The sequence below is a fragment of the Arthrobacter sp. UYP6 genome, assembly GCF_040547315.1.
Lineage (GTDB): Bacteria > Actinomycetota > Actinomycetes > Actinomycetales > Micrococcaceae > Arthrobacter_B.
The window spans coordinates 56,690-110,379 of sequence record NZ_JBEPPM010000011.1; the positions used below are offsets into that span (position 1 = coordinate 56,690).

Here is a 53,690-nt window from a genome sequence, read left to right on the forward strand (position 1 = left end):
GGTTCCTGGAAGGGAGGCCGCAGCGGCGCCGTGGGCCACGGCCTGGCGCAGGCAGTCACGCGGCGGAGCGCCGGCGACATCCGCCAGCAGATAACCCGCCAATGAGGAGTCGCCCGCGCCCACGGTTGACCGGGGCGCAACCGGCGCGCGGGTTGCCTGCCATGCGCCCCCGGCGGTGACCAGCAGGGCACCCTTGGGGCCCAGGGTTGCCAGGACCGCCCCCACACCTCTGGCGATCAGAGTCCGTGCCGCGCCGACTGCGAGGAGGGGATCCGCTTCAAGCTCGTCTTCCGTTCCGATGCCGGTGACCTCGGCCAGCTCCTCTGCGTTGGGCTTGAGCAGATCCGGGGCGGCATTATGTCGAAGGGCTCCCAGCAGCGGGGGGCCGGAGGAGTCGATGGCAATCCGCGGAGCACCGTCGCCGAAACGCCGTCGGACAGCGTGGGCCACCAGCGCGTAGAGATCCGGTGAGGCGCCGGGCGGAAGCGAGCCGGCAAGTACCAGCCAGGATGCGGCGGAACCCTTCTCTCCGGCCGCACACGTGGTGACCAGCAAGCTGATGAGGGCTTCCTGGTCCGCGGCGTCAAGCGGGGGGCCCGGCATGTTGATCTTGGTTGTGGTTCCGTCCGGTTCGGTGAGCGTAATGTTGCTCCGCACCGGGGCGGCAATCGGAAGATTCGCGTAACTGACCCCGGCGCCGCGCAGTAATCCCATCACCGGATCGTCGTCGCGGCCGGGCAGCACGGCGATCGACTGGAGGCCGGACACGGTCAGCGCACGGCTGACGTTCACGCCTTTGCCACCCGGGTCCTCGCTGATTGCTGCAGCGCGCTGCACCGCTCCCCTCAGAAGTGCCCCGGGGAGCTCGATGGTCCGGTCCAGACTGGGATTGACGGTGAGGGTGACAATCATTGAACCACCATGTTCGGACTCCTGAAGGTGCCGCAGTTACCGTCCGTGTTCAGCTGTTGGGCGCTGGGCGGTTGCCGCTTCCGGGGCAGCTGAATTAACGGTATTTAGGTTGATGAGTGAATGCAATGGCCCGCGTTTCCCGCACGCCTGGGAAGCCCAAACGGGCGCTGGATCCGCTCCGGAACTAGGGTGAGTGGATGTACAACGTCCTGTGGTCCGCTCCGGCAAAGAACCGTCCCGGTACCCATCTGCTCGTCATGCTCCACGGTTACGGAACAGATGAGCACAGCTTGGCCGGGCTCTTTCCTGCGTTGCCCGCAGGGATCACCGGTGCTTCCCTGCGGGGAACATTCCCTGTGGGCGACTCCCATGGCTGGTTCCTGCTGGACCCGTATCTGCAGTCCGGCACCGCCGAAGTGCTGGAGGCAGCGGCAGGGGTCTTCAGCTGGCTGGACCGGGTCCGCGCCGAGGGATCATTCACCGGAGTGTCCCTGCTGGGTTTTTCTCAGGGGATGGCAATGGCCGGAACTTTGCTGCGGCTGCGTCCGGCAGCATTTACGTCCGTTGTTGGCCTCTCCGGATTCATAACCGAGAATGAGCTGCTGGCAATGGCGGAACCGCTGCCGGAACCGGTTCCCTTCTTCTGGGGAAGGGACCGAAACGACTGGGTCATTAACGAAGATGCGATTCTCCACACACAGAAGTGGCTGACCGAAAACACCGCATTGACTGCCCGCACTTATCCCGGGATGGGGCACGCAATAGACCGCGAAGAGGTCCGAGATGTGAGCATCTTCCTCCGCAGTTATGTACTGCCCAAGGCGCAGGATGATGTGAAAAACAAAAGTGGCTAACATCTATAACACGGGATGAAAAATCCTTGTCGACTACTACATAAGCATGCTTATGAAGTACAGTGGAGGAAAGCGCGGCCCACAGGCCGTTCGGAATAATCACTCGTTCATGCAGCAAGGAGTATTCATCATGGGTTTCATTGCTTTCCTTATTCTGGGTCTTATCGCAGGTGCAATCGCCAAGGCAATCCTGCCGGGTCGCCAGGGCGGCGGCTGGATCGCTACGTTGGTTCTCGGCGTCATCGGCGCCCTGCTTGGTAGCTGGATCGGCGGCGCCATCTTCAACAAGGGCACCGACATCTTCTCGCTGACGTCGCTGGCCACGTGGATCTTTGCCATCCTGGGATCCCTCATCGTTCTGGTGATCTACGGCTTCGTTACTCGTAAGAGCAGCCACGCGTAGTTCATGAATTCCGCGCTATGGTGCGGAGATCTGCAGTAAGCGCAGACAGGCGGGGCCGGCGGAATATGCGCCGGCCCCGCTTTTTCTGTATGCGCCTCACGTAGGGTTAACCGGGCCGGTGCGGTGCACCGGCCCAACAGTTTCGAAAGGAGCGTTGCCGTGGGATTTGTCTCCAACCGTGCCTTCAAGATTGCCGGAGGGACCGTGTTTGAAAAGAACGGTACCCCCAAGGGGTCCCTGCTGCGCGCGATGGAACGTGCAGTGGAGGTCCAGCGTCCGCTTGTCCTCGCGAACATCCGCAGGCTGCAGCGCAAACATCCCCAAGCGACCCCGGAAGAGCTGGTGTCAATTGTCGAGAAGCATTACCTGGCCACGGTGACCGGAGGCGGAGCCGCAGTGGGCGCCACCGCCGTCGTGCCCGCCATTGGCACCGCGGCGGCCCTGGGCCTCTCGGCAGCGGCAACGGTGGGTTTCCTGGAAGCAACGGCGCTGTACGCCCAGTCCGTTGCAGAGCTGCACGGTGTGCACCTGACGGACCCCGACCGGTCCCGGACCATGGTCATGGCCATCATGCTCGGCGAAGAGGGGACGGCCATGATGCAGTCCGTTGCCGGGCGCGGAGCCAAACCCTGGGCTAGTTCCCTGGGCGCCATGCCGTCCGGCGTGATGGGATCCGTTGGATCTTCCATCCGGCGGCAGTTTACAAAACGCGTTGTTGCCCGGCAGGGGACCGCACTTCTCGGCCGTGCCCTGCCGCTGGGCATCGGGGCAGTGGTGGGCGGGGCTGGAAACCATGCCATGGGTAAGGGCGTCGTAAAGACCGCCCGGCGTGCCTTTGGCCCGGCACCGGACACGATCAGCGGCGAGCTGGCCGAGGAACTGCGGCAGATGCCGGACAACAGGTCCTAGCCCGCAGGTGCACCCCGGCTCCCCGGCCTAGCCGAAGACGGCGTGGGCCACGGTGAAGATGGCCAGCCCGGCCAGGGAGCCCACCACGGTGCCGTTGATCCGGATGAACTGCAGGTCCTTGCCCACCTGGAGCTCAATCTTTTCGGACGTTTCCTGGGCGTCCCAGTGCTCCACCGTCTCGGTGATCACTGCGGCAATGTCGCTGCTGTAGGTCTTCACGAGATAGCCGGCGGCGTCGGCGATCCAGGTGTTAACCTTTTCCGCCAGCTCAGGGTCTGTGGCCAGCCGGTGTCCAAAGTCCTGCACTGCGGCCTTGAAATTGCGGGTCAGTTCGCTGTCCGGGTCATCCACGGCGGTGGTGAGGGCATCCTTGATGGTGGCCCAGGTCTGGGTGATGAGCTGCTGGACCCGCGGGTCGTCCAGCACCTGTTCCTTGATGGCGTCGGCCTTGGCCATTACGGCGGGATCTTCCTGCAGGTCCCGGGCCAGACCCTTGAGGTAGTTATCCAGGGCGCGGCGCAGCTCATGGTTCTGGTCTTCCTGAACGGCCCGCAGGAAGCGTCCCACTTCCACCTGCACGCGGTCGCCCACCAGGTCATCCACGAAGGACGGCACCCAGGACGGGGATCGCTGGGCCACCAGCTCGGAGATGACATCCGGGTTCGCGGCCACCCAGTCGTTGACGCTGTCCACCACGAGGTTCACCAGCTGATGGTGGTGCCCCTCCTCGAAAACGCGTTCGGCCACCCGGCCCATCGGCGGACCCCAGGGCGGGTCCACCACGTGCCTGCGGAACATGGACTCGAGCACCGTCTTGACGGCCTCGTCGTCCAGGACCCGCAGGATGCCGCGGATCGCAGCGGATCCCTCGGTGGCGACGCGGGTCGCGCTTTCCGGCCGTTCAAGCCAGGCACCGGCCTTCTGCGCCAGTTCCATGGAGCCCAGCTTCTGCGTAATGACCTCCTCGGAGAGGAAATTACTCTCCACGAACTGGCCCAGGGACGCGCCGATCTGGTCTTTCTTGCGCGGAATGATGGCCGTGTGCGGAATCTTCACGCCCATCGGGTGCTTGAACAGCGCCGTGACCGCGAACCAGTCAGCCAGCGCGCCCACCATGCCGCCCTCGGCCGCCGCCCGGACGTACTGCAGCCACGGATAGCGCTCCTGCAGGGCGAAGGAAAAGACGAAGACAATCGCCAGCGCCACCAGGAGCCCGGTGGCGAATATCTTCATCCGGCGAAGGCCCTCGGCCCGCTGGGCATCATCCAGCACCGGGACGCTCATTCCGAAGCCCCGGATCCCTTAGCCCACGGAGTCCGGGCAGACGGGGCTGAAAGTACCGAAAATAGAATCGGGGTCGATGATGAAATCCATGCCGACGATGAAATCAATGCCGCTCCTCGTGCTTGTGCCGGCTCGTGTGCCGCGGACCGGCAGGGTGCCGCGGCAGGAACCGTCCAGCCAATCTAATCAGTCTGCTTCGCAGGGTGCCATGTCGGCAAACGCGGGGCAGCCTTCCGGATGCTGGGACGGACGGCGGCCGTGTGGTTGAGTGGGGTGATGGCTTCCCCCATTGAGGACTATGCGCTGGTGTCGGACCTGCACACGGGCGCCCTGATATCCCGCCGGGGAAGCATCGACTGGCTGTGCCTGCCCCGCTTCGATTCGCCGTCGGTGTTCGGTGCACTGCTGGGGACCGAAGACCACGGGCGGTGGCTGTTGGCACCCGAGGGGGATGCCGCCGTCGTCAGCCGAAATTATCTGGGTCCCACCTTCATCCTGCAGACCCACTGGGCCACCGACACCGGCAGTGCACTGGTCACCGAGTTCATGCCGGTCGGTGACGGCCGGGCGTCGATCGTGAGGCGGGTAGAGGGGATCAGCGGCACGGTGGATATGCGCCAGGAGCTGGAAGTGCGGTTCAACTACGGAACCGTCCTGCCCTGGATGCGCCGTGATCCGGATCCGCACGGGGAGCGGCTGCTGGCCGTGGCCGGGCCCAATGCGCTGGTGCTTCGCGGGGACAACCTTCCCACTGCCGAGGATCACCGCCACGTGGGCCGGTTTACAGTAAGCGCCGGTGAGCACGTGGACATGGAGCTGACCTGGTATCCCTCCCACTTTGAAGTGCCCCGGCTGACGGCCATCGACGCGGCCCTCGCGGCCACCACCGTTTACTGGGAGACGTGGGCCGACCACTGCGATCGCGCCAAGCAGTATGAAGCCCCCGTCCTGCGCTCGCTGCTGGTGCTACGCGCTCTGACGCATGAGTCCACCGGCGGCATTGTGGCGGCTCCCACCACCTCGCTTCCGGAAATTGCGGGCGGGGAACGCAACTGGGACTACCGCTACTGCTGGCTCCGGGACGCGGCACTGACGCTTGAGGCCATGCTGGGTCACGGATACGAGGAGGAAGCACTGCACTGGCGCAACTGGCTCCTGCGGGCGGTGGCCGGTGACCCGGAGGACCTGCAGATCATGTACGCGGTGGACGGTGCCCGTGAACTGCCCGAACGCATCCTGCCCCAGTTTTCCGGGTACGAGGGGGCCGTTCCGGTGCGGGTCGGAAACGGGGCGGTGGGCCAGTACCAGGCTGACGTTGTTGGTGAAGTAATGGTGGCCCTGGCCAAACTGCGGGACCAGGGCGTGGAGGAGGATCATTTTTCCTGGCCGCTGCAGCGTTCGCTGATGACGTTCCTGGAACGCCATCTGGAGGAAAAGGACCACGGCATCTGGGAGATGCGCGGGGACCCCCAGCACTTCACGCATTCCCGGGTCATGATGTGGGCCGCGTTCGACCGGGCGGCAGATGCCGTCAGAACCTACGGACTGGACGGCCCGGTGGAGCTGTGGGATGCCCTGCGTGACGGTCTGCGCGAAGAGGTCCTGAACCGGGGTTTCAACAGGGAACGCAATTCCTTCACCCAGTACTACGGCAGCACCGAGGTGGACGCGTCGCTGCTGCAGCTTCCGCAGGTGGGTTTCCTGGCGTACGACGACGAACGCATGCTGGGCACGGTGGCCCGGCTGGAGAAGGACCTCCGCACGGACTCCGGCCTGCTGCTGCGCTACGCCACGCACAGCGGTGTTGACGGCCTGGAGGCGGGGGAGAACCCGTTCCTGGCCTGCAGCTTCTGGCTGGTGGAGCAGTACGCTGCCACCGGCCGCGCCGCGGACGCCCGCGCGCTGATGGACCAATTGGTGGCATACTCCAACGAACTGGGCCTACTCAGTGAGGAGTACGACCCCGTTCACAACACGATGGCCGGCAACTTTCCGCAGGCCTTCTCCCACCTTGCCCTGGTCCGGGCCGCGGATGCGCTCAACACCATGGCGCCGCTGCCGGATCAGGGTTTTACCGCGTCCACCGGATCTTCCGAGGCGCATCTCCCCACGGAAAGAAGCAGATGAACCGTCATAGTCTCTCAGCGGCCGCCATGGCAGCGCTGCTGTCCGCCAGCGCCGTCAACCACTTCCGCAATCCGCGGTTTTACAACGCAGTGGTTCCCCGGAGCATCAGTACGGACACCCACGGTCAGTTTGGCGTCATGACGCGCCGGCAGTGGACCCACCTGAGCGGAGTGCTGGAATTTGCGGCCGCTGCGGGATTGCTTGTGCCGGCCACCCGCCGGGCAGCGGCCACCGGAACCACCCTGATGTACATCGCGTTCATTGCCGGGCATCTCAGCGCCCTGCAGCGCGCTTTCGGCCCCCGCGGATCCGACCGGGAGAAGGCCATCCACCTGGTCCGACTGCCGCTGCAGCTGCCCCTGATCCGCTGGGCCTGGAGCCTGCGGGGCTAGGCAGTTCCCATGGCAACGCAACTACTGGTACTTTCCGATACCCACCTGCCCAAGCGGGCGAGAGAACTGCCAGCGCAGCTGTGGCGGGACGTTGAGGCTGCCGACGCCGTGGTCCACGCCGGTGATTGGGTCAGCGAGCACGCGCTCGATGAAATGCTGCAGCGCTCCCGCCGGCTCATCGCCTGTTACGGCAACAACGACGGCGGCGCACTGCCGGCCCGCCTGCCTCTGATCGCCGCGGCCACGGTGGAGCAGGTGCGGCTTGCCGTCATCCACGAAACGGGCCCGGCTGCGGGCCGGGAAAAACGTATGGAGGAGCAGTTTCCGGCGACGGACCTGCTGATTTTCGGCCACAGTCACATCCCCTGGGACACCGTGACACCCTCCGGTCTGCGGCTGCTGAACCCGGGCTCACCCACGGATCGGCGCCGCCAGCCTTTCTGCACGTATCTGCGCGTAAAAATCGAGGGGAAAGCCGTCACTCCGGAGCTGGTGCGGCTTCCCCCTCGGGACGCTTAGGCGGCGAGCTTCGTCCCTCGCCGCGCGCCTAGTTGGCGCCTGGCGTGAACACCACCTTGATGCAGCCGTCGTCCTTCTTCTGGAACTTCTCGTACAGGTCAGGTGCCTCCTCCAGGCCGGCCCGGTGGGTGGTCAGGTCCATGACGCCCAGCGGGTCGGACGGATCTTCGACCAGCGGAATGAGGTCATCCACCCAGCGCTTGACGTTGGCCTGGCCCATGCTCAGGTGCAGCTGCTTGTCGAACATCTCCATCATCGGCATCGGGCTGGCCATGCCGCCGTACACGCCGCTCAGCGACACGGTGCCGCCGCGGCGGACGGCATCAATCGAGCCGTGCAGGGCCGAAAGCCGGTCGGTGCCGGCCGTTTCCATGGCCTTCTGGGCCAGTTTGTCCGGCAGGAAGCCCACGGCGGTCTGGGCCAGGCTGCCCACCGTGGATCCGTGGGCCTCCATGCCCACGGCGTCCACCACTGAGTCCGGGCCGCGGCCGTCCGTCATCTCGCGCAGCTCCTCGGCCACGTCCTTGGTCAGGTCCAGCACCTCCGCGCCGTGCTTCGCCGCCAGGGCCCGCCGCTCGGCCACCGGCTCCACACCGATCACGCGGTACCCAAGATGCGTGCCGATCCGGGCTGCGAACTGCCCCACCGGGCCCAGCCCGTAGACAGCCAGCGTTCCGCCGTCGGGCACGTTGGCGTACTGGACGCCCTGCCAGGCGGTGGGGAGGATATCGGAAAGGAACAGGTAACGCTCATCCGGAAGTTCGGAACCAACCTTGATGGGCCCGTAGTCCGCGTGCGGCACGCGCAGGTATTCGGCCTGGGCGCCGGGAACCGAACCGTACAGCTCTGAGTAGCCGAACAGCGGCGCTCCGGATCCCTTCTCGCGCACCTGGGTGACTTCACACTGGGTCTGCAGTCCGCGGCGGCACATGAAACAGGAGCCGCAGGCAATCTGGAAGGGAATCACCACGCGGTCACCCCGCTTGAGGTTGGAGACGCCGGGCCCCACTTCCTCGACGATCCCCATGGGTTCGTGCCCGATGATGTCGCCCCGGTTCATGTACGGGCCCAGGACCTCGTAAAGGTGCAGATCGGATCCGCACAGTGCTGTGGACGTGATGCGGATGATGGCGTCGGTGGGCTCCTGGATCACCGGATCCGGGACCTCGATGACGCTGACGGACCGCTTTCCCTGCCAAGTTACTGCCTTCATGTGCGCTCCTCCTGCTGATTGCGTTTGGGTGCTCGGAAAGTACGTGAAGTCCATTGTGGCAAATACTAAGGGTACTGACAAAACAGCAGGGGTGTGCAGGGGTGCAGCGGGATTCAGGGAACAGTGCAGGCGCAGGGATCCGGCAGGTCCGTGCACGTGTTCCCAGTCTCTGGGGTTGGTGGGGCTGTGGGGATCACTCCAGGACCACCAGGCTACAAAGAGTGGGAACCTGTGTCCGGGCTCGGCCGGTCGGCTAGTACCCGGGGGTCCCTCAGCAGGAACGCCCGTTCCGCAGCTTCCGCATTGGTCAATGCGTGGCCGGGGAAAGCGGGCCGGCCGAGGGGAACCGCGGGGAGTTCATGACCCAGCCGGCATACGGGGAGGGTGTCCGGCACCAAGATTTCAACCGGCACCGATTCGGCCGGGCCGGAGGAGTAGGTTGTCCCGTGGGCAGACCGGGCGCCCTCATCCACGGCGGCATCAGCATAGCCGCGCAGGTGCTGCAAGGCGTCACCTTCGATGTGCTCCGCCCGGAGGAGGTTTACCCGCACTCCGGCTCCGAGGGCTCCCGTATGGGTCAGGATGTTTGCCAGGGTGGCGTAGGTAGTGGAGGTGAGGCAGCCGCGAACTTCGAGGCAGGCCAGGCGAAGCTGCGTATCAATCCGGACAAGGACCCGTAGCGCGTGGTCAGTTGAAGGGTATTCCCGTGAATCGCTGAGCATGGGATTCTCCGCACGTCCGTAACAGGCGGCCTCTGCTTGACCGGGTAATCGACGTTAGCCCAAGGATGACGGCCTGTCTGCCCCTCGTGGCCGGTTACGGGTGCGGCACTCGCTACGGGGCGGCCGGGCTGGGCGTGGAGGTGCTGCTCCGGGCCACGACCTCCGCGGTGGCTTCAGCAATTGCCTCCTCTTCATCGGTTGGCACCACCAGCACGGGGATCTTCGAATCAGCGGTGCTGATCAGCCTCGCCTCGGAGCCGCGACTAAGGTTCGCGTCGGCATCCAGCGAGATTCCCAGGGCGCCGAGCCTGTTGACCGTCAGTTCGCGGAATTCCCAGGCATTTTCTCCAATCCCGGCCGTAAACACCACTGCCTGCGCACCGCCAACGGCAACGTGGTAGGCGCCGATGTACTTGGCCAGTCGATACGCCGCTACGTCCAGGGCCATGGCAGCTGCTTCGTTTCCGCCGGCTGCAGCCTCCGTCAGGGTTCTCATGTCCGATGCCCCGCCTAGCGCCAGTAGACCGGATTCCCGGTTCAGCAGATCATCCAGGGTGTTGGCGTCATAGCCTTCACGGAGCAGGAACACCAGAATGGATGGATCCACGTCGCCGCTGCGCGTCCCCATCACCAGGCCCTCCAGGGGAGTGAACCCCATGGAGGTGTCAATGCTGCGGCCGTTCTTGATGGCAGCGACGGACGCCCCATTGCCCAGGTGTGCAATGACGGCGTCGAACTCCTGCGGCTTGATGCCCAAAAAGTCTGCCGCCGCCGGAGCCACAAAACCGTAGCTGGTGCCGTGGAAGCCGTAGCGGCGGATCCCGTACTTCCGGTACAGGCTGTTGGGCAGGGCGTAGCGCCAGGCCTCCTGAGGCAGGGTGCGGTGGAACGCGGTGTCAAAGACGGCTACCTGCGGAGTTTTGGGCCACTTGTCATGTACGGCCCGGATACCACGTGCACTGGCGGGGTTATGCAGGGGTGCCAGCGGACTGAGGCGCTCGATGGACCGGACAATTTCATTATCGATCAGGACCGGTTCGCTGAAGCGCTCGCCGCCGTGAACCACCCGGTGTCCGACGGCGTCAATATCCCGCCCGCCGAGAGCCTCCGGCAGCAGACGGCTGAGCTCCTCCAGAGCGGCGCCGTGGTCAGGCACCGCCTCCTCACCGATCCGGTCAATGATTCCCTTGGTCAGGAGTTCGCCGCTTTCCGTGTCCCGCACCTGGTATTTCAGCGACGAGGATCCGGAATTGATGACCAGTACCAGCATCAGCCCTCCTGAGCTTGGACCGCGGTGATGGCCACGGTGTTGACGATGTCCTCGACGGTGCAGCCCCGGGATAGGTCGTTGACCGGTTTGCGCAGCCCCTGCAGGACGGGTCCCACGGCAACTGCACCCGCCGACTGCTGCACAGCCTTGTACGTATTGTTGCCGGTGTTGAGGTCCGGAAAGATGAACACGGTCGCTTGCCCGGCCACGCTGGAACCCGGCAGTTTTGAAGCTGCAGTGGAGGCGTCCACGGCCGCGTCGTACTGAATCGGCCCTTCCACCGGCAGATCGGGGCGGCGGCTGCGGACCAGCTCTGTTGCTTCACGCACCGTCTCCACAGATTCGCCGTGGCCGGAGGCGCCGGTGGAGTAGGACAGCATGGCAACCCTCGGCCTCACTCCAAACTGGGCTGCGGTATCTGCGGAAGCCAGGGCAATGTCGGCCAACTGCTTGGCGTCCGGATCCGGATTCACTGCACAGTCTCCGTAGACCAGGACCCGGTCCTGCAGGAGCATGAGGAACACGGAGGAGACAATGTCCACGCCGTCCTTGGTCCGGATGAACTCCAGAGCGGGACGGATGGTGTTGGCCGTGGTGTGCGCTGCTCCGGAAACCATTCCATCCACGCGGCCCAAGTGCACCATCATGGTGCCGAAGTATGCCCCATGGAGCATACGCTCGCGGGCGTCCTCAAGCGTGACGCCCTTCTTGGCCCGCAGGACTGCGTATTCGCGGGCAAAATCGTCCCGCAGGCCGCTCGTGGCCGGATTGATGATGGTGGTGCCGCTGAGGTCGATGCCTTCACTGGCGGCGAGTTCACGGACCTGGCCCTCAGGGCCCAGCAGGGTCAGCGCGCAGACATCGCGGCGCTGCAGGATTTCCGCAGCTCGGAGGACCCGCGGATCCAGGCCCTCCGGAAGGACAATGTGCTTGCGCTGTGCCCGGGCACGGACAATCAGCTGGTTCAGGAACCGGAGCGGAGTGGTCTTTTCCGGGCGTGGCAGCTCCAGCCGCTCCAGGAGTTCGTCTTCATCAACATGCCGGGTCCACACGCCAAGGGCGGCAGCAACCTTACGCCGCTGCCCGGAGGAGATCTCACCGCGCACCCGGCTGACCTGCCGTGCGGTGGTGTAGGTGTCGTCGTCCACGGCGAAGATCGGAAACGGTGCCTGGGACAGCAGTGCCAGGATGCCCGGATCGATGGGCAGGCCGCCGGTCAGGACCATGCCGCTGGGGACCGGAAACTCCGGGGCCACTGCGGATGCCAGGGCAGCGACCATGACGTCCGCCCGGTCGCTGGGAGCAATAACCAGGTTGCCGTGCTGCAGCTGGGAGATGAAGTTTCCTACGGTCATGGCGGCAACTTTGACGCCGACGACGTCACGCTCCAGTGATGCGCTGCCGGCTACCTGCCGGGCGCCCAGGGCTTTGGCGACCTCGGACATGGACGGCTGGGAAATCTCGTTCAGTTCCGGCATCACGTAGACGGGCCGGCCGGACGCGCCGGGCCGCACGGCGGTGCGGACTTCCTCCACCGCGTCCGGATCGGCGCGGTTGACCATCATGGCCAGGAGGTCGCACCGGGCGGTGCTGAGCTCGTGCCGGGCCAGATCCACGGCGTCGGCTGTTTCGGCAATACTCATTTCCCGGGCATTCACAACGGCCACCACCACCGCGCCCAGGTCATTCGCAAGCCGCGCGTTCAAATCGAACTCCAGAGCGACGTCGTGCCCGGAGAGGTCCGTACCCTCGATGATCACCACGTCACAGTGGGATGCCACTTCGTTGTAGATGGCCATGCACCGGGAATCCACCTCGCCACGTTCGCCGGCCACCAGCAGGGCTCGCAGTTCCTTGCGCGTCAGGCCGCCGCGGCTGGTCTGCGCCGTGAGGTTGAACTTGCGCTGCATGAGCCGCACCATGGGGTCCTGCGCCGGTTCCGTGCCTTCCACGATCGGCCGGAAAAAGCCGACCCGGTCCGCATGGCGCAGCAGCATGTCGGCTAGTCCCAAGGTGATCAGGGATTTGCCGGACCCCGGGGTCATGGCACTGATATAGATTCCGCGGGCCATGGTGATGTCCGATCTGTGGGGCTTCGGGGCTGAAAAAAAGGAGAACTGCGGGACACTGTGGCCGCGCACCGGCATCGCCGGATACGGTGGCCGAGGACACATCTTCATCCTCCCAAATGCGCCGGGCAGTGGCTAGCGGAGATGCCGCACCGCCGCGCGCAAACCCGGTCCGCCGGGCAGGCATGGACTGCCGTGTCTCAACATGTGGGATTAAACTGGTGAGCGCCGGTCAGCGGCCTACGATTGATCGGTTAGTTTGACGGACACCCGAGCACAAGGACCACAGTGAGTCTCTTCCGAACGAAACCCATCGAGGATTCCCTAGCGGACGCCGACGAACCCGGTCGCCGGCTTAAACGCTCCCTGACCACCTGGGATCTGATGATCATGGGTGTTGCAGTAGCAGTGGGTGCCGGAATTTTTTCCGTGGGAGCCAAGGCAGCCGCAAACTTCTCCGGCCCTGCCGTGACCCTCTCCTTTGTCCTCGCCGCACTCACCTGTGCCCTGGCGATCATGTGTTACGCCGAGTTTGCCACCGCTATTCCGGTGGCCGGGTCCGCCTATGTCTTCACATACGCCACCATGGGCGAGCTCGTGGCCTGGATCATCGGCTGGAACCTGATCCTGGAACTATTCACCGCGGCCGCCGTGATCGCCAAGTACTGGGGCATATACCTCAGTGAGGTGTTCAAACTGCTGGGACTGGACATTCCGGCCACGATTGACCTCGGCCCGGTGGACCTGACCTGGGGGCCCCTGCTGATCGTTGCGGTATTCACCGTCCTGCTGGTGATGGGCACCAAGCTCTCCGCTCAGGTGGGCAACGTGTTCACGCTGATCAAGATCGGCGTAGTGCTGTTCGTCATTGTGGCGGGCTTCTTCTACGTCAAGGCGGAGAACTACACACCGTTCATCCCGGATGCTGTTTCCACCGAAGGCCTGGGCACCCAGGGCGTGATGCAACAGTCGCTCTTCTCCTTCATGACCGGGGCGGCGCCGGCCCAGTACGGCACGCTGGGCGTCTTTGCCGGCGCGGCGATTGTCTTCTTCGCCTTCATTGGGTTCGACGTCGTTGCCACGTCCGCCGAAGAGGTGAAGAATCCGGGCAGGACCCTGCCGCGCGGTATCTTCGCCGGCCTGGCAGTGGTCACGCTGCTCTACATCGGCGTTTCCCTGGCACTGACGGGCATGGTTCCCTACACCGACCTCGCTGCGGCTGAATCGCCGAACCTCGCCACCGCGTTCACTCTGGTGGGCAACCCCTGGGCGGCGCAGGTAATCGCCGTCGGATCCCTGATTGGCCTTACCACCGTGATCATGGTGCTGCTCATGGGTCTGGCCCGCGTGGTGCTGGCCATGAGCCGCGACGGCCTGCTGCCGCGCTCGCTCTCGCGCACGAGTGACAAACACTCGACGCCGGCGCGCCTGCAGATCCTGTGCGGCACGCTGGTGGCGCTGGTGGCCGGCTTCACGCAGGTGGACGTGCTGGAGGAAATGATCAACATTGGCACGCTGTCCGCGTTTGTTGTGGTCAGCCTAGGGGTCCTGGTCCTGCGCCGTAAGCGCCCGGACCTGAAGCCCGACTTCCGGGTGCCGTTTGGGCCCGTGATTCCGGTCCTCTCAGCCCTCCTGTGCCTGTACCTGATGACCAATCTGGCCGTGGAGACCTGGGTCTACTTTGCCGGCTGGCTGCTGATCGGATTCCTGGTCTACTTTGCCTACGGGCAGCGGCACTCGCGAATGAACGAGAAATTTGCCGACATCCGGCAGGCCGAACGGGATACGCGCGCCGAGCGGCTGGAACGCGAACAGAGTTCACCGGCACCGGAGGCCTGATCTGCGCCCGGGCTTGCGTTCGGCGGCGCCGGTGGCAGACTGGGGCGCATGTTGGTTGCCTTTTCAGTAGCTCCGTCCGGCGTTGGCCCGGACACCCCCGCAGGCCCGGCGGCGGCGGACGCGTCGGTGCATGACGCTGTTGCCGCCGCTGTCCGCGTTGTCCGCGAGTCCGGTCTGCCAAACCGGACCGACGCCATGTTCACCACGGTGGAGGGCGAGTGGGATGAGGTGATGGACGTGGTCCGCCGCGCCACCGAAGCCGTGGGCCGCTACGGCAGCCGGGTGTCCCTGGTTCTCAAGGCTGACATCCGGCCAGGCCATGCCGGCGAGCTTGAGGGCAAGGTTGAACGCCTGGAAGCTGCCCTGGAACGCTCCGCCGGTGCGGGCACCGGAAACGGCCTCTCGCCCTCCTGAAGCGGGTCCTTGCTGTGAGGGCGCTTAAACTGGAAGCATGACCCCTACCCCCAGTTCCTCCACGGCGCCCCCGTGCCTACGGATCATCAGTACCTTCCGGACGGCTGCCTGATGGGCCGCCAGCGGCCGGGGAAAGCTCCCGCGGATACTCCTGAAGCCGGCGGTACTCCCTCATCCGGGCCCGTGGCGGGCACGTATCCCGTGGATACCGGAACCTGTGAACTGATCCCGGACCAGTTCAACCCCAACGGGTGGATTCTCAAGGTCAACGGCGTCCACAGCTCACACATTGACGTTAACGATCCCCGCCAGCTCGACTTCGAGTACATGCGCTGGATTGCTGCCCTCGTTGACACCCACTGGGATGCCGACGCCAAGCTGCGTGCCCTGCATCTGGGCGGCGCCGCCTGTTCCATGGCCCGTTATTTTGCTGCGGGCTTCCCCAACGCCCGGCAGGTGGTGGTGGAACTGGATGGACGTCTCGCGGAACTGGTGCGGGCCTGGTTCGACCTGCCCCGGGCGCCTCTGATGCGCCTGCGGGTCGGTGAGGCTCGGGAGGTTACGGAAACCCTCCACGATGACAGCAGGGACCTGGTGATCCGAGATGTCTTCGCCGGAGCCAAGACACCGCAGGCACTGACAACACTGGAATTCACGGCACAGGCTGCACGGGTCCTGGCCCCGGGCGGCCTGTACATCATCAACTGCGGAGACACCCCGGATCTGCGTGGGGCACGGCGGGAAGCCGCGGCCGTAGGTGAGGTGTTTGCGCACACCGCCATTGTGGCGGACCCCGCCATGCTCAAGGGCCGCCGGTACGGCAACATGATCATTGCCGGTAGCGACTCGCCCTTTGCCGGCCACCCGTCCCTGCCGCGGACGCTGCTGGGCGGGGGAGTTCCGGCGCATCTGTGGGACGACGCGCAGGTGCGCGCCTTTGCCGCCGGAACACGGCCGCTGACTGACGCCCAGGCAGCCTGACCGACAGCAGCACTTCCAGCACTCAGCACGGCGCCGCAGAACCCTCGCTGCCGAGCATGAGAAAAGGCCGTCCCCGGTGCTACCTGCACCGGGGACGGCCTTTGTTATGTCTGCTCAGACGGTTCAGTGAGCGGTTCTCACCTGGACCCTGGAACCTTAGACGCCAAGGGCGGAGGAAATGGCGCCCACGGAGAAGAAGAGCACAAACGCTGCCGCCACAACCCACATCAGGGGGTGGACTTCCCGGGCGCGGCCCTGGAAGAGCCGGATCAGGGCGAAGGTGATGAAGCCGGCACCCAGACCGTTGGCAATGGAGTAGGTGAATGGCATCAGGGCGATGGTCAGGAACGCGGGGATGGCAATGCCAATGTCGCTCCAGTCGATCTTTCCGACCTGGGAAACCATGAGGTAACCCACCACCACCAGCGCCGGGGCCACGGCCTCAAACGGCACCAGGTAGATCAGCGGGGTGAGGAACATGGCAACGATGAACAGCAGGCCGGTGACCACGGAGGCCAGGCCGGTGCGGGCGCCTTCCGCGATGCCGGAGCCGGATTCCACGAAGATCTGGTTGGACGAAACACCGGCCGCACCGCCGACGACGGCGCCCGCGGCATCCACCAGGAGCACCTTCTCCACGTTGGGGATGTTGCCGTCCTTGTCAATGGAACCGGCCTCCGTGGCCAGGCCAACCATGGTGCCCATGGCATCAAAGAAGATGCTCAGCAGAATCACAAAGGCCAGCAGCGAAGCAGCGACAACGCCCAGGGTTTCAAAGGAGCCAAAAATGTTGACGTCTCCCAGCAGGGAAAGGTCAGGGGCGGCCCACTCAGGCATGCTGGGGGTGACCAGTGACCAGCCTGAGGCGACGCCGGCACCCTGCGAGCCGGGGGACGCCACAAATTCGATAATCACGGAGAGGATGGTGGACGCAACGATGCCGATGAGGATGGCGCCCTTGACGTTGCGTGACATCAGTCCGATGGTCAGGATCAGGCCGAACACAAAGACCAGGCTTGGCCAGCCGATGAGCTGGCCGCCGGTGCCCAGCTCCACGGGAACCGTGGTGCCGGCAGCGTCGGGGATCCGGCGGACAAAGCCGGCGTTCACGAATCCGAGCAGGGCAATGAACAGGCCGATGCCCACAACGATCGCCGTCTTGAGGCCGGCCGGAACGGCTTTGAAAACAGCCGTGCGGAAGCCGGTCAGGACGAGGATGAACATGGTGATTCCGGAGAGCACCACCAGGCCCATGACATCGGGCCAGGTCAGGCCGTCATTGGTGGCGACGGTGGCGGCCACAAAGGCGTTGACGCCCAGGCCGGTGGCCAGTGCGAAGGGATGCTTTGCCCAGGCGCCCATGATGATGGTCAGGACGCCTGCCACCAGGGCGGTGGCTGCTGCAACGGCCGGACCGGCCAGGGTATTGCCTGCGGAATCAGGACCGCCGAGGATGAGCGGGTTCAGAACCACGATGTAGCTCATGGCGAAAAATGTGGCCAGCCCACCCCGGACTTCGCGCGACACCGACGAACCCCGTTTGGAGATTTCAAAATATCGGTCCAGCTTTGAACCTTGTTTGAGCATGACGCATCCTCTGAATGGGTGTTGGCTTTTGGGGTGGGAAATACCGCCATTCGATCTTATCGCGCCGTCTTGGCCGTCTGGGAGGCGCGATAAGCGCTCACAGTGGCCTGAAATCGTGAGATTCGTCCCATTTTTAGGGATCCAGGGAAGCTAAGCGGTGCCGGTCCGCATCCCGGGATATCCGGCAAGAGCAGTGTTTCGCACGGCCACTTCCTGTCCCGCCCGCTTGGCCTGACGAACGAGTTCACGGGTGGGGGAGGCCAGGGCTTCGCCTGCGCCGACCACATAGAGGCCCACACTGCGCAGGGCGTTCCGCAATTCTGTCCCGGCGGCGAACCCCAGGGAACGGACGAGTTTCAGTACGGCCAGGTGTCCGCAGCCCGTGAGCACCACGGCGTCGGCTAGCAGGAGGCCGTGATGGGTGCGCACCGCCCACTTGACTGGCCCCGGCACCGGGGTTGGCACGCCGGATCCCCGCAGCAGGCCCAGGTCCTCGGCGGGCGTGCCGCGGCGGATGTCCAGGGAATGGCCGGCGGCGTAACCGTGCAGCAGACGGAGCAGTTCCGCCCGTTCGGGCAGGCTTCCGGGGTCCGGCACCGGCGCGTGAACAGGCTCGGTGTCCTGAGCGAGGCCGTTCAGGACAATGGAGTCCACGCCCTGCCTGCTCAGTTCACTTGCCACCGCCAGGCCGCTCAGCCCGCAGCCGATGACGACGGCGCCCGTCACCTCAGTCCGCGCGTCCGCTGCGGGGAGTCCGCCGTTGTCCGGGCCGGTTTGTGCATGTGCCGCTGTTCTACCCGCTGCTTTATCCACCGAGGCAACCCCCTGACATAGATCAAGGCTGCGGGAACGGCGCCTCTTCCATGCCCGCAGATGTCCGCCCCTCAGCTCAGCGGGCATGTATATCGGTTGTGATGCCCGAAGCCTATCCGCCTTTCACGCGACTTTGTAGTGCCTCTTTTGGCGTGTTCCGGAGAGTGGGGTTTCTCTGGGAGGGGCACGGTAGGCTACCCACACGAGCACATTTCCGGGCGGTCCGAAGGAGCGCTCCGGCAGCCGTGGATGTTTCGAGAGGGGTGCGGCACTGTGAGTGGTTCAATGTGGAGCGAGGACAGCGGACTGGAGGCGTCACCCGGCGTCGTTGTTGGTGTGGATGGATCCGACCAGAGCATGTGCGCCCTGGTATGGGCGGCGAAAGAAGCCGAACGGCGCAGAAGTCCGCTGCACGTGGTCACTGCCTACACCGTGCCCATTTTTGCGGCCTCTTCCATGGATGCGGGATACACCACCATGGATGACTCGATCATCCGTGAGGGAGCCCAGGCGGTGCTGGACAAGGCGCTGGAACGCATCAGTCAGTACAACATTGAGGTTTTTCCGCGGGTTGAAACCGGCGATGCGTCAGCGGTCCTGCTGGAACTTTCCGAAGAAGCGGACCTGATGGTGGTGGGTTCCCGGGGCCGCGGCGGCTTTGTGGGGCGGCTGCTGGGTTCGGTTTCCAGTGCGCTGCCCGCCCACGCCAAGTGCCCCACAGTGGTGGTACCGCTGCGGACGGCGGGCCGGCTGCCCGAGGCCGGGGTCCGGCCGCCGGCCGGAGCCCCCACTGTCCGGACCGTCGAAGATGTGGTGGTGGTGGGAGTGGACGGCTCGGAGCAGGGGCGTGCAGCATCCCTGGTGGCTGCCGAGCAGGCCAGCAGCCGCGGACTGCCGCTGCAGATCCTCTGCGCACTTCCGCCCTTCAGCGGTTCCCTTGCCTGGGTTCCGGCCCCGCTGGATCTTGAGGCACTGCACGAGGAAATTGCCGAGCAGCTGCGTGCAGGCCAGGCCTGGCTGCAAAGCCACTTCCCGGACCTGCCGATGTCCATCCAGCTCCTTGACGGGCCTCCGGCCGAGATCATGATCGACCGGACCGCTGACGTGGAGCTGCTGGTGATGGGTACCCGCGGTCGCGGAGGTTTCAAGGGCATGCTGATGGGCTCCACCAGCCAGAGCGTGCTGCATCATGCAAAGGGACCGTTGATGGTGGTTCCGGACCACGAGGATCCGCGGCTCGCGGACCGGGCCGCCTTCGGATCGCTCCCGGAAGAGTAAGGGGCGGCAGGCTGGGGCAGCCGCGACCGTTAGGCGTGCTGCTGCCCTTCGTGGACCGCGTGGCTTGCCGGTTCCAGCTGGAAGGTGCAGTGCTCGGTATCGAAGTGCTCACTGAGGCACGTTGTCAGCCGGTCCAGCAGCTGGTCCATCCGATCCGAGGTGAGGTGGTCGTCGTCGACCACTACGTGGGCGGAGAACACGGGAACACCCGAGGTAATGGTCCAGATGTGGATGTCGTGGGCGTCTGAGATGCCCTCCACCCGCACAATGTGGTCGCGGATCATTTCGGTGTCCACACCCTGCGGGGTTGCCTCGAGCAGGACGTCTATGACTTCCTTGAGCAGCGACCAGGCCCGCGGCAGGATCATGAAGGCAATCAGGATGGAGGCCCAGGTGTCCGCCTGCTGGTAGCCGGTGAGCATGATGACGACGGCGGACACCACCACGGCGGCGGACCCCAGCAGATCGCCCAGAACCTCCAAATAGGCGCCGCGCACGTTCAGGCTTTCCTTGCGGCCGCTGTGCAGCACCAGCAGCGAGGCTAGATTGGCCAGTCCGCCCACAAGGGCCGCACCCAGCATGAGGCCGGTATGCACCTCCGGTTCCGTTCCAAAGCGGCGGATGGCCTCGGTGAAAATGACGGCGGCAATGACGATCAGCAGCACCGCGTTGGCCAGGGCGGCCAGGACTTCGGCGCGCTGGTAGCCGTACGTGCGGCGTTTCGTGGCCGGACGGGTGGCGATCCAGGCCGCCAGCAGGGCGATCGAGACGCCGGCGGCGTCGGAAAGCATGTGACCGGCGTCGGCCAGCAGCGCCAGCGATCCGGACAGCAGGGCGCCGGCCACCTGGAGGAAAACAACGCTGATGGTGATGAGGAAAACGATCAGCAGTTTGCGCCGGTGCCGGCCGGTTGCGGTGCCCGCGGGCAGCCCGTGACTGTGGCCTTGATGATCTCCCATGCCTTAAGGCTAGCTACCCCCAGCCAAGTTCATGCAGTCGTTCGTCATCGATACCGAAATGGTGGGCCACTTCGTGGATCACCGTGACGCGGATTTCATGAACCAGCTCGTCCCTTGAGGAACACATCCGCAGAAGCGGTCCGCGGAAAATGACAATCCGGTCAGGGAGCGAGCCGGCGTCCCACCAGGAGTCCCGTTCCGTGAGGGGAGTGCCCTCGTACAGTCCAAGTAGTTCGGTTTCCGGATCCTCGCCGGGGCGGGGCTCGTACTCCTCCTCAATGAAGATGGCCACGTTGTCCATGGCGTCGGCCAGGTCCGCGGGGATGGAATCAATCGCGTCATCCACGGCGGTTTCAAAGTCGTCCGGAAGCATCTCTATGGGCACCTAAGCCACTCTAGTGCGGCCCAGGCGCCCAGGGTCCACCGCACCCGTTTTGCTGTTTGCCCCAACAGGCCCTATAGTTTTATGAGTCCACCGGGGCGCAAACGAACGGAAACTTCCGCTCTGAGGCGTTCCTGGTGTGTTCTAAAGGCCCCCATCGTCTAGCGGCCTAGGACACCGCCCTTTCACGGCGGCGGCACGGGTTCGAATCCCGTTGGGGGTACTCAGGAGTGGTAATCGGGCCGGTGAAATGCTGGTAGAGTTTACACTCGTGAAAAGCAAGGCCCTGTAGCGCAGTTGGTTAGCGCGCCGCCCTGTCACGGCGGAGGTCGCGGGTTCGAGTCCCGTCAGGGTCGCTCAGATTTTCTGAAGCGATTTGGAAGATCTCGGTGATCATCGGTAGCGATGATGCCCGGCTCTGTAGCTCAGTTGGTAGAGCGTTCGACTGAAAATCGAAAGGTCACCGGATCGACGCCGGTCGGAGCCACCAGCTAAAACCCCGGACTTACGAGTCCGGGGTTTTTCTTTGTTTGGACACAGGCAGCCGCTGCTTCTCTTCCCAAAATCCGCCCGCTTACGTTTGACTGGTCCCGAAATCTACTTCGGAGGCAATGATGGCGACGGATGCACAGGATTCTGCGTGGGACGCTGCGGCCACTCATCAGAGTACGGACCTGACGGAAGCTGAATGCTGGACGCTTTTAGCCAGCCGCGGAACCGGCAGAGTGGCGTATCAGGAAGAGGGACGCGTGCTGGTTTTTCCGGTCAACTACGTGGTCCGTGACCAGTCGGTCTATTTCCGCACCGCGCGCGACGGCGTGCTTGGCGGGGGAGCGGAAGACCGGAACGCTTCCTTCCAGATTGATGATCATGACACCCGGCGCATGGACGGCTGGTCGGTCCTGCTCAGCGGGCGCGCTGCTGCCGTTCGGGATCCTGAACTGCTGACGCAGCTGTGGGGCCGCCGGATGGATGAGCCTTGGGGCGGCGGACAACGAGATGTTTTTATTGGCATTGAACCCAGCACCGTGACCGGGCGCCGGGTTGGCATGCGTTGAACTGCCCCGGGGCACTACCTGCCCAAAGGACAGGCCCGCAGGATACGCTGAGCAGCATGACTGACGCCCCACATCAGAATGTTCCCCCCGTCCCTGCAGGCCCGGCCCGGGACGGATCCGCGGATGCTGCAGCCCACCGGGCGCCCGCTCACGCCCCTGTTTCCGCGCACGACCCTGTTCCGGTGCACGCCCCCGTCGCGGAAGGCACCGGAGCTGCCCCCGCCGTTATCGGCGGCAAGACCGCCATCAGCGAGCAGGCAGTGGCAAAAGTTGCGGCCATAGCGGCCCGGTCGGTGGCGGGCGTTTATGCCCTGGGCAGCGGTTCCGGGCGGGCGCTCGGAGCCGTCCGGGACGCCGTCGGCGCCTCCAGCGCCACCCAGGGCGTGCATGTGGAAGTGGGTGAAACCGAAGTTGCGGTGGACGTGACCCTGGTGGCGGTTTACGGAACCCCGCTGACCCGCATTGCCGACAATGTCCGTGCAGCAGTCTATTCCGCGGTTGAATCCCTGGTGGGGCTGCGTGTGGTTGAAGTGAACGTGGACGTGAACGACGTCCAGATCCCGGGCGCCGCAGAAGGGCGGCCGGACAAGCCGAAGCCCGGTTCCGCACCGGCCTAGCAGACTATCGAGCAGCGGTATCCGGTATAGGGTCGAAGAAGAGTCAGGGATCACCGTAATGAGGCAGGAACAATGAAACCAACAGTAACCGGCATGGCGGTTGGGGCCGTTTTGGCGTTCACCGCCCTGATTTTCGATTTTTGGGGATTCCTGCTGATGGCACTGTTCATTGCCGTGGGAGCCCTCTGCGGCAGGGCAGCCGAGGGCAAGGTTGACTTCCGCACCGTCCGTGATGCGCTGACCGGCCGACGCTCGTCGTCGTGAGCTCCGCAGTTCCGGCCTTTGTTCCGGCATCACCGCAGGCCCCCGGATACGCCGGACATAACCGCATCAGCACCCAGGCGCTGACCTCCACGGCGAAAGCGGCCGCAGCCGAGTTCTTTCGGGTCCCGGCCGCGCAGATCCGTGTCTCCTGGTCCGACGATCAGGGCATGCTCGCCCTTTCCCTTGCGCTGCCCGTCTCCCTTCCGCCGCTGAACCGCATTGCGGCGGATCCGGACCTCCTGAACCGCACCGGCGGATCGGTGTGGGACCGCGCCCACGCGGCGAAACCCCTGCTTAAGGACAAAGTGACCGAACTGACCGGATCGCTGGTGTCACGGGTGGATGTTCGCCTCACCGGCGTCCAGCTCGAAGAAGGAAGCAGGGTCCGGTGAGCGGCAACGACGTCCGCACACGGCAGATCGTCCGCCGCGAAACGCACGCCAGCCGGGCCGCTGCCTCCGTGGTTGCAGTGGTCCTGGGCATCCTCTTTTGCCTCTACGTCCTGTTGGAAGCAACCCTGCAGGCCCTGGGCCAGGAAGCCTGGCTCACCGACCCCGCGGCCCTGGGCAGCTGGCTGTCCCGCCTGCCCGAGGGCGCCGACTCCTCCGTCCTGGGACTAAGCGGACTGCTGATCCTGCTGGTGGGCCTGGTGTTCTTCCTGCAGGCGGTACTGCCCGGCCGCAGGCCGCGCTATGCACTGCCGAACCCGCGTGCCGCCGTCGTCGTGGATGCAGAAGTCCTGGCTTCCTCGCTGGCGCGCCGCGCCCGCCTCACCGCCGGTGTCAGTGCGGAGCAGGTGCTGGTCACCGTGGGACGGACCCGGGTGGATGTCCGGATCCGTCCCACGTCCGGTATCCCCGTGAACGAGGAAACGGTTCGGGAAGCCGTCACCGATGAACTGCAGCTGACCGGGCTGGAACCCCGGCCTGAGGTCCGCGTGCAGGTTTCCAACCTGGGGGTGATCGGGCAGTGAACCGGACTCCGCGGGCGTTGAACCGCATCCTGCTGGGCCTGCTGGGACTCATCCTCATCGGCCTCGGCGGCGGACTGCTCTGGATTAGCTTTGACAGCAACGCCGCCCGCCGCTGGCAGGCCTTTGCCCCCGAAGCGCTGGATCGGATCCAGGCTTTCGGGGCGCAGACTGCGCTGCCCGGCCAGTCGCAAAGCTGGATCTGGGTGCTGCTGGTCCTGGCCATGGTCATCGCGATTGTGCTGTTGGTCCTCTGGGCTGCGGCGCAGGGCCGGGGACGGACCGGAACTCTGGTGTCGGAGTATGACGAGGGCGGTGCCCCCGGCAATGTGTCGATCAGCGGCGCGGTGGCGGAGCAGGCACTGCGCGCGGCACTTCAGGAGGATCCGGATGTAGCTGCCGCCGGCGTCAGCACCTATGAAGTTCGCGGCAGTTCGGCGCTGCGGATCCGCATCACTCCCCGGCAGGGCGCTGCCCCGCACCTGATCGCCGCTGACGCCACGCACCTGGTGGAGGCGCTGGACGCCGCCCTGGGGCGGCGGACGGTGGTACTGATCAGCATTGATGCCGGCCGGAAGCTACGGTTCAGCCGCGAGGACCGGGTCCGCTAGCGCCGCCGGGGCGCCGGGCGTCAGCTGGCACGCGCCAGCTGCCGGATCGGAATCCAGCGGTTGGCCAGCCGCCGGTAGGAAGCGGCTGCCCCGGTCATGTCGCCCTCCGCCAGCGATTCGATGCCCAGGCGGACATCCGACGGTGAATCGTCGGGGAATACCAGCTCCGCCACCGGACCGTAGTCCAGCTCCAGCACCGCATCTTCGGAGAAAATCTCCAGCCAGTTGGCCAGTTCATCGAGTTCATCCAGCAGATCCAGCTCGGGTGCGGCAAGCGCCAGCGCCGCGGTGGCGCGGCGGGCACGGTCCAGACACTGGCTGACGGGCGCGGAGAGCCGGACGGTCTGAACCTTGCCGTCATCCTCCACCACCTCGCTGTGATCCTCCTCGTGCAGCAGCACAAACCAGCCGAACGGAACGCCCCAGGTTGCGGAGCGGGTGTGCAGCCGGGCCAGGGAATCAGCGAATGAATCAGGGTCGATCCGGGCTGCGTGCGCTTCGCGTGCCACTTCGGGCACTAGGACGTCCACCAATGGACCGTGGATGCTTTCGCCCAGCGACTCTGCGGCCAGCGAGGTCCGGACGGCGAGCTGATTGGGGCAGTAGAGCCGCCGGGTGGAGCCTTCGTGGCCCGGATAGTGCAGCACCCGCACCAGATCCGAGGTGCTGTGCGGGAACGGATCCGAGACGGCCCGCACCAAACGCCGGACGGCATCGCTGCGCTCCAGGACTTCGGTGGCATGGCGTCCCCGCGCCCGCTGCTCCAGAATGGCCAGCTGCTGGTCGTCGTCGAACACGTCCAACGGCTCATAGACGCGCAGATGCGACACGTAGGGGAACGTGCGGTACAGGGAGCGCTGGGGGCGCGCGCTCATGGTCAGTCCAGCTCCACCATCACGGGAGCATGGTCCGACGCGCCCTTGCCCTTGCGCTCCTCACGGTCAATGGAGGCACCGGTGACGCGGGCGGCAAGTGCGGGGGAACCGAGGACGAAGTCGATGCGCATGCCTTCCTTCTTGGGGAAACGCAGCTGGGTGTAATCCCAATAGGTGTACACGCCGGGCCCCGGCGTGTAGGGCCGGACGACGTCGGTGAATCCGGCGTCGAGGAAAGCCTGGAAGGCCGCCCGCTCCGGTTCAGTGACGTGGGTGGCGTTCTGGGCGCGGAACCAGTCGATGTCCCACACGTCGTCATCCTGCGGGGCGATGTTCCAGTCACCCATCAGTGCCAGCGGCAGTTCGGGGTTCTCCTTTATCCAGCCTGCGGCCTGGTCCTTCAGGATGTCCAGCCACTGCAGCTTGTACGGCATGTGGGGGTCTCCCACAGCCCGGCCGTTGGGCACATACAGGCTCCAGACGCGCACACCGTTGCAGGTGGCGCCGATGGCTCGCGCCTCTGTGGCGGTGGTCGCCTCGGTTTTGCCGAACGCCGGCTGGCCCGGGAAGGTGCGCTCAACGTCGTCGAGCCCCACCCGGGAGGCGATCGCCACGCCGTTCCATTGGCTCAGGCCGAAGTGCGCCACTTCGTAGCCGTTGTTCTCAAAGATTTCCCACGGAAAATTCTCGTCCTTGGCCTTGGTTTCCTGAAGGGCAAGGACATCGACGTCGGAGCGTTGCAGCCACGCCTCAACGCGGTCGGCACGGGCACGGATGGAGTTCACGTTCCAGGTAGCAATCTTCACCCTTGCTACGTTACCGAATGTGCGCCCCGATCAGGGCATGGCTTCCGGCTTCCACCACGTGTCCAGGATGCTCACCGGCACGGTGCGCTTGTGCCGGGTCATCAGGAAGCGGCGCTCAATCTGCTGCGCCGCCTCATCCGGGACATCGCGTCCTTCAAGGTAGTCATCGATGGTGTCGTAGCTGATGCCCAGTTCCGTTTCATCGGTCTGGCCGGGGGCGCCGTCCAGCAGATCCGCCGTGGGAGCCTTGCCTATGAGCTGTTCCGGGGCGCCCAGTTCCGCCAGCAGTTGCCGGTTTTGGCGTTTGTTCAGGCCGAAGAGCGGCAGGACATCGGCGCCGCCGTCGCCGTACTTCGTGAAGAATCCAGTCACGGATTCGGCGCCGTGGTCCGTGCCGATGACCAGCAGGTTGTGCTGCCCGGCCACCGCGTACTGGGCGGTCATCCGCGCACGGGCCTTGATGTTGCCCTTGTTGAAGTCGCTGATCCGCTCGCCGCTCATCTTCACGTACTCCTCCTCATAGCCGTCAACGGCCGGAGCAACGTTGTAGACCCAGGAGAGTGCGGGGCGGATGAATTCCAGGGCGGCCTGCGCGTCCGCTTCGTCATGCTGGACCTGGTACGGCAGGCGCAGGGCAATGAACTGCGCCTGGGCGCCCTCGGTTATGAGCTCGTCCACGGCGAGCTGGGCCAGCCGGCCGGCCAGAGTGGAGTCGACACCGCCGCTGATGCCCAGGACAAATCCCCCGGTGTGGGAGGCGGCCGCGTAGGCCTTCAGGAAGTCCACCCGCCGGCGGATTTCCGCACCCGCATCAATGGTGGGCTGCACGCCCATTTCCGCAATGATTTCAGCTTGTAGTTGGCGCATGGGTTCCACCCTATATCTCCCGTCACATCTGTGTGGGGAGATACGGCACTCCGCTAGGATTGAGGCCATGACTGCGCCTGTTTTGCCTGCTGCCCGTGCCCGCCTGCTGGATTTGATCAGTGAACTGGCGGTGGTCCGCGGCAAGGTCATTCTGTCCTCCGGCGCTGAGGCCGATTACTACATCGATCTGCGCCGGGTCACCCTGCACCACGAAGCCTCCCAGCTGGTGGGTGACGTGATGCTGGACCTGATTGACGGCGCCGGAATTTCCTTCGAAAGCGCCGGCGGCCTGACCATGGGCGCGGACCCGGTGGCCACGGCGCTGATGCACGCCGGCGCCCGTGCCGGCCGTCCCATTGACGCGTTTGTGGTCCGCAAGGCACAGAAGTCCTACGGCATGGGCCGGCAGGTTGAGGGGCCTGATGTGTCCGGCCGCAACGTGGTGGTCCTGGAGGACACTTCCACCACCGGCGGATCGGCGCTTACCGCTGTGGAGGGCGTCCGCCGGGCCGGCGGAAACGTGGTGGCCGTTGCCGTGATCGTGGACCGGGACACGGGATCAAAGGAACGCATTGAAGCTGAAGCCGGTGTGCCTTACCTGTATGCGTTCGGCAAGGATGAACTGGGCCTGGACTAAGGCCGCGGAGGAAACGGCACCCGGACTGCCGGGCTCGGAAACCGGGCCGGCATGAGCGAAGACCCGGCAGATTTCCTGCGGTCCGCGGAGAGCCTTAAGCGGTTCTCCCGCCGCCGCCTCCTGACCGGTTCCGCCCTGGGACTAACTCTGGCCGCGGACCTGTTCGTGACCCGCCGGATCCAGCACTACCGGGAGGACCTGGAAATCCTGCGGGTCCGCGACGAGACCGCTGAACGGCGTTTTCCGACCGCCTCCTGGTTCCTCTTTCCCGGCTATAAGACCAGCTGGGAGGAAACCATCTGGATCCTGAACTCCCTGCGGCCGGCGCTGGCCTCCCGGGGGCAGCTTGCCGGCGTCGGCTACTCCAATCTGGGTCTGGACGTGGAGGACATTGTTGCCGCCGTGTACCGCTACATCCGGAACCACCAGCTGCGGCGCCTCTATTTTTACGGCCACAGCTTCGGCGGCATGCTGGCCGTTGAGGTGGCGGCCAGACTGCGGGAGCGGGGCGTCGCCGTCGAGCTGATTATTCTGGACTCCAGCCCGGCCGGGCCGCAGGATGTCCTGGACCGTGCCATGTTTGAGGGGGTGGCGGCCCTGTACGACGCCGGCTACCGCATTCCCAGCGTGGTTCGCGGCGGTTACGAGCTGGGCGAGCGGGTGCTGCACAAGGATGAGCGGACGTGGCGGACAGTTGTGGACCAGACCCTGGAGCAGCTGTCGCCGCTGGCGCCGTCCACCACGCTGATCCAGTCCGAGGCGTCCTACATCTTCCACTACGATGCGCGGCGATATGCCGATGCCCTGGGCGGGACCTCGCTGGCGTTCATCGGCAACCCGGAGGACAAGACGGTGAACTATTTCGGCGCCAAGTACGAGTGGTCGGCGGTGTTCCCGCGCAACCTGGTGGCCAATGACCTGGTGACCGAGGGAGCCAGTCCGGCGCATGCCAGCCCGCAGTGGAATCCGGGTGTGTACCAGAAGGTGGTGCGCGAGATGCTGCGGCAGTATTCGCCGCCGGAACAGGGCGGCGGCCTGAAATCACTGTTCTAGGGCCGCCCTGTTCCCGGCTCCGCTAGACGGTGCTGATCAGGTCCGAGACGGAGTTGACAATCTGGGTGGGCCGGAACGGATAGGAATTGATGTCCTCGCGCTGCGTGATGCCGCTGAGGACCAGGACCGTGGTCAGCCCGGCTTCGATGCCCGCAATGATGTCCGTGTCCATCCGGTCTCCGATCATGGCCGTGGTCTCCGAATGCGCGTCGATCTTGCGCATTGCGGAACGGAACATCATGGGATTGGGCTTGCCAACAATGTAGGGCTTCATGTTGGTGGCGGCCGTGATCAGCGCCGCGATGGCGCCGGTCGCCGGCAGCGGACCCTCCGGTGACGGTCCGGTGACGTCCGGGTTGGTGGCGATGAAGCGTGCTCCGCCCATGATCAGGCGGATGGCCTTGGTGATGGTGCCGAAGGAGTAGGTGCGGGTCTCGCCCAGCACCACGTAGTCCGGGTTGGTGTCCGTGAGGATCATCCCAGCCTCATGCAGCGCCGTCGTCAGCCCTGCTTCGCCCACCACAAAGCAGCGTCCCGGCACTCCGGCGTTCTTGACCTGATCCTTGAGGAACTCGGCCGTGGCCAGCGCAGAGGTCCACAGGTTTTCCTCGGGAATTTCCAGCCCGGAGGCGTGCAGCCGGGCTGCAAGGTCCCGCGGGGTGTAAATCGAATTGTTGGTGAGCACCAGGAACCGTTTGGAGGTGGACACCCAGCGGTCAATGAGCTCGGCGGCGCCCGGAATGGGATTGTTCTCATGAACCAGCACACCGTCCATGTCCGTCAACCAGCATTCAATGTTCTCGTTTTCGCCCACACTGTTCCTTTTCATTTGCGCGGTCAGGGTGCTCCCGGTGCCGCCGTTTTTTCCCCGTGATCGTGCGGCCCAGTCTTTCACCTTAAGCTTGAAGGGTGAAAGATAGCGTTGAACAATTGCCGGAGCAGCCCGTGGAAACAGCCGAAACAGCGCCTGCGCATCAGGTGGGGGTGGGCCCCTGGGAAGGGCCGCTGCCTGAAGGCGATCACTGGGACCCGGAGCTGCTGGCCAACGGCGATGTCCGCAACGTGGTGGATGAGTACCGGTACTGGAACCATGAGGCGATTGTGGCGGATCTGGACACCAAGCGGCATCCGTTCCATGTGGCCATTGAGAACTGGCAGCATGACTTCAACATCGGCACCGTGGTCCGCACCGCCAACGCCTTCATGGCCAAGGAAGTGCACATTATCGGACGACGCCGGTGGAACCGCCGGGGCGCCATGGTCACCGACCGCTACCAGCACGTGCGCCATCACCCGACCGTCGAGGACTTCGTGGAGTGGGCCCGCGCCGAGGGCCTGCGCATCATCGGTATCGACAACTTTCCGGATTCCGTGCCGCTGGAAACCTATGAACTTCCCGAGAACTGCGTGCTGGTCTTCGGCCAGGAGGGTCCGGGGCTGAGCCCGGAAGTCCATGCCGCCGCGGACGCCACCCTCTCCATTGCCCAGTTCGGTTCCACCCGGTCCATCAATGCCGGCTCCGCTGCGGCTATCGCGATGCACGGCTGGATTCGGCGTCACGTGTTCGGCCAGAAGGTGAGCTAAGCGCGCACCGGAGGGGCCCGCGCGCACCGGCCCTGCGGTCCTCTGCCGGGCCGCGGTCCGTTATGCAGTGACACGGCCTGATGCCGCAAGGATACTTGTGGCTAGGATGTAGGAAGCCAATGAGGGCCCTGGCCCTGCCGCTATCGACCTTGGAGTCAGCATGCCTATTGCAACCCCTGAGATTTATGCCGAGATGATCGACCGCGCCAAGGCCGGGGGATTCGCATATCCGGCAGTGAACGTCACCTCCTCCCAGACCCTGAACGCAGCACTGGCAGGATTCGCGGAGGCCGGCTCCGACGGCATCGTCCAGGTGTCCACCGGCGGTTCCGCCTACTGGTCCGGCGCCAAGATCAAAAACATGGTCACCGGCTCGCTGGCCTTCGCCGCCTACGCCCGCGAAGTGGCCAAGAGCTATAACGTGAACATCGCACTGCACACTGACCACTGCCCCAAGGACAAGTTGGACGACTTTGTGCTGCCCCTGCTGGCTGCCTCCGAAGCAGCGGTCAAGCGCGGGGAAGATCCGATCTTCAACTCGCACATGTGGGACGGCTCGGCGGAAACCCTCGAGGACAACCTGCGCATCGCACAGGACCTGCTGGCCCGCACCCATGCGGCCAAGATGATCCTCGAGGTGGAAATCGGCACGGTGGGCGGTGAAGAGGACGGCGTGGAAAACGCCATCAACGAAAAGCTCTACACCACGGTGGCCGACGGCATGAAGACCATCGAGGCGCTGGGAACCGGCGATAAGGGCCGTTACCTGACCGCCCTGACCTTCGGCAACGTGCACGGCGTGTACAAGCCCGGCGGCGTGAAGCTGCGCCCGGAAATCCTTAAGGACATCCAGGACGCCGTGGGCGAATCCATTGGCCGCGAACGCCCGTTTGACCTGGTCTTCCACGGCGGCTCCGGTTCCTCCGCACAGGAAATCGCGGATGCGGTGTCCTACGGAGTGGTGAAGATGAACATCGACACCGACACCCAGTACGCCTACACCCGCCCCGTGGTGGACCACATGTTCCGCAACTACGACGGCGTCCTGAAGGTCGACGGCGAAGTGGGGAACAAGAAGCAGTATGACCCCCGCGTGTGGGGTGCCTCGGCGGAAGCCGGCATGTCCGCCCGCGTGATCGAAGCAGCGCAGAACCTAGGATCGGCAGGCAAGTCCCTCTAATGTCAGATGAATTCCGCAAGAACCTGCTCGGGCCCGAGCCCACGTACCTGCCTGAGGAGTCCGACGTCGTCGCTCGCCTCGAGGCCGGGGACGAGGCCCTGGACCTGGCAGCGAAACACCCCACTTCCTCGCAGGTCTGGGCCATCCTGGCTGACGAGGCCTTCGAAGAGGGGCGCACCATTGAGTCCTACGCCTTCGCGCGGGTTGGCTACCACCGCGGCCTGGATGCGCTGCGGCGGTCCGGCTGGCGCGGGGCCGGCCCCATCCCGTGGGAGCACGTGCCGAACCAGGGGTTCCTGCGTTCGCTGTACGCCCTGGGCCGGGCGGCAGCGGCCATCGGCGAGGCCGAGGAAGTGGATCGAATCACCAAATTCCTGAACGAATCTGATCCGCAGGCCAAGAATGCCATTGAAGGACGCGAGTCCTGATCCGGCCCTGACCCGCAGCTAAAGGCCGGGTGCCCAGCTTTTGCCGGGCACCCGGCCTTTGCCATGTGCCGATCCACCTCCTGCTGCCTCGTCACCACCCGCCGGTGCCCGGGGCGCCCTTGAACGGGCCGGTGATGCGCCCGGTAATCCAGCCGCCGTAGAAGTCGCCGTCCTGCGCCCGGACCACTTCCCCCTCCACTGTGCAGCGATCCATCTTTCCCGGATATACCGCCGCCCTGCTGGCCAGCTGTCCGTAGCCGGGACTCGGATCCGGATAGGTCCAAGCGGCGCGGTCCGCCCGGACGCCTCCGCCGATGACGTCAAAATAGGCCGCCTGTCCCTTGTATTCACACCAGGTGGCGCCGGCGGCTCTAACGAGCGAATCCGGAGCAAAGTCCTCCAGCGGGATGTAATACACCGGCGGATGGCTGGTCTCGAGGACCCTGACGGCCGAGGTGGTGTCGGCTATCAGCTGCCCGCCGAGAAAAATCTGCACGTGCTCCGAACTGGGCTCGACGCGCGGCGGCCGGGGGTAGTCCCAGACGGATTCCCGGGCGCTCTCCTGTGCCGGATGCAGAGGGTGATTTTCCATGGCCAGCCTTTCGCCTGCCGGCCGAAGCCGGACACCGTACCCGGATCTCGGATGATGGCGGGTTAAAGCTTGCTTCGGAGCCGTGGTTGCCCGGGATGGGTGTCTCGGGTCCACGATTTTTGGGATGGGGAAAGCTAGTGCAGAAGGCGGGCGTAGACGACGTAGTTGTCCTCGAAAGTTCCCGTTTTTGAGTCGTAGCCGTCGCAGGTGATGAGCCGCAGTTCCGGGAGAACTGTAGTGCCGTAGACCTTTTCGGTGGGAAAGGCATCTTTCGGGTACAGCTCGCCTGACAGCACTAGGAACACGGCGGTGGTTCCGTCCTCGCGCTGCACCTGTACCTCGTCACCGGGCTGAAGCCGGCGCAGGTTCGCAAAGATTCCCGGGCCGCCGTCTTCGGCATTGACGTGGCCAAGGATCACCGCAGGCCCGGGCTCTCCGGGTTTTGGTGAACCGGTGTACCAGGCGGCGGGGGCCCCGGGGCTGCCTGGAGGCACTTCCAACGTGCCGTCTTCCCGCAGTCCCACCTGCATCAGGTCCGATCCCGCAGAAATGGACGGAAGTGCCAGGGTTCTTGGCAGCGCCGTGATGTGGCCGGCGGGGGCAGGACCGGCTGTGTCTCTCGGGTCGGCGCTGACGGTCCTGCCAGGCGACTGAGCGGGTGGCGACGGCGGCAATTGCCAGGACGACGCCGACGCTTGTGGCGGCGCCGCATCCGCCCCGGGGCCGGAACTGCAGCCCGAAAGCAACAACTCTGCTGTGATGAGCAGGCTGGCGGCCGCGGTGGCCCGAAGGCTCCTGCGGCCGCCAGCCTTGGGTACGGTCTTTGGGATCATGGGCGGTGGCGCCCCAACTCACCGGACCGTGTTCGCCTGGAACTAGGCATGGTTTCCGTTACGGCGCCGAATGACGTAGGTTCCGGCCCCGGCGGCTGCCAGCAGCAGTCCTCCGCCGAGGGCGACCGGACCGAAGTCCATACCCTTCTCCGTTGCCACACCGGCATCGACGCCTCCTTTGGGTACGCCGCTCATCTGGTCGGTTGGCATCGTTGGCACCGATGTCCCGGAGGGTTCCGATGTGGGCGGGTCGCTGGGGGGAGAATCGGGATTTTCGCAGGCGATTCCGTCCTTGTCACGGTCCAGCGCCGGAGCATAGCGGGGATCACCGGCAGGAATGTTGTAGACCCCGTCCGCAGCCGCAGCGTCACAGTTTGGATAGGGAGTGGTCATGGCGAAAGCCGGCGTCGCTGAAAGAATCGAGAAGCCGGTTACCGCTGCGAGGGCTAGTCCTGCAGTGCGTTTTTTCATTGTGGCTCTGCTTTCCATGTGGGGTAGTCATCCGAGTGATGGGTGACAGGAAAGAGAGTATGAAGAAGGTAGTTTTGTCACCCGGGTAGAAGGCGATTTTGCCTCGGCGGCAGGCAGAAAAAACCGACACAAAACCTCGTCACGGAAGAATGCTGGTAGTCACAGCCACAATTTGCGGTTTGGGCGGCACCGAGCTGAAGCCAAATCGAACGGGCGGGCTGACGGGGGACAACCCGCCCAGATCCCGACCATCCCAGCTGGCCAGCGCTCCCGTGACGGAACGGATGGACCGGACACCGTAGTATTCTCGGCGTCCGCCGCCCGCAGACCCGGACGTCCTAACGCCGGGCACCAGCAGCCCGGCCAGGGGGCTGACGGCTCTCAGCCAGCGCGGATGAACGGCCAGCGGGGGTGGAACATGCTCCAGCAGCTGCCCGAGGAAGGTGCGCGGACCCAGATCCGCCCTCAACCGCAGCGGCCCTGCGCTGACCAGGAGCTGGTCGGCCGTGAGCCGGGCATCGACGTCGGCCACGTCCACCGCGTCAAAATGATAGGTGCCGGCAATGTAGTCCGCGACCTCCTGGTGTGGGGCCAGCAGCATTCGGGACCCGGCGGCGTTTTCCGCCATGACGTCCGTGAAGGCGCCAAACGGGGATTCCAGCCAGTGGCCCACCACTAGTCGGGTGCCGGAGGTGGTTCCTATACCGGCAATAAAGCCGCGAAAACGGTCCATCGGGCCACGCTACGCCGAGTTCACTCCGAGTAATACCCGGTATGCCGCCGCCAAAAGAGCGGAGGACATACAATCGGCTAAACTTGATAGGTAAGAGCCCCGCGACTCCGGCTAGACCCGGCCCATAGCCATTTCCGGTCCGACCTGCGAGTTCAGGGGCGTTCTCATGCACGGAAGCGGATCGCGCCGTCGGCGTTTCTCCCTTTCGTAACTAATGGGGGAGGATCCCATGCCCGCAATTGTCATCGTCGGCGCCCAGTGGGGCGACGAAGGTAAAGGTAAGGCCACCGACCTGCTGGGGGGCCGTGTCGATTATGTCGTCAAGCCCAACGGCGGAAACAACGCCGGCCACACCGTCGTCGTCGGCGGTGAAAAATACGAACTCAAGCTTTTGCCGGCCGGCATCCTGAGCCCCAACGCCATTCCGGTGATCGGCAACGGCTGCGTAGTGAACCTCGAAGCGCTGTTTGACGAAATCGACGGTCTCGAAGCCCGCGGCGCCGATACATCCAAGCTGCGGATCTCCGCCAACGCCCACCTGGTGGCTCCGTTCCATCAGGTCATGGACAAGGTCACCGAACGCTTCCTGGGCAAGCGTGCCATCGGCACCACCGGACGCGGTATCGGGCCGGCCTACATGGACAAAGTGGCCCGCCTGGGCATCCGCGTCCAGGACATCTTCGACGAATCGATCCTGCGCCAGAAGGTCGAAGGCTCGCTGCGCCAGAAGAACCAGCTGCTGGTGAAGGTCTACAACCGCCGCGACGTGGACGTCGAAGAGGTTGTCGAATACTTCCTCTCCTATGCGGACCGGCTGCGGCCCATGGTCATTGACTCCACATTTGAGCTGAACCGTGCGCTGGATGAGGGCAAGGTTGTCCTGATGGAAGGCGGCCAGGCCACGTTCCTGGACGTGGACCACGGCACCTATCCGTTTGTGACCTCCTCCAACCCGACGGCCGGCGGCGCCTCGGTGGGCTCTGGTATCGGCCCCACCCGCATCACCCGCTCCGTGGGTATCATCAAGGCCTACACCACGCGTGTCGGTGCCGGCCCGTTCCCCACCGAACTCTTCGACGACATGGGGCTGTACCTGCAGAAAACCGGCGGTGAGTTTGGCGTCAACACCGGCCGCCCCCGCCGCTGCGGCTGGTACGACGCCGTGCTGGCGCGCCACGCCTCGCGCGTGAACGGCTTCACTGACTACTTCGTGACCAAGCTGGATGTGCTCACCGGCATCGAGCAGATTCCGGTGTGCGTGGCGTACGACGTCGACGGCGTGCGGTTCGACGAAATGCCGATGACGCAGACCGACTTCCACCACGCGAAGCCGATCTTCGAGTACTTTGACGGCTGGACCGAGGACATCACCGGCGCCCGGACGCTGGACGATCTGCCCAAGAACGCCCGGGACTACGTCCTGGCCCTGGAAAAGATGTCCGGGACGCGGTTCTCCGCCATCGGCGTTGGCCCGGACCGCGAGCAGACCATTGTGGTGCGGGACCTGATCAACGAGTAGTTCGGACCAGATTGGCTGCGGCCCTGTAGGCAGGAGTTTCCTGCCGCCAGGGCCGCAGCTGTCTGGGTGGGCAAAGAAATAACATGGGGGAAATCATTTAACGCAGCCCTCAGCGCCGATCCAGGAAACACGACGGCCCTGGCGCTGCTGGGCCGCACCGCTGCTGCGCTGAGCCCGGCCGCCGGTGCCGCTCCGGATGCCCCGGCCCGGCAGGATGCTGGGGAGGCCAAGGCCCCCTTCGACTGGGACCGGGCGGAAGCCGACGTTGGCTCGGACGTTCCCCCTCCGTTCGTGGCGGAACCCCAGCCGGGTCAGACCAGTCGCAGGGTGGTGATGCAGGTGGGACTGTCCGCGAAGGTGCTGAAGGTACCGGTTGCGGTTCCTGCCGCCGAGGTGATTGTCAAGGATCCGGCAATGTCCTTGGGTAGCCAAAAGCCCACAAACCCGTTGTCGTAGGTGCTGGCGGCATCGTCCACCAGCACGGTTCCGGCCGCATCGGTAATCAGTACCTGCACGGGAGTGTTCACGAGTTCACCCTGGCAGCCGGAGAGGCTGTGATGGAAGCAATCATGCGTGGTGGTGGTCCAGGGTGCCACAGCCAGGTAGAACTCATCCTCCGGCATGGTCAGGACAGCTTCCTGCCCGTCATCCTGAAGGGTGACCGAATCGTAGGTCACCGACGCCGAAAGTCCGCTGGCCCGGTCCTCGTTGGTACGGTCCAGCTGCTCAACAACCTCTGAGACGGTGGCCCGCTCCAAACCGTGCTCCCGCAGCAGATCATCGCTACCGGCTGCGCTACCGGCTGCGCTGCCGGTCCCGCCGGAGGCACAGCCGGCGGTCAGCAGCAGCGCGGAAACGGGCAGGATCAGGCGCATCAGTTGCATGGAGCAAGCCTAATGCGTAGCAGCGAGGAACCTTGAAGCGGGCCGGGTCCTACCAGCGGTGCCGGGCTTCCTCAATCCAGCCACCGAGGCCCTCCAGCGAGTAGCTGGTGCCGTCCGGGGTGCGTGCCGTTCCGGACCAGGTGCCGAAGGCCTGCCAGATCTCCGAGGAAATGACCCCGGCTTTGGTGGCGGACTCCCTGCGGTGGAAGGGTGTGAGCACGGCGTCGATCCAGGGGCCGTGCACGGTCCAGGTGGAGGCGGGATCCGCGAGGTCGTAGGCGAACTCCAGCTCGCCGTCGTAGTGATGCAGCCGGCCGTCCACCATCAGGGCGTTTTCCGTGGCCGGTGTTCCGGCCGTCCACTGCCCGCCCACCTGCAGGCCAATCCGGGTGCCGTCCACTGTTCCCGAGCCTGCACCCCAGGTCCACGTGGTCCGGTACGGCCAGCGGCCGCGGCCCCGGTCCAGGACGGCAAAAGCGTCCGCTCCGACGGTGAACGTCTTGCCGTCCACCGTCACCGTTCCGGACACGCTGCGGGCCACATCCTTGAGCGTGTATTGGAACCGCCGGTCCGACCACGGCACCACCACGCCCAGCACGTCGCCCGCGGCCGGCGCATACAGGTCCACCGACACCCGCGGGGACCGGGCGCGCAGGTGGGTGCCGCCGTCGTCGTCGTGGAAGCGCAGCGACACATCCCCCGCGGTGCCGAGCGCCGTGAGCGGCGGCAGCGTATCCGGGAGCACGATGTCCGCGCCGCGCGGCAGGATCTTCAGCGGTTCGATGCTGATTTCCTTTCCGGTGGTGCGGTCCAGGACATAGATCTGCAGGCTCGCGGCGTAGCCAAGGTTCACGATGGTCATGCCCAATGCCAGCTCGGGCGTCAGAACACCCCAGTATTCCCAGCGCTTGGTGCGCATCCGGGATGCTGTATTGCCCGGGAGCGCAGTGCGGTGCAGCGGTGAGCGCGAATAGCCCACCGCCTCCGGGTTGAGGGTTCCGCGGGCAGTGGTGAGATCCGTGGGCAGCGTGAGTTCGTCCATGCGGCCCAAGTCTAGGCGGCACGCGGATCCGCACTGCAGGACACTCCCGGCCGGTGCGTCACCCGGGGCCCCTCCTGCGCCCGTGCTGCACGTAGAGAACGTGGTCTAGGCTGGGGGAAATCCACGTTTGAAAAGAAAGCGGTGCGGCAATGTTGGTGAGCGTAGGCCAGTTCAGTCCCACGGGCGACGTCGGGGAGAACCTTGAGGTGATGCGCTCGCTGGCCGCCAAGGCCAAGGCGGATGGGTCCGAGCTGATCGTGTTCCCCGAAGAGTCCATGTTCAGTGTGGGCAGGGTTCAGGGTCCGCTGGCTGCTGCCGTTGACGCGGGCTGGAGCACGTTTGTGCAGCAGCTGTCCATCCTCGCGGCAGAGCTGGGCATCGCCGTCGTGGCCGGCGGATACGAATCCAGCGGCGAGGAACGGCCCTACAACACCTTGGTGCTGATCGAGGACACGGGGCGGATTGCGGACACCTACCGCAAGCTGCACCTGTATGACGCGTTCAGCTACTCCGAATCCACCCGTATCAAACCCGGCGACGGCGGCGTGAAAGTGGTTGAGCTGGGCGGCATCAAGGTGGGGCTGATGACGTGTTATGACATCCGGTTCCCGGAGCTGGCCAGGGCGCTGACGGACAAGGGCGCGGACCTGCTGGCGGTTCCCGCCGCGTGGTTCAAGGGTGAGCACAAGATCGAACACTGGGAAACCCTGCTCAAGGCCCGCGCCATTGAAAACACAGTCTGGGTAGCCGCGGCCGGCACCTCCAGTCGCCATACGGTGGGACACTCGGTCATCCTGGACCCGATGGGAGTGCCGCAGGCATTCCTCGATGACGAAGCGGAGGCCGTGGTCACCGCCGAGGTCACACGGAAACGGATCGACGACGTGCGTGAGTTCCTCCCGGTTCTGAAGAACCGGCGGTTTGCGGCGAATGAACGAATCAATTCCGCAGAATAGGGCTGCCTGTCCCGGTGTGGTCGTTTCTTTATTCCCGGATTACCAGCGCGGGATACGATGTGAAACGCCCATCCTTCCGCGAGGGAAAGACCGAACCTTGGCCAATACCCTGACAGAGGAAATCCTCTCTGCCGCGCGTGCAGCGGAACCCCAGGCCCTGCGCGAAATCTATGAGTCACTGGCTCCTGCCCTTTTGGCCTACCTTGCCGGCAAGGGATGCGATGATCCTGAGGCGCTGACCCAGGACGTGTTCCTGACCGTGTTCGGGAAATTGGACAGCATCACCGGCGGGGTGCGGGGACTGCGAACCTTCGCATTTTCTGTAGCCCACGCCCGTATGGTCGATGACACCCGACGGCGCGAGCGGCAACCGGTACTAACGCAGTTCCACTCCCATGCCGACGCCCGGGTCAGCGCGTCCGCTGAAGATGCGGCCCTTGGGGCTGGCACCGGAGTGGCGGCACTGCTGGCGGGACTCTCGCCGCGGCAGCAGGAGGTGCTGCTGCTGCGCATTGTGGCAGACCTATCCATCGAAGAGTCGGCCCGAATCATGGGCAGCACGGCAGGCGCCGTCAAGCAGCTGCAGAACCGGGCTCTGAAAACCCTCAGGGACCGGCTGGAACGAGAGGAGGAACTCAATGATGAACGAATCGCCTGATCAGGACGACGCCGTGATCCGGCGACTCCTCAAAGAATCGGAGATCGACGAAACCCCCGAGCTCCTCGAGGGACTGCGCCAGCTGCGGTCCTTCACCGGCTCCCCGGCCGTTGTTCCGACCGGGGAGCTGGCCGCATTGCTGGCGGACACCGTTCGCCCGCGCTCACGCTCACCGCGCCACCGGGGCCTAATTCTCAGTTTTACGCTGGCCGCAGCCATGGGGGCGGGAGCCTCGGGCGTTGCTGCCAGCAGTGACCTGCGCGTGACCAGCGAGTCGCATGTCTCGCACCCCGACCCATTCACGTCGATGTCGGCTCCGGAAGGATCCGAGCCGGCGGCGGAGCAGGATGACCTTTCCGCGACCGCTGGAACTTCCACACCAGCGGATCCGGCAACTGCGCCGCCTGGGTCCGATGGTGCAACGGCTGCTGCCCAGGCAGGTGCTGACACTGCCGCCGCGGCCGCCGAAGGACTGGCACCGGAGTCCACGGCTACCCCTGCCGCTGGTTCGCCCGTGCCCGCGCTTCCGGCCGGTACCGCCGGCCCTGAGGCCGGCGCACGTCAGGATTTCGCCGACGTGCCCGTACCTGTGCCCGCTGCCGCCGGTGCCGTTCCACCAGCGGATGCGGCACCGAAGCAGCCTGCACCCCGAAGCTCCAAGGCGAAGGATGATCCCGGGTGCAGGGACGACGCCGAAGCGCCAGGTAATACCGGCAGGCACCGAGCCGTCGACAGTGAAAACAGTGCCGGACGCGGCAGCGGTGAGCGTGCGCCCGGCAGAGACGGGGAATCCGGCAGGGGCCCCGCCGTCCACGTGCACGGCACGGGCAGCGGATACTTCCGCGGCCCTTAGACGGTTAGCTGCCGCTTGGAGGAAATGACTCCGGTATTAAAGCCGGCCAGGTTCAGCCCGCCGTGGAACCGCGCATGTTCAATCTTCACGCAGCGGTCCATCACCACGTCCAGACCGGCGGCCTCGGCATCCCGGGCCACTTCCTCATGCCAGGAGCCCAGCTGCAGCCACAGCGTTTTGGCACCGACGGCTATGCTCTCCTGCAGTACCGACGGCAGATCGTCATGGCGGCGGAAGACGTCCACAATGTCCGGAACTTCGGGCAGGTCAGCCAGCGATGCGTAGACCGGCCGGCCCAGGATTTCCTTAGCCACGGGGTTCACAAAATAAACCGTGTACGGCGACGATGACAGCAGGTATGTCGCCACGAAGTAGGACGCCCGGGAGGGTTTGTCCGAGGCACCCACAATCGCGATGGACCTGGCCCGGCGCAGCAGCGCGAGCCGCTCGGGGGCGTTCGGGCCTTCCCAGGTGCGCGGGGCGGCAGCGGTTTCAGCGGACATGGGCGGACTCCTCAAGGTCAGCGGCAGGGCTGGCCTGCGGGATGGTGCACGATTGCGGGGCTGCCCCCGCCGGCAGGGTGGATGAGGTCAGCGGTTCGGGTGCCGCAACCGCAACCGCCAGCGCCTGGTCCAGGTCCCAGAGAATGTCCTCCAGATCCTCCAGCCCCACCGAGATCCGCACGAGGTCCTCGGCCACGCCGGCGGCGGAGAGCTGTTCGGGTGAGAGCTGGCCGTGCGTGGTGGAGCCGGGGTGGATCACGAGGGTGCGCGAGTCGCCCACGTTGGCCAGATGCGAGGCCAGCTGCAGGGCCTCGATGAAGGCTCTACCCGCAGCGCGGCCTCCGCTCACGCCGAAGCTGAACACCGAGCCCGGACCCTTGGGCAGATATTTCCGGGCCCGGTCATAATGCGGGTGGGAGGGCAGCCCGGCATAGCTGACCCAGGACACCCGCGGATCCTTTTCGAGCCACTGCGCCACCGCCAGGGCGTTGCGCAGATGCTCGTCCAGACGCTGCGGCAGGGTTTCCACGCCCTGCAGCAGCGCGAACGCGGACGTCGCGCTGAGGGTGGGCCCAATATCGCGCAGCTGCTCGGAGCGCAGCTTCGTCAGGAACCCGTATTCGCCGAAGTTGCCCCACCAGGAGATGTTCCCGTAGCTGGCCACCGGTTCGGTCATGGCGGGGAACTTCCCGTTGCCCCAGTTGAACTTTCCGGACTCGACGACGACGCCGCCCAGTGTGGTGCCGTGCCCGCCGAGGAACTTGGTGGCGGAGTGGATCACAATGTCCGCGCCGTGTTCAAACGGGCGCACCAGGTAGGGCGTGCTCAAGGTGGCGTCCAGGATCAGCGGCACACCGGCGTCGTGCGCCACCTTGGCCAGCCCCGCGATGTCGGTGACCTCGCCGCTGGGGTTGGCCACCACCTCGGCGTAGACCGCCTTGGTGTTCTCCCGGATGGCCGCGGCGTAGTCCGCCGGGTCGGTGCCGGCCACAAAGGTGGTGTCGATGCCGAACCGGCGCAGGGTTACGTCCAGCTGGGTGACGGTGCCGCCGTAGAGCTGCGCGGCGGCCACAATGTGGTCGCCCGCACCGCACAGGGCGGCGAAGGTGACAAATTCGGCGGACATGCCCGACGCCGTCGCCACCGCTCCGATGCCGCCCTCCAGAGAGGCGATGCGCTCCTCGAAGGCCGCTACGGTGGGGTTGCCGATGCGGGAGTAGATGTTGCCGTACTTCTGCAGCGAGAAGAGGTTGGCGGCGTCGTCGGTGTCCTTAAAAACAAAGGACGTGGTCTGGTAGATGGGCACGGCCCGGGCGCCGTGCGTGGCGTCGGGGGTACCGCCGGCGTGCAGGGCACGGGTGCGGAAACCGAACTGGCGATCACTCATGGAATGAGTGCTCCTTCCTGGTGGGCCGCGGCCAAGCCGCGGGGAAATCGTTGCAAGTTGGGGACGGCGGACGAACAATGGGGACAGAAGCGGGGGAGCCGCGCGGAGCGACAAAGGACGTGATCCCGATGGACCAATATGTGGTTGTTCTCGAAACCGGCTACAAGCTGGCCTCCGCCAATCACAAGATCACTGCCACTGAGCCGCTGCCGCATGTCGAGGCGAACCGACTGTTCCTGGAGCTGCTGGACGGCCAGCATGCCGACCTTTTGCCGGCGAAGGCGGACACCAGCTATCTGGAGGTCTCTCCGACCGAGTTCATGCGTATCCACCGGGCCATGGGCGGTGCCATGGTGATGGACCGGGTGACCCTGGCCCGCGTTCACTGACGGCCTCCGCTGCGGCGCGCTTGGCACGCTGCGGCAATGTCCGCGATGCACGGCTCGTTCTGCAGGCTGGTGGTATCGCCTAGCGCGGTGCCCTCAAACAGCTGGGTGAGCAGGCGGCGCATGATTTTTCCGGAACGCGTTTTGGGCACGTCAGGCACTACGACGACGGCGGCCGGCTTGGCGATCGGCCCGATCTGGCGGGCCACATGAGCCCTCAGTTCTGCCGTGACGGTACCAGCGTCCTGCGCCGCTGCCTCGGTCAGGACCACGAACGCCGCGATGGCGTGTCCGGTCTTCGGATCGGCAACCGGGCAGACGCCGGCTTCGGTGACCCAGGGGTGGGAGACCAGCGCTGATTCGATCTCGATCGTGGAGAGCCGGTGACCGGACACGTTGAGCACGTCGTCAGTGCGGCCGAGGATCCAGGTGTGGCCGTCGTCGTCGTACTTGGCGCCGTCTCCGGCCAGGAACCAGCCCTGCCGCGCGTACTGCCGCCAGTAGGAGGCCAGGTAGCGCTGCGGGTCGCCCCAGACCGTGCGGGCCATGGCCGGGCCGGTCTTATCCACCACAATGAATCCCTGCGTGTTCGGCGGCACCGGATTTCCGGCCTCGTCCACAATCCGGGTGCTGACCCCGGGTAGGGCACGGGAGGCGCAGCCGGGCTTGAAACTAGTGTCCGTGGGGCGCGGGGAGAGGATGGTGGCGCCGGTTTCGGACTGCCACCAGGTGTCGATCACGGGGGCCTCGCCGCGGCCGATCTGCGTCCGCATCCACTGCCAGGCCTCCGGATTCACCGCCTCGCCCACGGTGCCGAGCAGGCGGATCGAGGACAGGCTGTACTGCGCCGGAACGCCGTCCGGAAACCAGCCCATCAGGGACCGGACCAGGGTGGGTGCGGTGTAGTAGCTGGTCACCTTGTAGCGGTCGATGATTTCGAAGTGCCGGCCGGGATGCGGTGTATTGGGGGTGCCCTCGAAGATCACCTGGGTGACGCCGTTGGAGAGCGGACCGTAAATTTCATAGGTGTGGGCTGTGACCCAGGCCAGATCAGCGGTGCACCAGTGCACGTCGGTGTTGCGGGCGGCCTCGTCCGGGTTGGCGAAGAGGTACTCGTAGCTCCAGGAGGCCTGGGTGAGGTAGCCGCCCATGGTGTGCACCAGGCCCTTGGGCCGTCCGGTGGTGCCGGAGGTGTACATGATGAACAGCGGCGTCTCGGCGTCGAACGCTTCGGGCTTGTGGACGTCTGAAGCGGTGTCCACAATGTTGTGCCACCAGACGTCGCGGCCCTCGGTCCAGGCAATGTCGCAGCCGGTGCGCTTGACCACCAGGACGTGTTCAATGGCGTTTTCCCCGGAGACCGCCTGATCGGCGTTGTCCTTGACCGGTACGGCGGTCCCGCGGCGGAACTGCCCGTCGGTGGTGACCAGCAGCTTGGCGCCGGTGTCCTCCACCCGGAACTTCAGCGCCTCCGCGGAGAAGCCGCCAAAGACCAGGGAATGGACGGCGCCGATCCGGGCGCAGGCCAGTGTGATGACAATGGTTTCCACGATCACCGGGAGGTAGATGACCACCCGGTCGCCCGTGCCGATGCCCAGGTTTTCCAGCGCATTGGCGGCCCGGGAAACCTCCCGCTGCAGGTCCGCGTAGGTGACGGTGCGCCGGTCTCCGGGCTCACCCTCGAAATGCAGGGCCACCCTGTTCCCGCGGCCGGCGGCCACATGCCGGTCCACACAGTTCACCGCCACGTTCAGGGTGCCGCCGGCGAACCATTCGATCGCGGGAACGCTGTAGTCGGCGTCGGCCTCCGGGACCTCCGGTGCGCTCAGGCGCTGCGGGGGCGTGAAGGTGTGGGCGGTGTGCCAGGGCTGCTCCCACTGCAGCCGGCGGGCGGCTGCTTCCCAGAAGGCGATGCGTGCGGATTCGGTCTCGGCCTCGGTCTGCGGGAGGGCGGCTGGGTCCACCGGCGCAGCCGTGGGGGCGGACTTCTCTTCCAGTGCCGGGCTCAGGCCCATTTTGCCACCGCCTTCTTCTCGGCGAGGCCCAGGAGGGCGTCAGTGGCTTTGCCGATCACGGCCAGCAGGATGATGGCCAGCAGCAGCCGGTCGGTGCGCCCGTTGTTTTGCGAATCGGTGAGCAGGAAACCCAGCCCCATCGAGGAGGCAATGAGTTCCGCGGCCACCAGGAACAGCCACGACTGGGCCAGGGCCAGGCGCAGCCCGGAGAACACGGCGGGAACCACGGCGGGCAGCTGCACTGTGGTCAGCAGCTTCAAGCCGTTGAGTCCAAAGGCGCGGGCCGCTTCCACCAGGTTCCGGTCCACATGGCGCAGCGCCAGGGACACGGTAGTGAACACCGGGAAGAAAGCACCGATCGCAATCAGCGTGATCTTGGAGTCCTCACCGATTTTCAGCCACAGGATCAGCAGCGGCACCCAGGCCAGCGACGGCACGGCACGCAGTGCTCCGATCATCGGACCCAGCAGGACGTCGGCCACCCGGGATAAACCCAGCACAGACCCCAGCGCCAGGCCCAGCAGCCCGCCGATGGCAAAGCCAATGAGCACACGCTGGGTGGAGATGGCCACGTGGTTGCCCAGCTGGCCGCGGCCGATCAGGTCAGCCGCAGCGGTGTACACGGCCGCGGGGGAGGGCAGCTGGACCGGGCTGAAGATTCCGGCAGCAGTGGTGATCTGCCAGGCGGCCAGTACCAGGGCGGGAACCACCAGGCCCAGGCCCGCCCGGGTCCAGCGGTTGGTGAGGACGGTGCCTGCTGCCGGGACCCCGGTGCCGGTCCCGGTGTCGGCGCTCGCGGGAGTTGATGTTCTCACGCCGGAACTCATGGGGCATCCTTGATGGCTGCAGGATCGGCGGAGTTCACAAAGGAGTCATCCAACAAGCCGTCCAGCGCCTTGTCCACGGCGTCCTGGCTTGCGACGTCACCGGTCTCCACGAGGGTGGGGCCGATTTTCTCCAGGACGCTGCGCTGAGCCTCGCCGGGTGCGGGGTCCACGTCCAGATTGCTGCGTTCCAGCACCACGGTCTTCGCTACAGCCAGGTCCAGTCCGGCGACGTCGGCGAGGATCTGCGCGGTTTCCTCCGGGTTCTCTGCCGCCCAGGCACGGGCCTTTTCATAGGCGTTGACCACAGCCTGCGCCAGCTCCGGGTCTTCCTTCAGGAACGATTCGTTGGCGGCGAGGATGCCGTAGGTGTTGAAGTCCAGGTTGCGGTAGATCAGCCGGGCACCGTTTTGTTCAGCGCCCGCCATGATCGGATCCAGTCCGGCCCAGGCATCCACCGAACCGTTTTCCAGTGCGGTCCGGCCGTCCGCGTGCTGCAGCTGTTCCACCGTGACGTCGTCGAGGCTGAGTCCGGCCTCGTCGAGGGCCTGGACCAGGAAGAAGTAGGGATCGGTGCCCTTGGTTGCGGCCACCGACTTGCCCAAAAGGTCCGCCACCGAGGTGATATCCGAATCCGCGCCCACCACCAGGGCGGCCCATTCCGGCTGGGAGAAAACGTCGATGGCCTTGATGGGTGAGTCGTTGGCCCGGTGCAGCAGGGCCGCGGAACCGGCGGTGGAGCCAACGTCGATTGCTCCGGACCGCAGGTTCTCATTGGCTTTGTTGGAGCCCGCTGACTGCACCCATTCCACGGTGACGCCGTCTTCGGCCAGCGTGGCTTCCAGCCAGCCCTGGTCCTTGATGATCAGGCTCAGCGGGTTGTAGGTGGCGAAGTCAAGGGTGAGGGTGCCGCCGTCGGCCGCGTTGGCGTTGGCGGCGGCGTCGGAATCCTCGCCGGCCACGCAGCCGGTCAGCAGCAGCGAAGTGGCGGCAGCAGCTGCGGCCAGGGCCTGAAGCGTGGTGCGGCCGGCGGGGAGGGACGTGCGGGAACGGCTGTTCATGGGAGTTCTTTCTGCTGGAAAGGAAGGCGAAGGGGGGCCGTTTGCGCCCAGAATGACGCGGATCGGCTGGAGAAATGCCCCCGGAGGGGACGCAGTGCGGGTCTGCTAGTGGCGGTCGACGCCGAGGCGGGCCAGGAGTTCGCCGCGCATTCGGGCCAGCTCCGCCGACGCACGGTCGCGGGGACGGCGTCCGGGCACGGTGATGGTGTCCGTGATGGTGGCTCCCGCGGCCCCGGGCTGCTTCCCCAAAATGATGATGCGGTCTGCCAGCTGGAGGGCTTCGTCCACATCGTGGGTTACCAGCAGCACCGTGGTGGGGGTCGCCTTGTGCACGGAGAGCAGCAGGTCCTGCATCTTCAGCCGGGTCAGGGCATCCAGGGCGCCGAACGGCTCATCGAGCAGCAGCACCCCGGGCGTCCGGGCCAGGGCGCGGGCAAGGGAGGTGCGCTGGGCCATACCGCCGGAGACAGCCCGCGGACGGTGCTTGGCGAAAGCCGCCAGCTCCACCAGATCCAGCAGCTCAGCTACTTTGGCCTTGCCGTTTTTGGCGCTGATGCCCTTGGGCAGGCCCATGGCGATGTTGGCCTGCAACGTTTGCCAGGGCAGCAGCCGCGGTTCCTGGAAGGCGACGGCGCACCGCTCGTCGATGCCGCGGACCGGCGTTCCGTCAATCCGGATCTCGCCGGCGGTCGGCGCATCCAACCCGGCTGCGGCCCGCAGCAGCGTGGACTTTCCGCAGCCGCTGGAGCCCAGGATGGCAAGAACCTCGCCGTGGTGAACGTCAAAGGTGATGTCCCGCAGCACCTGGTGGGTTTCGCTGCCGGAACCGAAAGCACGGCCGAGTCCGGAAAAGCTGACGGGAAGGGCGGAGCCGGCGGAGCACCCAGGGGACGGGGCGGCGGCAGGGGACTGGGAAGCCAGAGCGGTCATGTTAATCTCCATCGGTCCTGGCAGTAGCACCCTACGGAAAACACCTTGGGCCCTCAGTGGGCCTCCTGCGGTGCTGTCCTTGTTATTGCCGTCTCTCAAGGAGGAAATACGGCAACCAGGGTTGCTGCGGCTTCACTGATCCAGGTCTCTCAGCCGCTCGGGATGGTCAAGAGCAACTAAACGCTCCATTGCGGAAACGGGCAAGTCCCGAGCGTAATATTTCGACGCCGCCCCTAGGCACGCAGGCTGTTCAGGGCGGGGTGGGCCGCCAACCCGTGCTCCCCGTACAAGGCCCACACCAAGTAGGCAATGGCCAACGGAGCTTCCGCCCCGCCGATCAGCAGCGGCTCGCTGGAATGAAATTCGAGCACCATGCTGTTGTTTTCCGGCTCCGGATAACAGGCCGAGACGTGTCCATAGGCAAAACTGAGCCATCTTCCGTTCACCTGGCAGATAATCCTGCGGTTCGTCAGGAACATTTGCGTGTGCTGGCCTTCGCGCCATTGCTGTTGGGACGCCGCATCAGCAGCTCGTCTTCGGGAGCGGTTGGCAAGGGCGGTAATTCCTACGCCCGCCAGGACGAATGCGGGGCGGCCCCAAAAGAAACCCGAAGTATGAACATACGTTCCGTTGAGACCGTAATAACGTGCATAGTCAGCGTTTATCAACAGATGAACGGACTCCCCCGGTTCCAGCACAATGCCCCAGACTTCGAGGGCGGCAGGGGGTTGGCCTCTTCCGAGGTGGTCCGCCAAGATGCGCGCCGCCGACCATGAAGTCTCGTAGGCCCGCTGGAGATCCGCCTGCGCCCGTTCAGCCTTGGTGAAATGGCCGCGGGACCGTCGGTGAGCGCGGAATACCCGGTACCCGTTTTCCACCGACTTGATGAAGAGATAGATGCTCATAATGATCGATGCGCCGATGATTCCGAGCAGGATCAGGCCCTTGGGGATATCGCCTAGCCCGGAGGCAACAACGGCATTCATGCCAAGGGGGCCCATTACATAAACGGTTGCTATTCCCGCCAATGGCAGGAACCAGCCACAGTGCTTCTTCATGCGGTCACCCTAGCCGTGTCCGAGGGAGACAAACACCGGAATTTTCCGGTTGTGGACAACCGGCCGGACGTCGCAGGTGGGGCTTCACACAGTGTCATCTACTTCCCCTTGCAGTTCCGTCGTGCAGATACTGGTGACGCAGGATCATGAGTCCCAACGCGAAGCTCTGGCTGGTTGGGCGGCAACCCTCTTTCCGTAGCGGGGTGCCCCAGATGAGGATCCGGCCGTTCCGCGTCCGCGAACGGCAAGTACGGCGCTCCTTCGCGGGTGCGTCCCGTTCCGAAGGATTTCCCCGTGACCAACCATTCCAACCAGTCCGAACAGCGCACCCAGCCCGTCCCGGCAAGCCCAAGCACCCGGCGGCAGATCCGGTTCAACGCCTTTGACATGAACTGCGTGGGCCACCAGTCGCCGGGACTGTGGCGCCATCCGCAGGACCAGTCCGCCAACTACACGGACATCCGGTACTGGGCCAACCTGGCCCAAACCTGCGAGCGCGGGCTGTTCGACGGCATCTTCATCGCCGACGTCCTGGGTACCTATGACGTGTACGGAAACTCCAACGAGGCCACCCTCCGTCAGGGTACGCAGGTTCCCGTCAATGATCCGCTGCTGCTGGTCTCCGCGATGGCCCTGGTCACTGAGCACCTCGGCTTCGGAATCACCGCCGGCACCGCCTACGAACACCCCTATCCCTTTGCCCGCCGGCTCTCCACGCTGGACCACATCACCAACGGCCGGGTGGGCTGGAACGTGGTCACCGGCTATCTGCCCTCCGCCGCCCGGAACATGGGCGCGGCAGACCAGCTCGAGCACGACGAGCGCTACAACCATGCGGATGAATACCTCGAGGTGATCTACAAACTGCTCGAAGGCTCCTGGGAGGACGACGCCGTGGTCCGCGACAAGGAACGCGGCATTTTCACCGACCCGTCCAAGGTGCATGACATCAACCATGAGGGCAAGTACTTCAAGGTTCCCGGCATCCATATCAGTGAGCCCTCCCCGCAGCGCACACCGGTGATCTACCAGGCCGGCGCCTCGCCCCGCGGCATCGCGTTTGCCGCCGGCAATGCCGAAGCCGTCTTTGTGGGCGCACCCACGGTGGAGAAACTCAAGGCTACGGTCACCAGGATCCGGGATGCCGCCGAGGCCGCCGGCCGGGACCGGCACTCCATCCGCATCTACACCCTGCTCACCGTCATCACCGCCGCCACCTCAGAGGAGGCTGCGGCAAAGCACGAGGAATATCAGCGGTACGCCAGCGACGAGGGAGCCCTGGCCCTGATGTCCGGCTGGATGGGCGTGGACCTGTCCACCTACAACCTGGACGAACCCCTGGGCAACGTGAAGTCCAACGCCATCCAGTCCGCGGCGGCGAACTTCCAGAAGGCCAAGGACGACGGCGAACCCTGGACGGTGCGCGACATCGCCGAATCCGCCGGTATCGGCGGTCTGGGCCCGCGGATGGTGGGTTCCGGTGCCCACATCGCGGAGGAGATGATCCGCTGGGTGGAGGAGACCGACGTCGACGGCTTTAACCTGGCCTACGCCATCACGCCGGGAACCTTTGAGGACATTGTGGAATTTGTGGTTCCGGAGCTGCAGAAACGCGGGGCGTACCGGACGGAATACACGCCGGGAACGCTGCGCAACAAGCTCTTTGGTGCCGGCGACAAGCTGCCCGCCGAGCACCGCGGTGCATCCTTCCGCCTGCAGCCGGCGGCGGTTCCGGGCACGTAAGCCAGCGGCCCGGACCTTTGCGGTGCGGGTTCGGGCCGGAGGCATTGACCGCGGATGGAGCGCCTCCTTACGTTTGAAGGGTCCGCGCAGTGCCCTCCAGCGAGCAGGAGCCCGTCATGGAATCTTCACCCAGTGCCTCCGGAATGGCCCTTTCCGCCGACGGCACCCAAATCGCCTGGTCCCGGCAGGGTGACGGGCCGCCGCTGGTCATCGTGGATCCCCTGACCTCGGACCGGAAGAGCTCAGCCACCCGGGCGCTGGCTGATGTCCTGGCGGGAAACCACACCGTCTATACCTATGACCGCCGCGGGCTGGGGGAAAGCGGGCTCGGCGAGGAATACACCGCCGAATCCGACGTCGATGATCTGCTGGCCGTGGTGCAGGTGGCCGGCGGCACCGCTGACCTGTACGGCTTCGCGTCGGGGGCCTTCCTGGCGCTGCGGGCCGCCGAGGAATCTGCCGTCATCACGCGCGTCGTTGCACTGGAACCGGCACTGGCCCTGGATGAGGGCGAAGACGAGATGCTGGTGCTGCAGACGGAACTGGAAGGACTCGGCGGCGTCCGGGTCCCCGTGCTGGTCCTGGCCGGAAGCGCCAGCGGCGACGAAACCCTAGACCTTGCCCGCCGGGCCGCCGAAGCCCTGGATGAGGGAGAATTCCAGCTGGTGGAGGGCAGCGCGGCCAGTGGCCCCGACGCGGCCCTGGTGGACGCCATTGAATCTTTCCTGAGCTGAGCCGCCCGTGCGGGCGTAAGCTGGAGCCCGATTCGAAGGACTCCACCGAAGGACGGCAGATGCCACACATCAATGACCCCGCAGTCATCGAAGCGCTCCTGAAGAACCGCGGCTCCCGCTGGGCGGTGGTGGGCCTGTCCAACAATCCGCTGCGCACCGCCGTCGGCGTCTCCCGCTATATCCAGGACCACCTGGGCATGGAGATCATCCCGGTCAGCCTCAAGGGCGACGACGTGCACGGCAACAAGGGCTACCGGAGACTCGATGAGATTCCCGGCTCCATCGATGTTGTTGACTGCTTTGTGAATTCCTCCCGGGTGGGCGACATTGTTGACCAGGCCATTGCCGTGGGTGCCAAGGCAGTCTGGCTGCAGCTGGGCGTCATTGACGAGGCGGCAGCGCAGCGCGCGGCCAACGCCGGCCTGGACGTGGTCATGGACACCTGCCCCGTAATTGAGGCACCCCGCTTCGGGCTTTAATAAGCAGCGCCGCCACGGCTTCCTGCTGCCCCCGGATGACGTCACAAACGCCTATGTGACGCCATGCAGGTCACATTCCGCAATCATGAGCCGTATGAGGTCACGCCCGTTGCGCATTCGGGGCGCCGCAGCCAGCATGGAAACCGTAACCATCCAGAGCGGCTGAGAGACCTGGCTCCGTGACGCCGCAGCAACCCTTCCGCGATCCTGCGGAGCAAGGGTGCTACCGCCAGGACCGATGGAGAAGCATCCGCTTTCATCCGGTCCCTTGGAGCATGCCCCGGCGTGCGCTTCTGCGGACCGGCCGGCGGTGCGCACCTCTTCTCGGGCCTTGACCCAGGAGGAACACATGATCCGGATTGAGAATGTATCAACCGTGTTTGACACCGGCGGGCAGCAGCTGACGGCAGTGGACAACGTTTCGCTCGACATCAGGCGTGGAAGCATTCAGGGGATCATCGGGTTCTCCGGTGCCGGCAAATCCACCCTGCTGCGCAACATCAACCTGCTGGAGCGGCCCACGTCCGGCCGTGTCCTGGTGGACGGCGTGGATCTGGTGGAGCTCGGCACATCGGAACTGCGCGAGCGGCGGCATGGAATCGGCATGATCTTCCAGCATTTCAACCTGCTCAACAATCTCACCGCGGCACAAAACGTGGCGCTGTCCCTGAAGTTCGCCGGGCTCGGGAATGCCGCCGAACGCCGGCGCCGGGCGTTGGAGGCGCTGGAAATCGTTGACCTGGCGGAGAAGGCGGGCACGTATCCCGCGAAGCTCTCCGGCGGTCAGAAGCAGCGGGTCGCCATTGCCCGGGCCCTGGCCACCCGGCCCAAGGTGCTGCTCTGCGACGAGCCCACCTCCGCCGTCGACCCCCGGACCACGGCGTCGGTGCTGCAATATCTGGCGGACGTCAACGCCCGCTTCGGCATCACCATTGTGGTGGTCACCCATGAAATGAACGTCATCAAGGCCATCGCTGAGAACGTCGCGGTGATGGAGGAGGGGCGGGTGGTGGAACAGTTCGACCTTGCCGAGCTCAAACGCCCGGACTTTACCCCGTCCACCCTGATTGGCCGCTACCTGGTGTCGGATGAAATCCGGCTGGACCGGACCGCAGCCGCGGCTACCCACGCTTCCGCCGCAACCCCGGCGGTCAACAGCCGAGAAGGAGCCCTCTATGTTTGAACGCATCCTTGAGGTCTGGCCGGAGCTGCTGGCCGCGCTGGGGGAAACCGGCACCATGCTGGTGATTGCCATTCCGCTGGCCGTGCTGCTGGGTACCCCGCTGGGAGTGCTGCTGTACGCCGTCGGCCCCCACGGGCTGTCGCCCAAACCCAAGCTGCACCGGATCCTGGACACCCTGGTGAACCTGGTGCGCTCCTTTCCGTTCCTGATCCTGCTGATCGCCATCATTCCCTTCACCCGCCTGCTGGTGGGAACCACCATCGGCACGGCCGCGGTGATTGTGCCGCTGACCATCAACGCGGTTCCCTACTTTGCCCGCTTCGTGGAGCAGAACATCACCGCGCTGGGCGGCGGCGTGGTGGAGGCAGCCCGCTCCATGGGCGCCACCCGCCTGCAGATTGTCCGCGATGTGCTGCTCGTCGAGGCCCGCCCGGCCCTGATCAGCTCGGTGACCATCATGACCGTCAGCTTCATTTCCTACTCGGCCATGGCCGGGCTGGTGGGCGGCGGCGGCATTGGGGACTTCGCCATCCGCTACGGCTATTACCGCTATGAAACGGGTCTGATGGTCACGGCAATTGTGCTGATGATCCTCCTGGTCCAGGCCGTGCAGCTGAGCGGCTCCTGGATTTCCCGGCGCGCGGACAAACGCACCTGACCCACCGCTGACCCGTTCCCGACCGGCGCCGGTTGCCTTGCCGGGCCTTCACCTTCAAAGAGGACATTTTGCGCTCCACCACACCCAAAAACAGTTCAGGCGCACCCAGCCGCCGCACCCTACTCGCCTATCTCGCCGCCGCCGGGGCTGCCGCACCGGTCCTGGCCGGCTGCGGGTTCCAGACCGCCGCCGACGCCGGGGCAGGGAACCGCACCATCCGCCTCATTTCCTCGCAGGTCAAGGTTTATGAGGAGCCGGTGGTCATTGCCGGCAAGCTCCTCGCCCAGAAGGGCTGGAAGCTGGAACCGACC

At 65.3% G+C, this 53,690-nt stretch carries 59 protein-coding genes, 3 tRNA genes and 2 riboswitches (2 of these 64 running past the window's edge); of the genes, 35 read left to right on the top strand and 27 right to left on the bottom strand.

Annotated elements, in window-relative coordinates; translation table 11 throughout:
• Window positions 1–912: the 5' portion of a 1-phosphofructokinase family hexose kinase gene (locus tag ABIB35_RS10830; RefSeq protein ID WP_354181262.1), read on the bottom strand. 120 nt of this gene lie to the left of the window's left edge; only the first 912 of its 1,032 coding nucleotides appear in the window; it begins with the start codon at window positions 910–912; the stop codon falls past the left edge of the window.
• A gap of 197 nt (window positions 913–1,109) precedes the next feature.
• Between ABIB35_RS10830 and ABIB35_RS10835 the strand changes: the two genes are divergently transcribed.
• From ABIB35_RS10835 to ABIB35_RS10845, 3 genes are all read left to right on the top strand, one after another.
• On the top strand, window positions 1,110–1,766 hold the full coding sequence (locus ABIB35_RS10835; RefSeq protein ID WP_354181263.1) for an alpha/beta hydrolase: 657 nt from the start codon (window positions 1,110–1,112) through the stop codon (window positions 1,764–1,766).
• 130 nt (window positions 1,767–1,896) lie between these two features.
• Window positions 1,897–2,169: a GlsB/YeaQ/YmgE family stress response membrane protein gene (locus tag ABIB35_RS10840; RefSeq protein WP_354181265.1), complete on the top strand. Its 273-nt coding sequence runs from the start codon at window positions 1,897–1,899 to the stop codon at window positions 2,167–2,169.
• Between the two features lie 159 nt (window positions 2,170–2,328).
• Entirely contained in the window at window positions 2,329–3,078 is a 750-nt protein-coding gene (locus tag ABIB35_RS10845; protein ID WP_354181266.1) for a hypothetical protein, read from the top strand.
• Window positions 3,079–3,105: 27 nt separating this feature from the next.
• Here the strand turns inward: ABIB35_RS10845 and ABIB35_RS10850 are convergent, their stop codons facing one another.
• Window positions 3,106–4,362 (bottom strand): DUF445 domain-containing protein, encoded by a 1,257-nt coding sequence (locus ABIB35_RS10850; protein WP_354181268.1) that lies wholly within the window; start codon window positions 4,360–4,362, stop codon window positions 3,106–3,108.
• A 237-nt stretch (window positions 4,363–4,599) separates the two neighbouring features.
• On the opposite strand from ABIB35_RS10850, the gene ABIB35_RS10855 reads away from it, so the two are divergent.
• From ABIB35_RS10855 to ABIB35_RS10865, 3 genes are read left to right on the top strand one after another with little or no spacing between them, the layout of a single operon-like run.
• Window positions 4,600–6,489: a glycoside hydrolase family 15 protein gene (locus ABIB35_RS10855; protein ID WP_354181269.1), complete on the top strand. Its 1,890-nt coding sequence runs from the start codon at window positions 4,600–4,602 to the stop codon at window positions 6,487–6,489.
• A complete protein-coding gene (locus ABIB35_RS10860; protein ID WP_354181270.1) occupies window positions 6,486–6,881 on the top strand; it encodes a DoxX family protein in 396 nt (131 codons plus the stop codon). Before ABIB35_RS10855 ends, ABIB35_RS10860 begins: the two co-directional genes overlap by 4 nt.
• 9 nt (window positions 6,882–6,890) lie before the next feature.
• The gene (locus tag ABIB35_RS10865; protein WP_354181271.1) at window positions 6,891–7,400 is read left to right on the top strand and encodes a metallophosphoesterase family protein; all 510 of its coding nucleotides are present in this window, start codon (window positions 6,891–6,893) and stop codon (window positions 7,398–7,400) included.
• 28 nt (window positions 7,401–7,428) lie between these two features.
• On the opposite strand, the gene ABIB35_RS10870 is transcribed toward ABIB35_RS10865, so the two are convergent.
• From ABIB35_RS10870 to pta, 4 genes are all read right to left on the bottom strand, one after another.
• Window positions 7,429–8,613: a zinc-dependent alcohol dehydrogenase gene (locus ABIB35_RS10870; RefSeq protein WP_354181273.1), complete on the bottom strand. Its 1,185-nt coding sequence runs from the start codon at window positions 8,611–8,613 to the stop codon at window positions 7,429–7,431.
• Between the two features lie 212 nt (window positions 8,614–8,825).
• Window positions 8,826–9,335 carry a hypothetical protein gene (locus tag ABIB35_RS10875; RefSeq protein WP_354181275.1) on the bottom strand — a complete coding sequence of 170 codons (510 nt, stop codon included), beginning with the start codon at window positions 9,333–9,335 and terminating at the stop codon, window positions 8,826–8,828.
• A gap of 112 nt (window positions 9,336–9,447) precedes the next feature.
• Window positions 9,448–10,605, bottom strand: a complete 1,158-nt coding sequence (locus ABIB35_RS10880) for an acetate/propionate family kinase (RefSeq protein ID WP_354181277.1) — start codon at window positions 10,603–10,605, stop codon at window positions 9,448–9,450.
• Window positions 10,605–12,677 (bottom strand): phosphate acetyltransferase, encoded by a 2,073-nt coding sequence (gene pta / locus ABIB35_RS10885; RefSeq protein ID WP_354181279.1) that lies wholly within the window; start codon window positions 12,675–12,677, stop codon window positions 10,605–10,607. Before pta ends, ABIB35_RS10880 begins: the two co-directional genes overlap by 1 nt.
• Before the next feature lie 285 nt (window positions 12,678–12,962).
• Between pta and ABIB35_RS10890 the strand changes: the two genes are divergently transcribed.
• From ABIB35_RS10890 to ABIB35_RS10900, 3 genes are all read left to right on the top strand, one after another.
• The gene (locus ABIB35_RS10890) at window positions 12,963–14,513 is read left to right on the top strand and encodes an APC family permease (protein WP_354181281.1); all 1,551 of its coding nucleotides are present in this window, start codon (window positions 12,963–12,965) and stop codon (window positions 14,511–14,513) included.
• Between the two features lie 48 nt (window positions 14,514–14,561).
• Window positions 14,562–14,927: a thiamine-binding protein gene (locus ABIB35_RS10895; RefSeq protein WP_354181283.1), complete on the top strand. Its 366-nt coding sequence runs from the start codon at window positions 14,562–14,564 to the stop codon at window positions 14,925–14,927.
• Between the two features lie 111 nt (window positions 14,928–15,038).
• Window positions 15,039–15,908, top strand: a complete 870-nt coding sequence (locus ABIB35_RS10900; protein WP_354181411.1) for a spermidine synthase — start codon at window positions 15,039–15,041, stop codon at window positions 15,906–15,908.
• 156 nt (window positions 15,909–16,064) lie between these two features.
• Here the strand turns inward: ABIB35_RS10900 and ABIB35_RS10905 are convergent, their stop codons facing one another.
• Both ABIB35_RS10905 and ABIB35_RS10910 read right to left on the bottom strand, forming a co-directional pair.
• On the bottom strand, window positions 16,065–17,495 hold the full coding sequence (locus tag ABIB35_RS10905; RefSeq protein WP_354181285.1) for an NCS2 family permease: 1,431 nt from the start codon (window positions 17,493–17,495) through the stop codon (window positions 16,065–16,067).
• Window positions 17,496–17,645: 150 nt separating this feature from the next.
• Entirely contained in the window at window positions 17,646–18,308 is a 663-nt protein-coding gene (locus tag ABIB35_RS10910; RefSeq protein ID WP_354181287.1) for an FAD-dependent monooxygenase, read from the bottom strand.
• Between the two features lie 285 nt (window positions 18,309–18,593).
• Here ABIB35_RS10910 and ABIB35_RS10915 point away from each other — a divergent pair, with 285 nt between their 5' ends.
• Complete coding sequence (locus ABIB35_RS10915) at window positions 18,594–19,586, top strand: universal stress protein (RefSeq protein ID WP_354181412.1); 993 nt, start codon at window positions 18,594–18,596, stop codon at window positions 19,584–19,586.
• 29 nt (window positions 19,587–19,615) lie between these two features.
• Here ABIB35_RS10915 and ABIB35_RS10920 read toward each other — a convergent pair whose 3' ends face one another.
• Window positions 19,616–20,545 (bottom strand): cation diffusion facilitator family transporter, encoded by a 930-nt coding sequence (locus ABIB35_RS10920; RefSeq protein WP_354181289.1) that lies wholly within the window; start codon window positions 20,543–20,545, stop codon window positions 19,616–19,618.
• Between the two features lie 13 nt (window positions 20,546–20,558).
• On the bottom strand, window positions 20,559–20,918 hold the full coding sequence (locus ABIB35_RS10925; protein WP_354181413.1) for a metallopeptidase family protein: 360 nt from the start codon (window positions 20,916–20,918) through the stop codon (window positions 20,559–20,561).
• A 159-nt stretch (window positions 20,919–21,077) separates the two neighbouring features.
• On the opposite strand from ABIB35_RS10925, the gene ABIB35_RS10930 reads away from it, so the two are divergent.
• The 9 genes from ABIB35_RS10930 (at window position 21,078) to ABIB35_RS10970 (ending at window position 24,447) form a co-directional block, all read left to right on the top strand.
• Window positions 21,078–21,150: transfer RNA gene (locus tag ABIB35_RS10930), tRNA-Glu, on the top strand.
• Between the two features lie 59 nt (window positions 21,151–21,209).
• A tRNA-Asp gene (locus ABIB35_RS10935) sits at window positions 21,210–21,283 on the top strand.
• A gap of 58 nt (window positions 21,284–21,341) precedes the next feature.
• Window positions 21,342–21,417, top strand: a tRNA-Phe gene (locus ABIB35_RS10940).
• Window positions 21,418–21,541: 124 nt separating this feature from the next.
• Entirely contained in the window at window positions 21,542–21,985 is a 444-nt protein-coding gene (locus ABIB35_RS10945; protein ID WP_354181291.1) for a pyridoxamine 5'-phosphate oxidase family protein, read from the top strand.
• 56 nt (window positions 21,986–22,041) lie between these two features.
• On the top strand, window positions 22,042–22,602 hold the full coding sequence (locus ABIB35_RS10950) for an Asp23/Gls24 family envelope stress response protein (protein ID WP_354181293.1): 561 nt from the start codon (window positions 22,042–22,044) through the stop codon (window positions 22,600–22,602).
• Between the two features lie 72 nt (window positions 22,603–22,674).
• Window positions 22,675–22,866, top strand: coding sequence for a DUF2273 domain-containing protein (locus ABIB35_RS10955; RefSeq protein WP_354181294.1), 192 nt, complete (start codon window positions 22,675–22,677; stop codon window positions 22,864–22,866).
• Window positions 22,863–23,258, top strand: coding sequence for a hypothetical protein (locus ABIB35_RS10960; RefSeq protein ID WP_354181296.1), 396 nt, complete (start codon window positions 22,863–22,865; stop codon window positions 23,256–23,258). Before ABIB35_RS10955 ends, ABIB35_RS10960 begins: the two co-directional genes overlap by 4 nt.
• Entirely contained in the window at window positions 23,255–23,839 is a 585-nt protein-coding gene (locus tag ABIB35_RS10965; RefSeq protein ID WP_354181298.1) for a DUF6286 domain-containing protein, read from the top strand. Before ABIB35_RS10960 ends, ABIB35_RS10965 begins: the two co-directional genes overlap by 4 nt.
• Complete coding sequence (locus ABIB35_RS10970) at window positions 23,836–24,447, top strand: hypothetical protein (protein WP_354181299.1); 612 nt, start codon at window positions 23,836–23,838, stop codon at window positions 24,445–24,447. Before ABIB35_RS10965 ends, ABIB35_RS10970 begins: the two co-directional genes overlap by 4 nt.
• Window positions 24,448–24,467: 20 nt before the next feature.
• Here ABIB35_RS10970 and ABIB35_RS10975 read toward each other — a convergent pair whose 3' ends face one another.
• From ABIB35_RS10975 to nadE, 3 genes are read right to left on the bottom strand one after another with little or no spacing between them, the layout of a single operon-like run.
• Window positions 24,468–25,322: a DUF8083 family protein gene (locus tag ABIB35_RS10975; RefSeq protein ID WP_354181301.1), complete on the bottom strand. Its 855-nt coding sequence runs from the start codon at window positions 25,320–25,322 to the stop codon at window positions 24,468–24,470.
• Window positions 25,323–25,324: 2 nt separating this feature from the next.
• Window positions 25,325–26,128 (bottom strand): exodeoxyribonuclease III, encoded by an 804-nt coding sequence (locus ABIB35_RS10980; RefSeq protein ID WP_354181303.1) that lies wholly within the window; start codon window positions 26,126–26,128, stop codon window positions 25,325–25,327.
• Window positions 26,129–26,158: 30 nt separating this feature from the next.
• Window positions 26,159–26,995 carry an NAD(+) synthase gene (gene nadE, locus ABIB35_RS10985; RefSeq protein WP_354181305.1) on the bottom strand — a complete coding sequence of 279 codons (837 nt, stop codon included), beginning with the start codon at window positions 26,993–26,995 and terminating at the stop codon, window positions 26,159–26,161.
• A gap of 67 nt (window positions 26,996–27,062) precedes the next feature.
• On the opposite strand from nadE, the gene pyrE reads away from it, so the two are divergent.
• Both pyrE and ABIB35_RS10995 read left to right on the top strand, forming a co-directional pair.
• Complete coding sequence (gene pyrE / locus ABIB35_RS10990) at window positions 27,063–27,632, top strand: orotate phosphoribosyltransferase (protein WP_354181307.1); 570 nt, start codon at window positions 27,063–27,065, stop codon at window positions 27,630–27,632.
• A gap of 51 nt (window positions 27,633–27,683) precedes the next feature.
• On the top strand, window positions 27,684–28,685 hold the full coding sequence (locus ABIB35_RS10995) for an alpha/beta hydrolase (RefSeq protein ID WP_354181309.1): 1,002 nt from the start codon (window positions 27,684–27,686) through the stop codon (window positions 28,683–28,685).
• Window positions 28,686–28,707: 22 nt separating this feature from the next.
• On the opposite strand, the gene ABIB35_RS11000 is transcribed toward ABIB35_RS10995, so the two are convergent.
• Window positions 28,708–29,514, bottom strand: a complete 807-nt coding sequence (locus tag ABIB35_RS11000; RefSeq protein WP_354181311.1) for an HAD-IIA family hydrolase — start codon at window positions 29,512–29,514, stop codon at window positions 28,708–28,710.
• Window positions 29,515–29,615: 101 nt separating this feature from the next.
• On the opposite strand from ABIB35_RS11000, the gene ABIB35_RS11005 reads away from it, so the two are divergent.
• The 3 genes from ABIB35_RS11005 to ABIB35_RS11015 all read left to right on the top strand — a co-directional run bounded on the left by ABIB35_RS11005 (window position 29,616) and on the right by ABIB35_RS11015 (window position 31,877).
• On the top strand, window positions 29,616–30,269 hold the full coding sequence (locus ABIB35_RS11005) for a TrmH family RNA methyltransferase (protein WP_354181415.1): 654 nt from the start codon (window positions 29,616–29,618) through the stop codon (window positions 30,267–30,269).
• Between the two features lie 160 nt (window positions 30,270–30,429).
• The gene (gene fbaA / locus ABIB35_RS11010; RefSeq protein ID WP_354181313.1) at window positions 30,430–31,449 is read left to right on the top strand and encodes a class II fructose-bisphosphate aldolase; all 1,020 of its coding nucleotides are present in this window, start codon (window positions 30,430–30,432) and stop codon (window positions 31,447–31,449) included.
• A complete protein-coding gene (locus ABIB35_RS11015) occupies window positions 31,449–31,877 on the top strand; it encodes a DUF3151 domain-containing protein (RefSeq protein WP_354181315.1) in 429 nt (142 codons plus the stop codon). The genes fbaA and ABIB35_RS11015 overlap by 1 nt, the downstream gene beginning before the upstream one ends.
• A gap of 91 nt (window positions 31,878–31,968) precedes the next feature.
• Here the strand turns inward: ABIB35_RS11015 and ABIB35_RS11020 are convergent, their stop codons facing one another.
• From ABIB35_RS11020 to ABIB35_RS11035, 4 genes are all read right to left on the bottom strand, one after another.
• Entirely contained in the window at window positions 31,969–32,469 is a 501-nt protein-coding gene (locus ABIB35_RS11020) for a DUF427 domain-containing protein (RefSeq protein ID WP_354181317.1), read from the bottom strand.
• Window positions 32,470–32,603: 134 nt separating this feature from the next.
• Window positions 32,604–32,999, bottom strand: coding sequence for a sortase domain-containing protein (locus tag ABIB35_RS11025; RefSeq protein ID WP_354181319.1), 396 nt, complete (start codon window positions 32,997–32,999; stop codon window positions 32,604–32,606).
• Between the two features lie 345 nt (window positions 33,000–33,344).
• Entirely contained in the window at window positions 33,345–33,773 is a 429-nt protein-coding gene (locus ABIB35_RS11030) for an excalibur calcium-binding domain-containing protein (protein WP_354181321.1), read from the bottom strand.
• 139 nt (window positions 33,774–33,912) lie between these two features.
• Window positions 33,913–34,506 carry a hypothetical protein gene (locus tag ABIB35_RS11035; protein WP_354181323.1) on the bottom strand — a complete coding sequence of 198 codons (594 nt, stop codon included), beginning with the start codon at window positions 34,504–34,506 and terminating at the stop codon, window positions 33,913–33,915.
• Window positions 34,507–34,735: 229 nt separating this feature from the next.
• On the opposite strand from ABIB35_RS11035, the gene ABIB35_RS11040 reads away from it, so the two are divergent.
• On the top strand, window positions 34,736–36,025 hold the full coding sequence (locus ABIB35_RS11040; protein ID WP_354181325.1) for an adenylosuccinate synthase: 1,290 nt from the start codon (window positions 34,736–34,738) through the stop codon (window positions 36,023–36,025).
• Between the two features lie 311 nt (window positions 36,026–36,336).
• On the opposite strand, the gene ABIB35_RS11045 is transcribed toward ABIB35_RS11040, so the two are convergent.
• Both ABIB35_RS11045 and ABIB35_RS11050 read right to left on the bottom strand, forming a co-directional pair.
• Window positions 36,337–36,909 carry a CueP family metal-binding protein gene (locus ABIB35_RS11045; protein ID WP_354181327.1) on the bottom strand — a complete coding sequence of 191 codons (573 nt, stop codon included), beginning with the start codon at window positions 36,907–36,909 and terminating at the stop codon, window positions 36,337–36,339.
• A gap of 49 nt (window positions 36,910–36,958) precedes the next feature.
• Window positions 36,959–37,951, bottom strand: coding sequence for a DUF2804 domain-containing protein (locus tag ABIB35_RS11050; RefSeq protein WP_354181329.1), 993 nt, complete (start codon window positions 37,949–37,951; stop codon window positions 36,959–36,961).
• Between the two features lie 149 nt (window positions 37,952–38,100).
• On the opposite strand from ABIB35_RS11050, the gene ABIB35_RS11055 reads away from it, so the two are divergent.
• The 3 genes from ABIB35_RS11055 to ABIB35_RS11065 all read left to right on the top strand — a co-directional run bounded on the left by ABIB35_RS11055 (window position 38,101) and on the right by ABIB35_RS11065 (window position 40,418).
• The gene (locus tag ABIB35_RS11055; protein WP_354181331.1) at window positions 38,101–38,907 is read left to right on the top strand and encodes a carbon-nitrogen hydrolase family protein; all 807 of its coding nucleotides are present in this window, start codon (window positions 38,101–38,103) and stop codon (window positions 38,905–38,907) included.
• Between the two features lie 97 nt (window positions 38,908–39,004).
• Window positions 39,005–39,565, top strand: a complete 561-nt coding sequence (locus ABIB35_RS11060; protein WP_354181333.1) for an RNA polymerase sigma factor — start codon at window positions 39,005–39,007, stop codon at window positions 39,563–39,565.
• A complete protein-coding gene (locus ABIB35_RS11065; protein WP_354181335.1) occupies window positions 39,546–40,418 on the top strand; it encodes a hypothetical protein in 873 nt (290 codons plus the stop codon). Before ABIB35_RS11060 ends, ABIB35_RS11065 begins: the two co-directional genes overlap by 20 nt.
• Here the strand turns inward: ABIB35_RS11065 and ABIB35_RS11070 are convergent.
• Window positions 40,415–40,921: a CoA-binding protein gene (locus tag ABIB35_RS11070; RefSeq protein WP_354181337.1), complete on the bottom strand. Its 507-nt coding sequence runs from the start codon at window positions 40,919–40,921 to the stop codon at window positions 40,415–40,417. The genes ABIB35_RS11065 and ABIB35_RS11070 overlap by 4 nt on opposite strands.
• Window positions 40,911–42,308 (bottom strand): O-acetylhomoserine aminocarboxypropyltransferase/cysteine synthase family protein, encoded by a 1,398-nt coding sequence (locus tag ABIB35_RS11075; RefSeq protein ID WP_354181339.1) that lies wholly within the window; start codon window positions 42,306–42,308, stop codon window positions 40,911–40,913. Before ABIB35_RS11075 ends, ABIB35_RS11070 begins: the two co-directional genes overlap by 11 nt.
• Before the next feature lie 128 nt (window positions 42,309–42,436).
• Between ABIB35_RS11075 and ABIB35_RS11080 the strand changes: the two genes are divergently transcribed.
• Window positions 42,437–42,697: a hypothetical protein gene (locus ABIB35_RS11080; RefSeq protein WP_354181341.1), complete on the top strand. Its 261-nt coding sequence runs from the start codon at window positions 42,437–42,439 to the stop codon at window positions 42,695–42,697.
• On the opposite strand, the gene acs is transcribed toward ABIB35_RS11080, so the two are convergent.
• The 5 genes from acs to ABIB35_RS11105 form a co-directional block, all read right to left on the bottom strand.
• A complete protein-coding gene (acs, locus tag ABIB35_RS11085) occupies window positions 42,691–44,709 on the bottom strand; it encodes an acetate--CoA ligase (protein WP_354181343.1) in 2,019 nt (672 codons plus the stop codon). The two genes, ABIB35_RS11080 and acs, sit on opposite strands and share 7 nt — an antisense overlap.
• Window positions 44,700–45,536, bottom strand: a complete 837-nt coding sequence (locus ABIB35_RS11090) for an ABC transporter permease (RefSeq protein WP_354181345.1) — start codon at window positions 45,534–45,536, stop codon at window positions 44,700–44,702. Before ABIB35_RS11090 ends, acs begins: the two co-directional genes overlap by 10 nt.
• Window positions 45,533–46,594: an aliphatic sulfonate ABC transporter substrate-binding protein gene (locus ABIB35_RS11095; RefSeq protein WP_354181347.1), complete on the bottom strand. Its 1,062-nt coding sequence runs from the start codon at window positions 46,592–46,594 to the stop codon at window positions 45,533–45,535. The genes ABIB35_RS11090 and ABIB35_RS11095 overlap by 4 nt, the downstream gene beginning before the upstream one ends.
• A gap of 105 nt (window positions 46,595–46,699) precedes the next feature.
• Entirely contained in the window at window positions 46,700–47,524 is an 825-nt protein-coding gene (locus tag ABIB35_RS11100) for an ABC transporter ATP-binding protein (protein WP_354181349.1), read from the bottom strand.
• A gap of 233 nt (window positions 47,525–47,757) precedes the next feature.
• Window positions 47,758–48,582, bottom strand: a complete 825-nt coding sequence (locus ABIB35_RS11105; protein ID WP_354181351.1) for a hypothetical protein — start codon at window positions 48,580–48,582, stop codon at window positions 47,758–47,760.
• A 142-nt stretch (window positions 48,583–48,724) separates the two neighbouring features.
• A riboswitch (SAM riboswitch) is annotated at window positions 48,725–48,839 on the top strand.
• A gap of 37 nt (window positions 48,840–48,876) precedes the next feature.
• Here ABIB35_RS11105 and ABIB35_RS11110 point away from each other — a divergent pair.
• The 6 genes from ABIB35_RS11110 to ABIB35_RS11135 all read left to right on the top strand — a co-directional run.
• Window positions 48,877–50,325: an LLM class flavin-dependent oxidoreductase gene (locus ABIB35_RS11110; protein ID WP_502915773.1), complete on the top strand. Its 1,449-nt coding sequence runs from the start codon at window positions 48,877–48,879 to the stop codon at window positions 50,323–50,325.
• Between the two features lie 116 nt (window positions 50,326–50,441).
• Window positions 50,442–51,059, top strand: a complete 618-nt coding sequence (locus ABIB35_RS11115) for an alpha/beta fold hydrolase (protein ID WP_354181353.1) — start codon at window positions 50,442–50,444, stop codon at window positions 51,057–51,059.
• A 59-nt stretch (window positions 51,060–51,118) separates the two neighbouring features.
• Complete coding sequence (locus ABIB35_RS11120; RefSeq protein ID WP_354181355.1) at window positions 51,119–51,538, top strand: CoA-binding protein; 420 nt, start codon at window positions 51,119–51,121, stop codon at window positions 51,536–51,538.
• 146 nt (window positions 51,539–51,684) lie between these two features.
• Window positions 51,685–51,783: riboswitch (SAM riboswitch) on the top strand.
• A gap of 104 nt (window positions 51,784–51,887) precedes the next feature.
• On the top strand, window positions 51,888–52,721 hold the full coding sequence (locus ABIB35_RS11125) for a methionine ABC transporter ATP-binding protein (RefSeq protein ID WP_354181356.1): 834 nt from the start codon (window positions 51,888–51,890) through the stop codon (window positions 52,719–52,721).
• Window positions 52,714–53,379: a methionine ABC transporter permease gene (locus ABIB35_RS11130; RefSeq protein WP_354181358.1), complete on the top strand. Its 666-nt coding sequence runs from the start codon at window positions 52,714–52,716 to the stop codon at window positions 53,377–53,379. The genes ABIB35_RS11125 and ABIB35_RS11130 overlap by 8 nt, the downstream gene beginning before the upstream one ends.
• Window positions 53,380–53,447: 68 nt before the next feature.
• On the top strand, window positions 53,448–53,690 hold the start of the coding sequence (locus tag ABIB35_RS11135) for a MetQ/NlpA family ABC transporter substrate-binding protein (RefSeq protein ID WP_354181360.1). The gene runs 669 nt beyond the window's last position; the window shows 243 of its 912 coding nt (coding positions 1–243); the start codon lies at window positions 53,448–53,450; its stop codon lies off the right edge, out of view.

What these genes read in the sequence shown, in the direction of transcription:
- ABIB35_RS10945 (WP_354181291.1), top strand. Translation starts at nt 21,542, where the DNA reads ATGGCGACGGATGCACAGGATTCTGCGTGGGACGCTGCGGCCACTCAT.
- ABIB35_RS10925 (WP_354181413.1), bottom strand. Translation starts at nt 20,918, where the DNA reads ATGCTTCCGGACGACTTTGAAACCGCCGTGGATGACGCGATTGATTCC.
- ABIB35_RS10880 (WP_354181277.1), bottom strand. Translation starts at nt 10,605, where the DNA reads ATGCTGGTACTGGTCATCAATTCCGGATCCTCGTCGCTGAAATACCAG.
- ABIB35_RS11020 (WP_354181317.1), bottom strand. Translation starts at nt 32,469, where the DNA reads ATGGAAAATCACCCTCTGCATCCGGCACAGGAGAGCGCCCGGGAATCC.
- nadE (WP_354181305.1), bottom strand. Translation starts at nt 26,995, where the DNA reads ATGCGCCAACTACAAGCTGAAATCATTGCGGAAATGGGCGTGCAGCCC.
- ABIB35_RS11125 (WP_354181356.1), top strand. Translation starts at nt 51,888, where the DNA reads ATGATCCGGATTGAGAATGTATCAACCGTGTTTGACACCGGCGGGCAG.
- ABIB35_RS11100 (WP_354181349.1), bottom strand. Translation starts at nt 47,524, where the DNA reads ATGACCGCTCTGGCTTCCCAGTCCCCTGCCGCCGCCCCGTCCCCTGGG.
- ABIB35_RS10975 (WP_354181301.1), bottom strand. Translation starts at nt 25,322, where the DNA reads ATGAGCGCGCGCCCCCAGCGCTCCCTGTACCGCACGTTCCCCTACGTG.
- ABIB35_RS10900 (WP_354181411.1), top strand. Translation starts at nt 15,039, where the DNA reads ATGGGCCGCCAGCGGCCGGGGAAAGCTCCCGCGGATACTCCTGAAGCC.
- ABIB35_RS11070 (WP_354181337.1), bottom strand. Translation starts at nt 40,921, where the DNA reads ATGTCCGCTGAAACCGCTGCCGCCCCGCGCACCTGGGAAGGCCCGAAC.
- ABIB35_RS11040 (WP_354181325.1), top strand. Translation starts at nt 34,736, where the DNA reads ATGCCCGCAATTGTCATCGTCGGCGCCCAGTGGGGCGACGAAGGTAAA.
- ABIB35_RS10875 (WP_354181275.1), bottom strand. Translation starts at nt 9,335, where the DNA reads ATGCTCAGCGATTCACGGGAATACCCTTCAACTGACCACGCGCTACGG.
- ABIB35_RS11050 (WP_354181329.1), bottom strand. Translation starts at nt 37,951, where the DNA reads ATGGACGAACTCACGCTGCCCACGGATCTCACCACTGCCCGCGGAACC.
- ABIB35_RS11035 (WP_354181323.1), bottom strand. Translation starts at nt 34,506, where the DNA reads ATGGACCGTTTTCGCGGCTTTATTGCCGGTATAGGAACCACCTCCGGC.
- pta (WP_354181279.1), bottom strand. Translation starts at nt 12,677, where the DNA reads ATGGCCCGCGGAATCTATATCAGTGCCATGACCCCGGGGTCCGGCAAA.
- ABIB35_RS11130 (WP_354181358.1), top strand. Translation starts at nt 52,714, where the DNA reads ATGTTTGAACGCATCCTTGAGGTCTGGCCGGAGCTGCTGGCCGCGCTG.
- ABIB35_RS11120 (WP_354181355.1), top strand. Translation starts at nt 51,119, where the DNA reads ATGCCACACATCAATGACCCCGCAGTCATCGAAGCGCTCCTGAAGAAC.
- ABIB35_RS10860 (WP_354181270.1), top strand. Translation starts at nt 6,486, where the DNA reads ATGAACCGTCATAGTCTCTCAGCGGCCGCCATGGCAGCGCTGCTGTCC.
- ABIB35_RS11080 (WP_354181341.1), top strand. Translation starts at nt 42,437, where the DNA reads ATGGACCAATATGTGGTTGTTCTCGAAACCGGCTACAAGCTGGCCTCC.
- ABIB35_RS10835 (WP_354181263.1), top strand. Translation starts at nt 1,110, where the DNA reads ATGTACAACGTCCTGTGGTCCGCTCCGGCAAAGAACCGTCCCGGTACC.
- ABIB35_RS11095 (WP_354181347.1), bottom strand. Translation starts at nt 46,594, where the DNA reads ATGAACAGCCGTTCCCGCACGTCCCTCCCCGCCGGCCGCACCACGCTT.
- ABIB35_RS10905 (WP_354181285.1), bottom strand. Translation starts at nt 17,495, where the DNA reads ATGCTCAAACAAGGTTCAAAGCTGGACCGATATTTTGAAATCTCCAAA.
- ABIB35_RS10895 (WP_354181283.1), top strand. Translation starts at nt 14,562, where the DNA reads ATGTTGGTTGCCTTTTCAGTAGCTCCGTCCGGCGTTGGCCCGGACACC.
- fbaA (WP_354181313.1), top strand. Translation starts at nt 30,430, where the DNA reads ATGCCTATTGCAACCCCTGAGATTTATGCCGAGATGATCGACCGCGCC.
- ABIB35_RS11090 (WP_354181345.1), bottom strand. Translation starts at nt 45,536, where the DNA reads ATGAGTTCCGGCGTGAGAACATCAACTCCCGCGAGCGCCGACACCGGG.
- ABIB35_RS10915 (WP_354181412.1), top strand. Translation starts at nt 18,594, where the DNA reads ATGTGGAGCGAGGACAGCGGACTGGAGGCGTCACCCGGCGTCGTTGTT.
- ABIB35_RS11015 (WP_354181315.1), top strand. Translation starts at nt 31,449, where the DNA reads ATGTCAGATGAATTCCGCAAGAACCTGCTCGGGCCCGAGCCCACGTAC.
- ABIB35_RS11055 (WP_354181331.1), top strand. Translation starts at nt 38,101, where the DNA reads ATGTTGGTGAGCGTAGGCCAGTTCAGTCCCACGGGCGACGTCGGGGAG.
- ABIB35_RS10950 (WP_354181293.1), top strand. Translation starts at nt 22,042, where the DNA reads ATGACTGACGCCCCACATCAGAATGTTCCCCCCGTCCCTGCAGGCCCG.
- ABIB35_RS11030 (WP_354181321.1), bottom strand. Translation starts at nt 33,773, where the DNA reads ATGAAAAAACGCACTGCAGGACTAGCCCTCGCAGCGGTAACCGGCTTC.
- ABIB35_RS11025 (WP_354181319.1), bottom strand. Translation starts at nt 32,999, where the DNA reads ATGCAGGTGGGACTGCGGGAAGACGGCACGTTGGAAGTGCCTCCAGGC.
- ABIB35_RS10850 (WP_354181268.1), bottom strand. Translation starts at nt 4,362, where the DNA reads ATGAGCGTCCCGGTGCTGGATGATGCCCAGCGGGCCGAGGGCCTTCGC.
- ABIB35_RS10995 (WP_354181309.1), top strand. Translation starts at nt 27,684, where the DNA reads ATGAGCGAAGACCCGGCAGATTTCCTGCGGTCCGCGGAGAGCCTTAAG.
- ABIB35_RS10865 (WP_354181271.1), top strand. Translation starts at nt 6,891, where the DNA reads ATGGCAACGCAACTACTGGTACTTTCCGATACCCACCTGCCCAAGCGG.
- ABIB35_RS10855 (WP_354181269.1), top strand. Translation starts at nt 4,600, where the DNA reads ATGCTGGGACGGACGGCGGCCGTGTGGTTGAGTGGGGTGATGGCTTCC.
- ABIB35_RS11105 (WP_354181351.1), bottom strand. Translation starts at nt 48,582, where the DNA reads ATGAAGAAGCACTGTGGCTGGTTCCTGCCATTGGCGGGAATAGCAACC.
- ABIB35_RS10955 (WP_354181294.1), top strand. Translation starts at nt 22,675, where the DNA reads ATGAAACCAACAGTAACCGGCATGGCGGTTGGGGCCGTTTTGGCGTTC.
- ABIB35_RS10920 (WP_354181289.1), bottom strand. Translation starts at nt 20,545, where the DNA reads ATGGGAGATCATCAAGGCCACAGTCACGGGCTGCCCGCGGGCACCGCA.
- pyrE (WP_354181307.1), top strand. Translation starts at nt 27,063, where the DNA reads ATGACTGCGCCTGTTTTGCCTGCTGCCCGTGCCCGCCTGCTGGATTTG.
- ABIB35_RS11075 (WP_354181339.1), bottom strand. Translation starts at nt 42,308, where the DNA reads ATGAGTGATCGCCAGTTCGGTTTCCGCACCCGTGCCCTGCACGCCGGC.
- ABIB35_RS11115 (WP_354181353.1), top strand. Translation starts at nt 50,442, where the DNA reads ATGGAATCTTCACCCAGTGCCTCCGGAATGGCCCTTTCCGCCGACGGC.
- ABIB35_RS11000 (WP_354181311.1), bottom strand. Translation starts at nt 29,514, where the DNA reads ATGAAAAGGAACAGTGTGGGCGAAAACGAGAACATTGAATGCTGGTTG.
- acs (WP_354181343.1), bottom strand. Translation starts at nt 44,709, where the DNA reads ATGGGCCTGAGCCCGGCACTGGAAGAGAAGTCCGCCCCCACGGCTGCG.
- ABIB35_RS10870 (WP_354181273.1), bottom strand. Translation starts at nt 8,613, where the DNA reads ATGAAGGCAGTAACTTGGCAGGGAAAGCGGTCCGTCAGCGTCATCGAG.
- ABIB35_RS11065 (WP_354181335.1), top strand. Translation starts at nt 39,546, where the DNA reads ATGATGAACGAATCGCCTGATCAGGACGACGCCGTGATCCGGCGACTC.
- ABIB35_RS11045 (WP_354181327.1), bottom strand. Translation starts at nt 36,909, where the DNA reads ATGCAACTGATGCGCCTGATCCTGCCCGTTTCCGCGCTGCTGCTGACC.
- ABIB35_RS10840 (WP_354181265.1), top strand. Translation starts at nt 1,897, where the DNA reads ATGGGTTTCATTGCTTTCCTTATTCTGGGTCTTATCGCAGGTGCAATC.